At 37.7% G+C, this 57671-nt stretch carries 53 protein-coding genes and 1 riboswitch (1 of these 54 only partly in view); of the genes, 6 read left to right on the plus strand and 47 right to left on the minus strand.

Features of this window, described 5'->3' with window-relative positions; translation table 11 throughout:
• Positions 1-76: 76 nt before the first annotated feature.
• Positions 77-189: riboswitch (SAM riboswitch) on the minus strand.
• Between the two features lie 154 nt (positions 190-343).
• The 20 genes from argH to V7121_RS00250 form a co-directional block, all read right to left on the minus strand.
• Entirely contained in the window at positions 344-1720 is a 1377-nt protein-coding gene (gene argH / locus V7121_RS00155; protein ID WP_335499914.1) for an argininosuccinate lyase, read from the minus strand.
• 60 nt (positions 1721-1780) lie between these two features.
• Entirely contained in the window at positions 1781-2992 is a 1212-nt protein-coding gene (locus V7121_RS00160) for an argininosuccinate synthase (protein ID WP_335545318.1), read from the minus strand.
• Between the two features lie 82 nt (positions 2993-3074).
• The gene (gene argF / locus V7121_RS00165) at positions 3075-4052 is read right to left on the minus strand and encodes an ornithine carbamoyltransferase (RefSeq protein WP_420490688.1); all 978 of its coding nucleotides are present in this window, start codon (positions 4050-4052) and stop codon (positions 3075-3077) included.
• Complete coding sequence (gene carB / locus V7121_RS00170; RefSeq protein ID WP_335545319.1) at positions 4045-7272, minus strand: carbamoyl-phosphate synthase (glutamine-hydrolyzing) large subunit; 3228 nt, start codon at positions 7270-7272, stop codon at positions 4045-4047. The genes argF and carB overlap by 8 nt, the downstream gene beginning before the upstream one ends.
• Positions 7259-8335 (minus strand): carbamoyl phosphate synthase small subunit, encoded by a 1077-nt coding sequence (locus tag V7121_RS00175; RefSeq protein WP_335545430.1) that lies wholly within the window; start codon positions 8333-8335, stop codon positions 7259-7261. Before V7121_RS00175 ends, carB begins: the two co-directional genes overlap by 14 nt.
• Before the next feature lie 5 nt (positions 8336-8340).
• On the minus strand, positions 8341-9540 hold the full coding sequence (locus tag V7121_RS00180) for an acetylornithine transaminase (RefSeq protein ID WP_335545321.1): 1200 nt from the start codon (positions 9538-9540) through the stop codon (positions 8341-8343).
• Positions 9540-10337 carry an acetylglutamate kinase gene (gene argB, locus V7121_RS00185; protein WP_335545323.1) on the minus strand — a complete coding sequence of 266 codons (798 nt, stop codon included), beginning with the start codon at positions 10335-10337 and terminating at the stop codon, positions 9540-9542. Before argB ends, V7121_RS00180 begins: the two co-directional genes overlap by 1 nt.
• A 15-nt stretch (positions 10338-10352) precedes the next feature.
• Positions 10353-11582, minus strand: coding sequence for a bifunctional ornithine acetyltransferase/N-acetylglutamate synthase (gene argJ / locus V7121_RS00190; protein WP_335545325.1), 1230 nt, complete (start codon positions 11580-11582; stop codon positions 10353-10355).
• A 55-nt stretch (positions 11583-11637) separates the two neighbouring features.
• Complete coding sequence (gene argC / locus V7121_RS00195; RefSeq protein ID WP_335545327.1) at positions 11638-12675, minus strand: N-acetyl-gamma-glutamyl-phosphate reductase; 1038 nt, start codon at positions 12673-12675, stop codon at positions 11638-11640.
• A gap of 285 nt (positions 12676-12960) precedes the next feature.
• Positions 12961-13392 (minus strand): DUF4395 domain-containing protein, encoded by a 432-nt coding sequence (locus tag V7121_RS00200; RefSeq protein WP_335502305.1) that lies wholly within the window; start codon positions 13390-13392, stop codon positions 12961-12963.
• A gap of 129 nt (positions 13393-13521) precedes the next feature.
• Positions 13522-14286, minus strand: coding sequence for a type I 3-dehydroquinate dehydratase (gene aroD, locus V7121_RS00205; RefSeq protein ID WP_335502307.1), 765 nt, complete (start codon positions 14284-14286; stop codon positions 13522-13524).
• 16 nt (positions 14287-14302) lie between these two features.
• A complete protein-coding gene (locus V7121_RS00210; protein WP_335502377.1) occupies positions 14303-14815 on the minus strand; it encodes a shikimate kinase in 513 nt (170 codons plus the stop codon).
• Positions 14816-14995: 180 nt separating this feature from the next.
• Positions 14996-15895 (minus strand): ABC transporter permease, encoded by a 900-nt coding sequence (locus tag V7121_RS00215; protein ID WP_335502308.1) that lies wholly within the window; start codon positions 15893-15895, stop codon positions 14996-14998.
• 17 nt (positions 15896-15912) lie between these two features.
• On the minus strand, positions 15913-16920 hold the full coding sequence (locus V7121_RS00220; RefSeq protein ID WP_335502310.1) for an ABC transporter permease: 1008 nt from the start codon (positions 16918-16920) through the stop codon (positions 15913-15915).
• Positions 16921-17053: 133 nt separating this feature from the next.
• Positions 17054-18670 (minus strand): ABC transporter substrate-binding protein, encoded by a 1617-nt coding sequence (locus V7121_RS00225; RefSeq protein ID WP_335502378.1) that lies wholly within the window; start codon positions 18668-18670, stop codon positions 17054-17056.
• 55 nt (positions 18671-18725) lie between these two features.
• Positions 18726-19694 carry an ABC transporter ATP-binding protein gene (locus V7121_RS00230; protein WP_335502312.1) on the minus strand — a complete coding sequence of 323 codons (969 nt, stop codon included), beginning with the start codon at positions 19692-19694 and terminating at the stop codon, positions 18726-18728.
• A complete protein-coding gene (locus V7121_RS00235) occupies positions 19675-20688 on the minus strand; it encodes an ABC transporter ATP-binding protein (RefSeq protein ID WP_335502314.1) in 1014 nt (337 codons plus the stop codon). The genes V7121_RS00230 and V7121_RS00235 overlap by 20 nt, the downstream gene beginning before the upstream one ends.
• 267 nt (positions 20689-20955) lie before the next feature.
• Positions 20956-21579, minus strand: a complete 624-nt coding sequence (locus V7121_RS00240) for a GyrI-like domain-containing protein (protein WP_335502316.1) — start codon at positions 21577-21579, stop codon at positions 20956-20958.
• A 27-nt stretch (positions 21580-21606) separates the two neighbouring features.
• The gene (locus V7121_RS00245) at positions 21607-22371 is read right to left on the minus strand and encodes a MerR family transcriptional regulator (protein WP_335502317.1); all 765 of its coding nucleotides are present in this window, start codon (positions 22369-22371) and stop codon (positions 21607-21609) included.
• Between the two features lie 161 nt (positions 22372-22532).
• A complete protein-coding gene (locus V7121_RS00250; RefSeq protein ID WP_335545329.1) occupies positions 22533-23870 on the minus strand; it encodes a diguanylate cyclase domain-containing protein in 1338 nt (445 codons plus the stop codon).
• Between the two features lie 362 nt (positions 23871-24232).
• Between V7121_RS00250 and V7121_RS00255 the strand changes: the two genes are divergently transcribed.
• Together V7121_RS00255 and V7121_RS00260 are read left to right on the plus strand one after the other, a co-directional pair.
• Positions 24233-25717 (plus strand): peptide MFS transporter, encoded by a 1485-nt coding sequence (locus V7121_RS00255; RefSeq protein ID WP_335502322.1) that lies wholly within the window; start codon positions 24233-24235, stop codon positions 25715-25717.
• Between the two features lie 130 nt (positions 25718-25847).
• Positions 25848-26924 (plus strand): UvrB/UvrC motif-containing protein, encoded by a 1077-nt coding sequence (locus V7121_RS00260; protein ID WP_335545332.1) that lies wholly within the window; start codon positions 25848-25850, stop codon positions 26922-26924.
• Here the strand turns inward: V7121_RS00260 and V7121_RS00265 are convergent.
• From V7121_RS00265 to V7121_RS00275, 3 genes are all read right to left on the minus strand, one after another.
• Positions 26909-27517, minus strand: coding sequence for a methyltransferase (locus tag V7121_RS00265; protein ID WP_335502324.1), 609 nt, complete (start codon positions 27515-27517; stop codon positions 26909-26911). The genes V7121_RS00260 and V7121_RS00265 overlap by 16 nt on opposite strands.
• A gap of 54 nt (positions 27518-27571) precedes the next feature.
• Positions 27572-27955 (minus strand): VWA-like domain-containing protein, encoded by a 384-nt coding sequence (locus V7121_RS00270; protein WP_420490635.1) that lies wholly within the window; start codon positions 27953-27955, stop codon positions 27572-27574.
• A gap of 178 nt (positions 27956-28133) precedes the next feature.
• Positions 28134-28361: a hypothetical protein gene (locus tag V7121_RS00275; RefSeq protein ID WP_335545333.1), complete on the minus strand. Its 228-nt coding sequence runs from the start codon at positions 28359-28361 to the stop codon at positions 28134-28136.
• A 167-nt stretch (positions 28362-28528) separates the two neighbouring features.
• On the opposite strand from V7121_RS00275, the gene V7121_RS00280 reads away from it, so the two are divergent.
• Both V7121_RS00280 and V7121_RS00285 read left to right on the plus strand, forming a co-directional pair.
• Positions 28529-29008, plus strand: coding sequence for a glutathione peroxidase (locus tag V7121_RS00280; protein WP_335502331.1), 480 nt, complete (start codon positions 28529-28531; stop codon positions 29006-29008).
• Positions 29009-29030: 22 nt separating this feature from the next.
• Entirely contained in the window at positions 29031-29468 is a 438-nt protein-coding gene (locus V7121_RS00285; RefSeq protein ID WP_420490689.1) for a MarR family winged helix-turn-helix transcriptional regulator, read from the plus strand.
• Between the two features lie 218 nt (positions 29469-29686).
• Here the strand turns inward: V7121_RS00285 and dmpG are convergent, their stop codons facing one another.
• The 5 genes from dmpG to V7121_RS00310 form a co-directional block, all read right to left on the minus strand.
• Positions 29687-30715 carry a 4-hydroxy-2-oxovalerate aldolase gene (dmpG, locus tag V7121_RS00290; protein WP_335502335.1) on the minus strand — a complete coding sequence of 343 codons (1029 nt, stop codon included), beginning with the start codon at positions 30713-30715 and terminating at the stop codon, positions 29687-29689.
• Positions 30716-30738: 23 nt separating this feature from the next.
• Positions 30739-31626: an acetaldehyde dehydrogenase (acetylating) gene (locus V7121_RS00295; protein WP_335502336.1), complete on the minus strand. Its 888-nt coding sequence runs from the start codon at positions 31624-31626 to the stop codon at positions 30739-30741.
• A 30-nt stretch (positions 31627-31656) separates the two neighbouring features.
• Complete coding sequence (locus V7121_RS00300) at positions 31657-32445, minus strand: IclR family transcriptional regulator (protein WP_335502338.1); 789 nt, start codon at positions 32443-32445, stop codon at positions 31657-31659.
• Positions 32446-32625: 180 nt separating this feature from the next.
• Positions 32626-32895, minus strand: coding sequence for an iron-sulfur cluster biosynthesis (locus tag V7121_RS00305; RefSeq protein WP_335502340.1), 270 nt, complete (start codon positions 32893-32895; stop codon positions 32626-32628).
• A gap of 125 nt (positions 32896-33020) precedes the next feature.
• Entirely contained in the window at positions 33021-34490 is a 1470-nt protein-coding gene (locus V7121_RS00310) for a protein adenylyltransferase SelO (RefSeq protein ID WP_335545337.1), read from the minus strand.
• Positions 34491-34687: 197 nt separating this feature from the next.
• Here V7121_RS00310 and V7121_RS00315 point away from each other — a divergent pair, with 197 nt between their 5' ends.
• The gene (locus V7121_RS00315; protein ID WP_335545338.1) at positions 34688-35038 is read left to right on the plus strand and encodes a response regulator transcription factor; all 351 of its coding nucleotides are present in this window, start codon (positions 34688-34690) and stop codon (positions 35036-35038) included.
• Between the two features lie 40 nt (positions 35039-35078).
• Here V7121_RS00315 and V7121_RS00320 read toward each other — a convergent pair whose 3' ends face one another.
• The 15 genes from V7121_RS00320 to V7121_RS00390 form a co-directional block, all read right to left on the minus strand.
• Entirely contained in the window at positions 35079-35576 is a 498-nt protein-coding gene (locus tag V7121_RS00320; protein WP_335502347.1) for a DUF1456 family protein, read from the minus strand.
• 32 nt (positions 35577-35608) lie between these two features.
• Complete coding sequence (locus V7121_RS00325; RefSeq protein ID WP_335502349.1) at positions 35609-36316, minus strand: M48 family metallopeptidase; 708 nt, start codon at positions 36314-36316, stop codon at positions 35609-35611.
• Positions 36317-36673: 357 nt separating this feature from the next.
• Positions 36674-37045: an MmcQ/YjbR family DNA-binding protein gene (locus tag V7121_RS00330; protein ID WP_335502351.1), complete on the minus strand. Its 372-nt coding sequence runs from the start codon at positions 37043-37045 to the stop codon at positions 36674-36676.
• Positions 37046-37063: 18 nt separating this feature from the next.
• The gene (locus V7121_RS00335; RefSeq protein ID WP_335502353.1) at positions 37064-37459 is read right to left on the minus strand and encodes a VOC family protein; all 396 of its coding nucleotides are present in this window, start codon (positions 37457-37459) and stop codon (positions 37064-37066) included.
• 276 nt (positions 37460-37735) lie between these two features.
• On the minus strand, positions 37736-40819 hold the full coding sequence (locus V7121_RS00340; RefSeq protein WP_335502355.1) for an MMPL family transporter: 3084 nt from the start codon (positions 40817-40819) through the stop codon (positions 37736-37738).
• A gap of 139 nt (positions 40820-40958) precedes the next feature.
• Positions 40959-41489, minus strand: coding sequence for a TetR/AcrR family transcriptional regulator (locus tag V7121_RS00345; protein ID WP_335502357.1), 531 nt, complete (start codon positions 41487-41489; stop codon positions 40959-40961).
• A 146-nt stretch (positions 41490-41635) separates the two neighbouring features.
• A complete protein-coding gene (locus tag V7121_RS00350; protein WP_335502359.1) occupies positions 41636-42202 on the minus strand; it encodes a DUF4256 domain-containing protein in 567 nt (188 codons plus the stop codon).
• Positions 42203-42465: 263 nt separating this feature from the next.
• Positions 42466-42786 carry a hypothetical protein gene (locus tag V7121_RS00355; protein WP_335502361.1) on the minus strand — a complete coding sequence of 107 codons (321 nt, stop codon included), beginning with the start codon at positions 42784-42786 and terminating at the stop codon, positions 42466-42468.
• A 418-nt stretch (positions 42787-43204) separates the two neighbouring features.
• Positions 43205-44794: an NAD(P)/FAD-dependent oxidoreductase gene (locus V7121_RS00360; RefSeq protein WP_335502363.1), complete on the minus strand. Its 1590-nt coding sequence runs from the start codon at positions 44792-44794 to the stop codon at positions 43205-43207.
• A 220-nt stretch (positions 44795-45014) separates the two neighbouring features.
• Positions 45015-46352, minus strand: coding sequence for a WD40/YVTN/BNR-like repeat-containing protein (locus V7121_RS00365; RefSeq protein ID WP_335502364.1), 1338 nt, complete (start codon positions 46350-46352; stop codon positions 45015-45017).
• Positions 46353-46475: 123 nt separating this feature from the next.
• Positions 46476-47453 carry a tRNA dihydrouridine synthase gene (locus tag V7121_RS00370; protein ID WP_335545432.1) on the minus strand — a complete coding sequence of 326 codons (978 nt, stop codon included), beginning with the start codon at positions 47451-47453 and terminating at the stop codon, positions 46476-46478.
• 464 nt (positions 47454-47917) lie between these two features.
• On the minus strand, positions 47918-48601 hold the full coding sequence (locus V7121_RS00375; RefSeq protein WP_335502381.1) for an MFS transporter: 684 nt from the start codon (positions 48599-48601) through the stop codon (positions 47918-47920).
• Positions 48528-49133 (minus strand): MFS transporter, encoded by a 606-nt coding sequence (locus V7121_RS00380; protein ID WP_335502366.1) that lies wholly within the window; start codon positions 49131-49133, stop codon positions 48528-48530. Before V7121_RS00380 ends, V7121_RS00375 begins: the two co-directional genes overlap by 74 nt.
• A gap of 73 nt (positions 49134-49206) precedes the next feature.
• Positions 49207-49785 carry a TetR/AcrR family transcriptional regulator gene (locus V7121_RS00385; protein WP_335502368.1) on the minus strand — a complete coding sequence of 193 codons (579 nt, stop codon included), beginning with the start codon at positions 49783-49785 and terminating at the stop codon, positions 49207-49209.
• A 99-nt stretch (positions 49786-49884) separates the two neighbouring features.
• The gene (locus V7121_RS00390) at positions 49885-50727 is read right to left on the minus strand and encodes a hypothetical protein (RefSeq protein ID WP_335502369.1); all 843 of its coding nucleotides are present in this window, start codon (positions 50725-50727) and stop codon (positions 49885-49887) included.
• 459 nt (positions 50728-51186) lie between these two features.
• Here V7121_RS00390 and V7121_RS00395 point away from each other — a divergent pair, with 459 nt between their 5' ends.
• Complete coding sequence (locus V7121_RS00395; RefSeq protein ID WP_335502371.1) at positions 51187-52740, plus strand: ABC-F family ATP-binding cassette domain-containing protein; 1554 nt, start codon at positions 51187-51189, stop codon at positions 52738-52740.
• A 404-nt stretch (positions 52741-53144) separates the two neighbouring features.
• Here V7121_RS00395 and V7121_RS00400 read toward each other — a convergent pair whose 3' ends face one another.
• The 4 genes from V7121_RS00400 to V7121_RS00415 all read right to left on the minus strand — a co-directional run.
• Positions 53145-53417, minus strand: coding sequence for a hypothetical protein (locus V7121_RS00400; RefSeq protein ID WP_335502373.1), 273 nt, complete (start codon positions 53415-53417; stop codon positions 53145-53147).
• 558 nt (positions 53418-53975) lie between these two features.
• On the minus strand, positions 53976-54800 hold the full coding sequence (locus V7121_RS00405) for a CPBP family intramembrane glutamic endopeptidase (protein ID WP_335545339.1): 825 nt from the start codon (positions 54798-54800) through the stop codon (positions 53976-53978).
• A gap of 623 nt (positions 54801-55423) precedes the next feature.
• The gene (locus V7121_RS00410) at positions 55424-56866 is read right to left on the minus strand and encodes a PIN-like domain-containing protein (RefSeq protein WP_335545341.1); all 1443 of its coding nucleotides are present in this window, start codon (positions 56864-56866) and stop codon (positions 55424-55426) included.
• 38 nt (positions 56867-56904) lie between these two features.
• Positions 56905-57671, minus strand: partial view of a phospholipase D family protein gene (locus tag V7121_RS00415; RefSeq protein WP_335545342.1) — the 3' portion only. Its footprint extends 457 nt past the window's final position; the window shows 767 of its 1224 coding nt (coding positions 458-1224); its start codon lies off the right edge, out of view — the gene reads right to left on this strand; it ends in the stop codon at positions 56905-56907.

Below are 57671 nucleotides of genomic sequence, written 5' to 3' on the forward strand. Positions count from 1 at the left end.
GTAAACTAAGTTCAAAAACTTTTACTTCTTATAAAATAAGAAAAACCCTCTTCATAAGAAGAGGGTAGATTTCCTCCTCTTATCTGTCAGATTAATAAATAACCTGCAGGAATTAGCACCTTTTCAAGAATAATCTTGATGGTTGCCGGGCTTCATCGGGCCTAGTCCCTCCGCCGCTCTGGATAAGAGTGTTATGTAATTGTTTCATAAAATTTCCAAGTTATAAAAAGTATTCTAGTTGAATCCTTTGTAGTTGTCAATATTATTTGAAATTTCTTTTTAATGTGAGAAATGTTTTCAAATTTCAAGCCCGCCAAATGGCGAGCCTTAAAAAGTTAACTATTTATCGCTGTAGTTTTCCCTCAGCCAGTTTAATTTGCTTCTCGACTTGCTCAGGAGCTGTTCCCCCAAAGCTGTTTCGGACACTGACCACATGTTCGGGAGCCAATACCACATAGATATCTTCATCAAATAATGGACTAAAGCCTTGGTATTCATCAAAGCTCAAATCCAGCAGAAATTTGTTAGATTGGATGGCATATAAAACAATTTTTCCAATCACTTCATGGGCATCACGGAAAGGCAAGCCCTTTCTCACTAAGTAATCGGCAATATCTGTGGCGTTTGAAAAGTCATTATTTATCGCCTTGCGCATCACATCTTTTTTAACCGTCATCGTTTCAATCATCGGCGCTAATAACATTAAAGAACCTTCAAGGGTTTCAACGGTATCAAACATACCCTCTTTGTCTTCCTGTAAATCCTTGTTATAGGCAAGTGGCAAGCCTTTAAGAACGGTCAGCAAGCCGATCAAATTACCATATGTCCGTCCGGTTTTTCCACGAAGCAGTTCAGGAACATCAGGATTTTTCTTTTGCGGCATAATACTAGAACCCGTACAAAATGAATCATCCAATTCTACGAACTGAAACTCTTGGCTAGACCAAATCACTAGTTCTTCTGATAATCTAGAAATATGAGTCATAATAATCGAACCGATTGATAAAAATTCTAGAATAAAGTCGCGATCACTAACAGCATCCATACTATTAGGATACACGGTCTCAAAACCAAGCAATTCTGCCACCCGTTCACGATTTATCGGAAACGTAGTACCTGCCAATGCACCTGAACCAAGCGGAAGCCAATTAATGCGCTTTAAACTATCAATTAATCTCTCCTTATCACGTTCGAACATCCAAAAATAGGCCATTAAATGATGAGCAAAGGAGACAGGCTGGGCACGCTGCAAGTGTGTATAACCTGGAATTAAAGTCTGGACATTCTCTTTCGCCTGCTCAATTAATGCCTGCTGGACATCTTCCAATAATTTAATAAGCTCTGTCGTTTTCGTTCTTAAATACAGATGCATGTCAGTAGCCACCTGATCATTGCGGCTGCGCCCCGTATGGAGTTTCCCGCCCACAGGTCCAATTTTTTCGATTAATAGCTTTTCAATATTCATATGAATATCTTCATCTTCTACTAAAAATTCAACCTCATTGTTATCAACCAGCTTTTTAATAGAGAGTAGACCGTCCTTAATTTTCTCGGCATCTTCCATTGGAATGATGCCACACTCACCTAGCATTTGCACATGAGCCAAACTGCCAGCGATATCCTGTTTCGCTAGCTTTTGATCAAACGAAATGGAGGCTGTAAATTCCTCAACTAGTTTATTGGTTTCTTTTGTAAATCTGCCGCCCCATAGCTTCGACATATAGTGCTCCCCCTTAACCTAACAAGACAGCCCTCGAAATGGACTCGAGGGCAATCCTACTTATTTTAAAATTGATTCCTTTTTATTCACTTCTGAATAGACTTTTGTTGGCAGACCCCAAATCTTAATGAATCCAACAGCGGCATTATGATCAAATGCATCACCCTTTGAATAGGTTGCTAGTTCCTCATTGTATAGACTGTATGGAGACTTTCTTCCTACAACATTATGATTACCTTTATGAAGCTTCACACGGATCGTGCCAGTAACAGTCTTTTGCGTTTCATTAATAAATGCATCAAGTGCAGGTTTGATAGGAGAATACCAAAGTCCTTCATAAATGATTTTAGACATTTGCTGTTCAACCTGTGTTTTAAATTGAGATACCTCACGAGTTAAGGTTAAAAACTCTAATTCCTTATGAGCATTGATTAAAATCAATGCAGCAGGATTTTCATAAACTTCACGAGATTTAATCCCTACTAATCTATTTTCGATATGGTCGATACGGCCAACACCATGCTTGCCGCCTAGGGCATTAAGCGTTTCAATTAATTGGACAATCGGAAGTTTTTCACCGTTAAGGGCAACAGGTACACCCTGTTCAAATTCAATTTCAACATATTCAGCTGCGTCAGGAGTTAACTCAATTGGATTCGTCCAATCGAAGGCTGCTTCTGGAGCTTCAGCCCATGGATCTTCCAACACGCCGGCCTCACAGGCACGTCCCCAAATGTTTGCGTCGATTGAAAATGGATTATCTAAATCCACTGGGATTGGAATGCCATTTTCTTCTGCATATTTAATTTCTTCATCACGTGTCATTCCCCATTCACGAACAGGGGCAACAACCTTTAGGCCTGGGTTTAATGCTTGGATGGAAACTTCAAAACGAACTTGGTCATTTCCTTTCCCTGTACAGCCATGGGCTACAGCGGAGGCTCCCTCTTTTTCAGCTACCTCTACTAATAACTTTGAAATCAACGGGCGAGATAGTGCTGATGACAATGGATATTTACCTTCATATAAGCAATTAGCTTTTAAAGCAGGTAAAATATATTCCTTGGCTAATAATTCCTTCGCATCGATCATATAGGCCTTAATTGCTCCGACATTTATTGCCTTATTTTTGATTGCTTCCAGATCTTTTCCTTCACCGACATCTAGACCTAATGCAATCACATCATATCCATATTTTTCTTGAATCCACTTTACTGATACTGATGTATCTAAACCGCCTGAGTAGGCTAAAACGATTTTTTCCTTTGTCATCTTTATTCTCCTCTTGCTATCAATGTATTTTTATCCAACCGATAGTATTATTATACAACACGTCTCATAAAAAATGAAACTATTATGCTAGTAAAAGTTTTAAAATTGCTTTTTGAGCATGCAGACGATTCTCCGCTTCATCAAAGACGACAGAATGTGGACCATCAATGACCTCTGCAGTTACCTCCTCGCCTCGGTGGGCTGGCAAACAATGCAAGAATATAAAATCTTCTTTTGCATATTTACACAGTTCTTGATTTACTTGAAATCCTTGGAAAGCCTGCAGTCTCTTTGTGGTTTCATCTTCCTGCCCCATGCTGGTCCAGACATCTGTAACGATTATATCAGCGCCTTTAACAGCTTCTTCCGGATTATTGGTAATCATAAGATTGCACCCAGTTTGTTTTCCAACTGCAATGGCATTTTCGGTTATATTACCATTGGGCAAATATCCGGGCGGACTAGCAATGCTAATGTCCATGCCCACTTTCATTGCGCCCTCCATTAATGAGTGGGCCATATTGTTATTGCCATCACCGATATAACATAGCTTTAAGCCGGCTAATTTCCCTTTATGTTCAAGTATTGTTAATAAATCTGCTAACACTTGAGTTGGGTGCTGAAGATCGGTTAAGCCATTAATGACTGGTACTGATGCATGTTCAGCCAATTCCTCTACTGAATCATGTGAAAAAGTACGAATCATTAAACCATCCACATAACGGGACAACACTTTTGCCGTATCTGATATACTCTCTCCTCTTCCTAATTGAATATCCTTTGAACTTAAGAAGATTGCATGGCCGCCGAGCTGCAGCATCCCTACTTCAAATGATACTCTTGTACGGGTAGATGATTTTTCAAAAATCATTCCTAAAACCTTTCCCGCTAAATATGGATGCGGTTTTCCTAGTTTTTGGAGTTTCTTCATCTCTATCGCTTCATTCAGAAGATAGAGGATTTGATCCGTACTGAAATCGGAAAGTTGTAAAAAATCCTTTCCCTTCAGTTTCAGCATATTTTTATTAGTAATATCAAAAAAATTAATGGCTTCACCCATGAACGGCACCTCTCTCTTCCAACTTGTAATATTCATTTACAGATCGTACCTCGAAATCGGATTGTGGCCCTTTTTCAAGGTTGATAATCGCTTCAATTGTATCTAAGTGAGTAAATACAGGTACCTTGTAGCGAACGGCATGCTCGCGAATTTGGAACCCGAACTTGATTTTATTTCTTCCTTGATTCGGTATATTAATGACTGCCTTCATGGACTGGTTTCGGAATAGATTAATGACGTCATCGTCATTCTGAACCACTTTTTCAACAGGAATTTCATGATCTTGGAAATAAACAGCTGTTCCCTCTGTTGCAACAATCTTGTATTGTTTTTTTACAAGTTCTTGAATGATTGGAAGAGATGCTTTCTTATCCCGATCGGCGATAGAACAAAATAAATAATTCTCGTCTGTTTGCCCGCCCAGAGTTGGAATCAACTTTTCCAGTGCCTCTTGATAAGTTATTCCCATACCAAGTGCCTCACCTGTTGATTTCATTTCCGGTCCGAGCACATGGTCAACACCCTTTAGTTTACTTGATGAAAATACCGGTGATTTTACTGAAAAATAATTTGGTTCCTCCATTAGTCCCTTTTTGGAGCTTAAATCGTTGAGCGATTCTCCTAATTGGACACGAGTGGCCCATTCAATCATTGGGATACCCGTAACCTTACTCATAATTGGAACCGTTCTAGATGAACGAGGATTAACTTCTAGTACATTAACCTGATCTTGATAGATAACAAATTGAATGTTCATGATTCCAATCACTGGTGCAGAGTGAGCGATTTTCCATGCATAATCGATTAATGTTTCTTTAAGACTTTCTGTTAGTGATAACGGCGGGAACACCGAAATACTATCACCAGAGTGTACTCCTGCTTTTTCTATATGTTCAAAAATTCCCGGTACAAGGATATTTTCGCCATCACATATGACATCAATCTCACATTCTAGTCCAGGTAAATATTTGTCGACTAATAAAGGCCACATCGTAGCTTGCGAATTTTTCTCGAGCTGCACAATATATTGGTTCAACTCCGCTTCTGAAAAAATTGTAAACATTGATTGACCGCCAATTACATAGGATGGTCTCACTAAAACAGGATATCCTAACGCAGCCGCTGCTTTTATCAATTCTTCAGGTTGTGTAACAGTTTGACCTTCAATATGTGGAATATTTAAGTCTTCCAGTAGCTGATAGAATTCTTTGCGGTCTTCTAAACGATCAACATTTTCCACGGTTGTGCCTAAGATCTTTACACCTTCTTCTTCTAACTCATGGGCGATATTGATCGCCGTTTGTCCGCCGAACTGAATTAACACACCATCAACATTCTCTTTTTCGATAACATGCAGGACATCCTCTGCAGCTAGTGGTTCAAAATAGAGGCGGTCAGCAACAGAATAATCGGTACTTACGGTCTCGGGGTTATTATTAATGACCACTGCTTCATAGCCTTTTTTCTTAATCGCTTGGGCTGCATGAACGGAACAGTAATCAAATTCTATCCCTTGCCCAATTCGAATTGGTCCTGAACCAATCACAAGGATTTTTTTCTTATGGTTGACCTCTACCTCATCAAATCCATGCCAGGTTGAGTAATAGTAAGGAGTGACGGCGTCAAACTCAGCGGAACACGTATCAACCATTTTATAGCCTGGTTTCCAATTCAGTTCTTTCCACTTGTTCCTTACTTGCTTTTCAGGAATGGCATATATTTGTGATAATAGCTTATCAGCGATATTATTTCGCTTGGCCTGCTTGAGCAAGGAAACGGGAACATCGCTCCAATTATAGGACGCTAATTCTGTTTCTAACGTAACGATTGAGCTAATTTTGTGCAAAAACCATGGATCAATCTCCGTTAATTGTTGAACTTTTTCAAGTGAGAATCCTCTTCTGAATGATTCCGCAATAATGAACAAACGCTGGTCATTCCCTTGTGTAAGAAGTTCAAGCAAATTCTTTTCTTCGACAAACTCATTAGCCTTTAAGCAAAGCCCATAGACATTCATTTCCATCGAACGAATCGCTTTGTTTAAAGCCCCTTCGAAGGTCCGGTCAATCGCCATTACTTCCCCAGTCGCTTTCATTTGTGTGCCTAAAGTACGGTCTGCTTCAGGAAATTTATCAAAAGGGAAGCGAGGCAGTTTCACCACAATATAATCAATCGCTGGCTCAAATGAGGCAAACGTATTACCTGTTATTGGATTCACAATTTCATCTAAATGATAGCCAATTGCACATTTCGCAGCCATTCGGGCAATTGGATAACCAGTCGCTTTAGATGCAAGCGCCGACGAACGGCTTACCCTTGGGTTTACTTCGATAATGTAATATTGATTGGATGCTGGATGCAATGCAAATTGGATGTTACAGCCACCAATAATTTTTAATTCTTTAATTACTTTAATGGAAGAGTCTCGAAGCATTTGATATTGAACGTCTGTTAATGTTTGCGAGGGAGCAACAACAATTGAATCTCCCGTATGAACACCAACTGGGTCCATATTTTCCATATTACAAACTATAATGCACGTATCATTTGCGTCTCTCATGACCTCATATTCAATTTCTTTCCAGCCTTTAATACTTCTTTCAACTAGGACTTGCTGAATCGGACTTGCTGCTAACCCCTTTTTAAGAACCATTTCAAGTTCTTCGTCATTATAAGCAAAACCGCCGCCATCCCCTCCAAGTGTATAGGCTGGACGAATGATGACTGGGAAGCCGATTTTTTTAACAAAGGATACCCCTTCTTCAAAACTATGGATAATTGCAGATTCAGGAATGGGTTCACCAATTTTCAGCATTAAATTTCGGAACTTCTCACGATCCTCGCCATTTTTAATGGATTCAACTGATGTTCCTAATAATTCTACATTGTACTTTTGTAAAATCTTTTGCTCGTAAAGTTCTACGGTTAAATTCAAACCGGTTTGGCCGCCAAGTGTGCCAATAACCCCATCTGGTTTTTCTTTCTTGATGATTTTTTCAATGGTTTCCACATTAAGCGGTTCAATATATACCTTATCGGCAACCGCTTCATCCGTCATAATGGTTGCTGGGTTATTGTTAATTAGAACAACTTCAATTCCTTCTTCTTTCAAGGCTATACATGCCTGTGTGCCTGCATAATCAAATTCTGCAGCCTGCCCAATGACAATGGGACCTGATCCAATCACTAGTACTTTTTTTAAAGTTTTATTTAATGGCATAAACAGTCTCTCCCATTGACGCTATCTGACTTACAAAATCTTTTAAGATATACTCTGTATCACTTGGCCCAGGATGGGCTTCAGGATGAAATTGCACCGTTTGAATTGGTAGGTTTTTATGCTTTAACCCTTCAATTGAACGATCATTTACGTTACGGTAGGTAACGGCAAAAACTTTATTGTCGATGCTCTCATCCACCACAACATAGCCATGGTTTTGTGCTGTAATTTTGACTTTACCAGTCAATAGTTCCTTAACCGGATGATTACCGCCTCGATGCCCATAAGCGAGTTTTTTGGTTTTTGCCCCATATGCTAAAGCTATTAATTGATGCCCTAGACAAATTCCTAGTGTAGGATAGTTTTGGCTTATCTTTTTTATTTCAGGAAACCATTTTTTCAATTCTACCGGATCCCCTGGGCCGTTACTAAGTAGGACACCATCCGGATTCAGGGAGTTTATTTTTTCAAAAGGTGTATTATAAGGAACAATCGTGACTGCACAATTTTCATCTAAGAGGGCGTTAAGAATCGACTTTTTATAGCCAAAATCCATAAGTACTACATGCGGCCCATTGTTTTTAAAATATTGAATCTTTTTTGTAGATACTTTCTCCACCCAAAAATCATTTTTTTCTGGGACTGAGCATTCGACAGTTTCGGTGTGGCTTAAATACCCTTTTACAGTTCCGCGGCTCCGAATGGTTTTCACTAAGAGTCGTGTATCAACCCCAGCAATCCCTGGAACTCCAGCGTCTTTAAGTTTTTCAGAAAATTTATTGATAGATTGATAATGGCTCGGCGTTTCACATAAATCACCGATTATCACCCCAGAAAGGGCTGGTGTGATACTTTCATTATCGATTGCATTTATTCCATAATTTCCAATGATTGGATAACAGAAGGTAATGATTTGACCAGCGTAGGATGGATCCGTAATAATCTCTTGATACCCAGTCATGCTAGTATTAAAAACAACTTCTCCGAGAGAATCCTTTTCGGCACCAATTAGTACTCCTTCAAATACTTCTCCCGTTTCCAAAGTAAGGTATCCATTCTGCAAAATACTCACTCGCCTTTCTCAATACTTTGGAATGTATTTTCCAATGCTTTAATAAATTCATCTATTTCAGCTTTTGTTACTGTTAATGGAGGTAAAATTCTCACAACATTTGGTCCGGCCGTTAAGATCAGAAGATTGTTTGCGATGGCTTTTTGAACAATTTCCAAGGCATTCGTTTCAACAACTATTCCTTTTAACAAACCGAGTCCGCGGATATCTTGGATAAAAGAGTACTTTTCCTGTAGCTCTTCCAGTTTTTTTGTTAAATATGTTGAAATTTCATTGGCTTGATTTAATACATTACTCTCTGTTAAATGAGTAACAGTCGCGAGTCCTGCAGCTGTGGCTAATGGGTTCCCTCCAAAGGTACTGCCATGGCTTCCTGGATCAAAGCCTTTGGCGGCCTCTTCTTTTGCGATTATCGCTCCAATTGGAAAACCTGAGCCCAGGCCTTTGGCAATACTAATGACATCCGGCTCAATCCCGAATTGTTCATAAGCAAAGAGCGTACCTGTTCTGCCCATCCCTGTTTGGATTTCGTCCACCATGAGAAGAATTTCTCTTTCTTTACAAATTTTTGCGAGTTTACTAACCCATTCTTGATTTGCAGGGATGACTCCACCCTCACCTTGAACCAGTTCAAGCAAGACAGCTGCAGGCTCAATGGTATAGAGCAGTTCAAGCGCTTCTTCATCATTAAATGGCAGATAGCTAAACCCTGATACTAACGGGAAAAATCCTTGCTGAATTTTTTCTTGTCCTGTAGCCGATAAGGTTGCTAGTGTCCGCCCATGAAAGGATTGCTGGAAAGTGACAATTTCAGGTGCTTCATTTCCCTTCACTTTGTTGGCATATCTTCTAGCTAATTTAATCGCTGCTTCATTAGCCTCTGCTCCGCTATTGCAAAAGAACACCTGGTCACCAAAACTATTGGCTGTAAGCAATGATGCTAGCTGCTCTTGATTTGGTATATTATAAAGGTTTGAGCAGTGCCATAAGTTCTGCAATTGCTCCTCCAGTGCATTCTTTACAACATCTGGAACATGCCCTAAGTTACAGGTCGCGATGCCGGAAGTGAAATCTAGGTACTGTGTCCCCTGTTCATCCCATACAAAGCTGCCCTTCCCTTTAACGACTGTAACAGGGAAGCGAGTATATGTTGCCATTACTGGCGTGGTTAGTGAAATAGACTGATTGATTGACATTACGCGATCCCCTCTTCTAGGACAATTTTTGTGCCGACTTTTTTACCTTCTAAGTAATCTATTAAGCTATTTTTATCAAATCCATTGATAATGCCCACCTCAGGTATGTTATGAACAAGTCCGTCAATAGCTGCTTTTACTTTTGGAAGCATCCCACCATAAATGGTTTTATTATCGATTAACTTTTCAATTATTGATTTGGAAGCTCTATCAAGCTTCGTCTTCATCCCATTTATCTCAATTAAAATTCCTGGGATATCACTGATAAAGCAAAGATTTGCCCCAAGTGCTTTTGCTATTGCACTAGCTGCTATATCTCCATTAATGTTGTACCGCTGTCCACTGGCATCTATTCCAATTGGAGAAATAACTGGGATATACCCCTGTTTTACAATCGCATCTATTACATTATGATTGACTTCGAAAACGTCCCCGACAAAGCCTAAATTCTTTGAGTCAGAAATTGGCTTCGCTTTTAACAAACTACCATCAACACCGCTGACACCTAGTGCTTCTCCGCCAACTTCAACTATGTTTCTGACAACTTGTTTGTTGACTGAACCACTTAATACCATTTCGACGACATCTAATACCTCATGATTAGTTACTCTTAGACCGTTCACAAATGTCGTTTCAACATTTAAGTTTTTTAATAACGACGTAATTAAAGGACCGCCTCCATGGACGATAATTGGTGTCCACTCACCCGCTTGATGCATCTTTACTACATCTTCATAAAAGGACCTTGGGAGATTACCTAACACACTTCCTCCGCACTTAATGACTATATATTTCATTTTTTCGTCCTCCTATTACGTGCGGTAGGATGCGTTGATCTTCACATAATCATAAGTTAAGTCGCATCCATAAGCTGTAGCGCTATATTCACCTTGGTTTAATTCAACACTCAATTTAACAATTTCCGACTCTAAGTATTTCTTTACCTCTTCTTCGATAAAGTCACTTGGCAAACCATTCTCAAATACTGTGAAAGGTCCAATCGCCACTTTTACCGCGTTCGGTTCAACAGGTACACCACTATAGCCAATCGCTGTAACGATTCTTCCCCAGTTTGGATCCGTTCCATAAATAGCAGTTTTAACAAGGTTCGAGGATATAATTGCTTTGCCGACTGCACTGGCTGCGTTTTGACTATATGCGCCATTTACTTGAACTTCTACTAGTTTGGTAGCCCCTTCACCATCTCTGGCAATTTTTTTTGCCAGTGATTCACAAACAATTTTTAATCCTTGTTTGAAAAGCGGCCATTCAGGGTGATCTTTTGTTAGTTGTGTATTCTCTGCTAATCCATTGGCCATAACAAGGACCATGTCATTTGTACTTGTATCGCCATCAACGGTTATCATATTGAACGTTTGGTTCGTTATATCTCGAAGTGCTGCCAAAAGGTCTGCTTGTGCAACATTAGCATCTGTTGTGACAAATCCAAGCATGGTGGCCATATTTGGGTGAATCATTCCAGAACCTTTGGATGCTCCGCCGATACTTATTGTTTTTCCATCGATTTTTAGTTGGACTGCAGTGTGTTTTACACAAGTGTCAGTTGTTAAGATGGACTGCATAAAGTTATCTTCATTTTCATGCTCTTTATTTAGGATTTGTTTAATCCCTATTTCTACTTTATCAATAGGCATTATCTCTCCGATTACACCAGTGGAGGTTACGGCTACTAAATGTTCTTTGATTTCCAGTTGGCTTGCAAAAGTCTTTTGCATAGTGAATGCATCAAGTAAGCCCTGCTCTCCTGTACATGCATTGGCATTTCCAGAATTCACGATAATAGCTTGAACCTTGTTTTCTTTTGCGATGCTTTCTTGGGTAACTAATAGTGGAGCTGCTTGAAAGATGTTGGTTGTATATACCCCTGCAGCTGTTGCAGGAACCTCTGAAATGATGTATCCCAAATCAAGTCGCTTTTTCTTTATTCCACAGTGCATGCCGCCTGCTTTGTATCCCTTTGGTAAGGTAACACTACCTTCTTCTATAACAACGATTTCGTTTGTGGATGTTGCTTGTGTCAATTTAATTTCCCCCTTTATATGCCCTTCGTTCTCCAATTTATCAAGGTAGTATTTTTTATGGATACATCGGAATGTCAGTGAGCCCTGTTCGCTCATCCCAGCCATTCATCAAATTCACATTTTGGATGGCCTGCCCAGCAGCACCTTTAACTAAGTTATCAATCACTGAAATGATGGTCAGCCTGTTTGTTCTTTCGTCAACATGAAGTCCGATATCGCAATAATTACTTCCAGAGACCTCTTTTGTTGAAGGGATATTCCCATCAGGCCGCACTCTTATAAAATGAGATTCTTGATAAAAATGTTTATATAAATCGATAACTTTTTTTGTCGAAATTTCTTCTTTTAGATTCACATACATCGTGCACATAATACCCCTTGTCATTGGTACAAGATGTGTAGTGAATGAAATCGTTAGTGGATTCCCACTTTCATCTGAAAGTACTTGCTCAATTTCCGGAATATGTTGATGTGCTCCTAGTTTATAAGCTTTTAAGTTTTCATTTATTTCGGAGTAGTGAGCTGTTAAGGAAAGACCCCTGCCTGCACCAGATACTCCTGATTTTGCATCAATGATTATCGACTTTTCATCCGATAATTTGGATGTAAGGATTGGGATTAGACCCAAACTAGAAGCAGTCGGATAACAGCCAGGATTAGCTATTAAATTAGCAGTCTTTATTTTATCTGGATAAACTTCACTTAAACCGTAGATTGCTTGCTTCAAATATTTATCTTCTGCAGGTGCATGCTTATACCATGATTCATATATTTCACCAGACCTTAGCCGGAAATCACCAGATAAATCAATACATTTAACTTCCCTATCAATTAGTTGTGGTGCAAGTTTGCTGCTCACACCTGATGGGGTAGCAAAAAAGACAACATCATTCTTTTCAGACAATTCATTAACATCAAATTTTCCAAGCGGTTGATCAACAATTTCAGAGAGATGTGGATAAATTCCGCTAAAGCTAGACCCTGATTGTGAGTTTGAAATAACAGAACCAATCTCTAAATAAGGGTGCTTATCAATTAGCCTTACTAACTCCACCGCTCCATAACCAGTACCACCAATAATTGCCGCCTTCATTTCCCCAACTCCTAAGTTGCCTTCATAATGAATTATTATACATATCTATATATAAATATTCAATAAAAAGATACCTTAATTTTCAGTTTTATCGAGGAAACTCGCCTTTAAGTTATGAAAACGCTTACAGCACCCTTTGTTAGATTATTAAATTTTTATGCATGTTTATGTATAAAAAAGACAGTGTACAGGAAAAATATTCACTTTTTCCTGTCTGGATTCCAACCTACATCGTACTTCTCCAAATAAAAAAAGTCCCTGCACTAAGCAAGAACTTTGATTTCTTCATATTTTATTAATTGATTTTCTATATTTATATTGTTTCCATTGGAAGTGAATGAAGCACCCCACACAAAAACCTAAAATAGCAACAAACGCGGCCACAGCAACAAGAATGGTGAACACGTAACCCAAGGAGGTCCATCCCAAATAAAAACTTAAGAATCCTATACCAAGACATGTTACTGCAATCTTTTGATTAAATTGTTGCTGGTCCCAATCTTCTGGAATATAGGAGTTTGGGGCTTTCCTTAAAAATAAACTAGCGAATTTTATAACCGGATTAAACCCAAATAACAGCCCTAGAAGTCCTGAAATAAATGGGATTAATAAAAACCATTCAAAATTGAACATCCATGTTAACAGCACACTAATAACAATCACCGCCTGGTTCGCTTTTACGATCGGACGAGGGATGGAACGTGTTGTTTCTGTCATGATACTAATTCCCACCTTTCATATTGGAATTATATGCTTAAGGTCATTCTAACTTGAATGATTTAAAATGTATAGTTATTTATTTTTAATAAAATACAAAAAGCACCCAGTTGAGTGCTTCACCAAAAATTATAGGCATTCATGTAAAAGATTTAATACACGGCGTAACTCTTTCACATCTACTTGTCCTGGGGCGGATGCCTTTTTGGCGGCGCCAAAAGTAACAGCTGATCCAAATACTTCCCCAGACAATCGACTGATGACTCCTTTACCTGCCATAGACATGGTAATGAAAGGTCGATCAGCAAATTTTTCTTTCATTGTATTTGTTGCATCTAAAAGGGTTAGCACATCCGCCGTACTAGTTGGCATAACCGCAATTTTTGGTATATCGGCCCCTAATTCTTGTGCACGCCTTAACCGTGCGATAATTTCTTCTTTTTCAGGGGTCTTATGGAAATCATGGTTAGAAATAATGACAAAGACATTTGTTGTGTGTGCAGTTTCAACTATTCTATTGATATCCTTTTCATCATTGAATAATTCCACATCAACGAAATCTACTAAACCCGTTTCCACAATAGTCTTGTTTAATTCAAAATAGTAAGACGTACTTACTTCCTTTTCCCCACCCTCTTTATGACTTCGGAAAGTAAAAATAAGCGGTATATTAGGCAAGAGCGATCGAATCTCAACGAGTGCCGCTTTTACTTTTTCAATACTATCAACCTGGTTAAAAAAATCTACACGCCACTCGACAATATCTATATCTAATTCTAAAAGAGATACGGCTTCTTCCTTTATTTGTGCAAGGGTTTCACCCACCAATGGCACGCATATTTTGGGCGTTCCTGCCCCAATTGTGAGACCTCTAACAGATACTGTTTTAGTCATTTCCCCCGCCCCTTAACTATTTTCTATTAGAATTTCTAGCTTGTCTTACTCCCAAGGATATTAATTTTTCCACAATTTCATTTGCAATATCCTCTGCATCCTTGTGGTCAGCTGAAATCTTTAAATGGTGATCAACATAAATATTCTGTCTTTTGGAAAAAAGCTCTTCCATTTCTTTTATAGACTTTCCTTGTAGCACCGGACGAGAGTCAATAATCAACTCGATTCTATCCTTCCAACCCTCTAAAGATAAATCCAGGAAAATAACCATACAAGATTCTAAACAAATGCTTTTAATTTCTTCTTGTAAAAAGGCACCTCCGCCCACAGAAATAACCTTATGTTGTTGTTCTGCTAGACTTGTAATTAAACTTTTTTCTCTTTCTCTAAAAACTTTCTCACCATATGCTATGAAAATTTGTGATACCGGCATCTTGAACTCTTTCTCAATTTGTTCATCAATATCAATAAAGTCACGATTAAGCTTTGCCGCGACCTTCTTGCCAATCGTAGTTTTCCCAACTCCCATGAAGCCAATAAAAACAAGGCTCTTATCTCTGTTTTCCAAAATCCACAACCCCCAATAGGATAAAACAAATAATTAAGCATAATTATAAAGCTATTTCGATATTTTAGACAATTTTTTTATTACCCATGATATGGTACCTGACACTCAAAATAGAAAAAGACCCCGACTGGAGTCTCTTGTCTATTGCTTCATTTTCGGATCAAGGATATCCCTTAGCCCATCTCCCATTAAGTTAAAACCAAGAACAGTCAGCATAATTGCGATCCCTGGGAAGAATAGCGTCCACGGTGCCTGGGTGATATAATTCTTTGAATCGGCCAGCATTTTCCCCCATTCTGGTGTCGGTGCTTGTGCACCCATGCCAAGGAATCCGAGGGCAGCTGCTTCAATAATGGCTGTGGCAATCGCTAAAGTAGCCTGGACGATTACCGGCGATATACTATTAGGTAAAATATGATGAAGAAGGATTCGTGTATCTTTCATTCCGACAGCTCGAGCTGCCATAATATATTCTTCCTGTTTCACACTTAATACTTTAGAGCGGACAAGTCGTCCAAAGTTTGGAATATTAATAACCGCTATCGCAATCAAAGCGTTTTGCAGTGAGGGTCCCAAAATAGAAACAACGGCTATTGCCAATAGGATACTAGGAAAGGCTAGCATAATATCAAAAATACGTGAGATAATGGCATCTACCCAGCGGCCGTAATATCCAGCCACAATTCCGAGTAATGTCCCTGCCACCACTGAACCTAAAACTGAGAAAAAGCCAACCCACAATGAAATTCTTGCCCCATAAACAATTCGTGAAAAAATATCACGGCCAAAGTCGTCTGTCCCAAACCAATGTTCACTTGAAGGAGGGAGCATCCGATCCGCCAATACTTGATCCTTGAAACTATATGGAGCAATAATCGGTGCAATTATCGCAATAATGATAAAAAAGACAACGATTCCTAAACCTGCTAAGGCTAATCGGTTTTTGTAAAATGAAATCCACGCTTCCTTCCAGGGAGGTGTCAATTTTTCTTCAACAATTACCGTTGTTATATTTGCCGGTTTTTTTGCGAGTTCTGCCATGTTATAATCCCCCTCCTCTACTTGGTATATTTAATTCGTGGATCAACAAAAACATATAATAGATCGACAACTAAATTAATGAGTACAAAAATGGCCGCAATAATTAATATCCCTGATTGGATAACTGGGTAGTCACGATAGCCAATTGCATCATAGAGATATCGCCCGATTCCTGGCCAGCCAAAAATCGTTTCAGTCAAGATGGCTCCTCCCAGCAATAGCCCTGTTTGCAACCCGATGATTGTTAGAACAGGGATAACAGCATTTTTTAAAGAATGTTTATAAACTACCCAAAACATGCTCAGTCCCTTTGCTCTTGCGGTTCGGACATAATCTGACTTCATTACTTCCAGCATCGTTGCTCGAGTCATCCTCGCAATAATGGCCATTGGAATTGTAGCAAGTGCTAAGCTTGGCAGCACCAAATGCTTAAGGACTGTAAAAAACTGGTCGGTTCTGCCTTGTAATAGAGTATCTATTAAATAAAAATGAGTAATAGCACTAACCGGGTCCCGAACATTCTCTCTTCCTGTCGTCGGAAGCCAGCCTAATTCTATTGAAAATACCCATTGCTCCATTAAACCAAGCCAAAAAATCGGCAAGGATACTCCAATTAGGGCAAGAACCATTGCAATATAATCGAACCATGATTTCGAGAACCAGGCACTGACGATTCCTGCATTTACCCCAACTACAATAGCAATTAACATTGCCACTACAGTTAGTTCTGCAGTTGCAGCTAAGTAGGACCAGATTTCTTCGTTGATTGGGCCTCTTGTTCGAAGTGAAACTCCTAAATCGCCATGAAGTAAAGCATTAATATAATCTGCGTATTGTATGTACCAAGGCCTGTCCAGCCCCAATTCCTTCGTTAACGTGGCAATGGATTCTGCGGTTGCTCTTTGCCCAAGAATTACCTGTGCGGGATTTCCTGGAATGGCATGAATGATAGCAAAAACAACGAGAGTCATCCCAATTAAAACAGGTATTAAAGAAAACACACGGCGGACTGTATAAGTAAACAAATTTTTCACCTCACTGTAAAGCACGAGTGCCTGATTAGACACATTGGCTAGACATTTTTTTACAAAAAATATGGAATGTCATTAGTTAACAAAAGGGGAGGCTAAGCTCCCTCCCCTTTTTTAGCCATTATTATTATTTAAATTCAACTTTTGTCAATGCTTCTGAGCCTGTTGGGTGTGGCAAGTAATTTACCACATCTTTCCCTGCTGCTAGTAACGGTGTAGAGTGAACAAGTGGAACCCACGGAGCATCATCATGGATAATTACTTGTGCTTCCTCGTAAAGGGTATTACGCTTGGCCTGATCAACTTCCGTTTGTGCTTTAATTAAGATGTCATGTAATTTGTCATTGCTGTAGTGAGAATAGTTATTACTTCCAATGCTGTCTTTATCAAGCAAAGTATATAGGAAGTTATCAGGGTCACCATTGTCACCAGTCCAACCCAGCATGAACATGTCAAATTCGCCTTTGGCTGCTTTATCTAAGTAAGTAGCCCAATCCACAGATTGGATTTTAGCTTTGACATTGATTTTACTTAAACTTTCTTGAATTACTTCAGCCACTTTTTGTGCCTCTGGCATATAAGGGCGAGCAACAGGCATTGCCCATAAGTCAATTTCAAACCCTTTTTCATAACCAGCTTCTTTTAATAATGCTTTTGCCTTCTCTAAATCATATGGATACGGCTCAACTGACTTATTATAGCCTTCGATGGAAGGCGGCATTGGGTTAACAGCAGCAAGGGCTTTCCCACCATAAAACGCATCAATAATCGACTTTTTATCAACCGCATAGTTAATCGCTTGACGAACAAGTTTATTATCAAATGGTTTACGAGTGGTTGTTAAACCGATATAACCAACGTTCATTGAAGGACGTTCAATAACTTGGAGGTTAGCGTTTGATTTAACGGTAGCCTCATCAGAATTGTTTAGTCCATCCATCACGTCAATCTCACCATTGGCAAGAGCGTTAAGACGTGCTGTATTTTCAGGAATCACACGGAAAATAACTTTATTTAACTTAGGTAAGCCTTTTTGCCAGTAGTCAGGGTTCTTCTCAAGAGTGATTGTATCGTTTTCTTTCCACTCTACAAATTTAAATGGACCTGTTCCAACTGGATTTTGTCTAAACTTGTCCCCGTATTTCTTAACTGCCGTTGGGCTAGCAATTCCAAAAGGAGACATGGCTAAGTTCTTTAAGAATGGAGCTTGTGGACGTTTTAGTACGAATTGAACGGTATTGGCATCTACTGCTTTGACTTCTTTAATAACATGTCCTTCATCCTTTTTATATCCGCCAAACATTGTGTAGTAAGGGAATTTGTCGGAATCTCCGTTCATCCAGCGATCAAAGTTAAACACAACTGCATCTGCATTAAAATCAGTACCGTCGTGGAACTTAACTCCTTGACGAAGGTGGAATGTATAAGTTAATCCATCAGGCGTAACTTCCCATTTTTCAGCAAGCCCTGGATTAATCGTGGTATCTTGATCACCATATTGGAGCAATGTTTCATAAATATTTTCTGTTACTTTGAATGCTTCCCCTTCAGTGGTTGTGATTGGATCTAAAGATGTTGAATCCCCACCACGGCCATACACTAGTGTATCTTTTTTCGATCCACCATTAGTGGCAGGATCTTTCTTGCCTCCTGCTTCTTCATTCGTTTTACTGCTGCAGCCAACTAAAAACATACTGATGGCTAATAAAGATATCAACAGCAGTTTAAAAGATCGTTTCTTCATAAGCATTTTGAACCCCCTAAATTTTTGTTTGTTTTTTTATCATAAATGCTGCAAGTCACTTGTTATATAGGTGACAGGCTACAAAATGACCGTTTAGATTTTCTTCCGCAGGTCTAGTTCTTTTACAAATATCCATTACATGTGAGCATCGAGTATGGAATGCACACCCCGAAGGAGGATTCGCTGGACTCGGCAGTTCTCCTTCTATTAAAATCGTTTCCCTTTGAATATCCGGGTCCGGTATTGGAACAGCAGATAGCAAGGCTTTTGTATAAGGATGCTTGGGATTTTCGTAAAGTTCTTCACTTTCAGCTAACTCTATTAATCTTCCTAAATACATCACGCCCACACGATCACTAATATGGCGGACTACCCCTAAATCATGCGCGATAAATATGTAGGTAAGTTGAAATTCTTTTTGAATGTCCTTCATCAGGTTAAGAACCTGGGCCTGAATCGATACGTCAAGTGCTGAAACAGGCTCATCGGCAATAATTAGTTTTGGTTTAGTCATTAATGCCTTTGCAATTCCAATCCTCTGTCGTTGACCGCCGCTAAATTGGTGCGGATAACGTTTCGCATGGTAGCTGCTTAAGCCTACGACTTCAAGCATATCTCTTACTTGCTTTTTGCGTTCCTCTTTTGTCCCTATTCCATGAACAATGAGGGGCTCTTCAAGTATTTGTTCAATGGAATGTCTTGGATTAAGCGATGCGTAGGGATCCTGGAATACCATCTGAATTTCCCGGCGGGTTTTTCGTAATTCGGACTTTGACATACTAGTAATCTCTTGATCTTCAAAAACAATCTTTCCCTCACTTGCTTCAATCAAACGCATCAGCAGACGGCCAGTCGTCGATTTCCCACAGCCGCTTTCACCAACTATGCCCAATGTTTCTCCTTTTCTTACGTAAAAAGAAACATCATCAACCGCTTTGACTTCGCCTTGTTTCCTTCCAAATAGGCCGCCTGTAATCGGAAAGTACTTTTTTAATCCATTAACTTCAAGAAGTAACTCCGACATGGTTGTCACTCCCCTTCTTCAATGTATGTAGGAAACAACGCACTTCATGTCCGTCTTTTTCCGTTTTATATAAATCCGGAGTTTCTTCGTGGCACTGACCGAATGCACCGCTGCATCTTGCCGCAAACCGACAGCCCTTTTGAATGGTTCCTGGTGTTGGGACGGTTCCCGGAATACTATAAAGCCGTTCTTTTTTTCCTCTTAAATCAGGCACGGACTTTAACAATCCTTTTGTATAAGGATGCTGCGGATCTTTGAGTATCGTTCGAACATCGCCCTGTTCCACGATTTGCCCTGCATACATAACAATTACCCGTTCACAAATTTCTGCTACCACACCTAAATCATGGGTAATGAGAATAATCGATGTATTTGTCTTTTTATTTAAATCCTTCATTAATGCAAGTATTTGTGCTTGAATCGTTACGTCTAAAGCAGTGGTTGGCTCGTCCGCAATCAGTACCTTAGGATTACAGGCCATGGCCATTGCAATCATCACCCGCTGCCTCATTCCACCCGAAAGTTGGTGTGGATGTTCCTTTAGAATGCCTTCTGCTCTTGGAATACCGACAAGTTTTAACAATTCGATACTTCGCACAATAGCTTCTCTCTTTGAAAGGTCTGTATGTAGCCTGATAGCTTCAATTAATTGATTTCCAATGGTAAATAAGGGATTCAATGATGTCATAGGCTCCTGAAATATCATCGAAATCTGGTTACCCCGAATTTTCCGCCACTCTTTTTCAGAGATATTTTTCAGGTCTTTGCCTTCAAAAATAATTTCACCCTTCTCAATTTTTCCTGGAGGGGAAGGAATCAGCCCCATCGTTGCAAGAGAAGTAACACTTTTACCGCTCCCTGATTCACCAACAATCCCAAGAATTTCGCCATCCTGTAATTCAAAACTAATCCCTTCAACTGCCGGTACTAACTTTTTCCCTGATTGGAAGGACACTCTTAAGTCTTTTATACGAAGAATAGGATTTTTTTCCACATTTGCACCTGCCTATTAATTCATTTGATTGATGAATTCTCTATCTTCGGAAATATTATAATATAGTAAATTTTAAAATAATTATGACATATATTACTTTAGTAGCAATAGCTATTTTTGTCAATTACGTGAAAAAAGTTCAAAATATTACAGTAGCACTGAGTCGCGTTGATATAATAAAGTATAATTTGGTGCTTTTTAGCAAAACCCTTAAAATTTAATACTAAAATACTAAAAGATATTAAAAAATAAAAAAAACCTGCAAGACTATTGCTGTCTTACAGGGAATCTCAATACAGTTTTTAGTTTTTGTTTATCTGTCTTGCGGGGGTCAGAAAGATAGATTTCCCGATGGGTTTTGCTTGTTCGAATATATCCTTTCTCTTTGCAAAAAGACTCCATCATATCAAAACTTTCTTGTTCATTATCGTATGGCCCGATATGCAAGATTTGACAGGAAAGACCATCAATTAGTTCGCCAAATTCGGCTTTTTCAAGGTATGGATTTGATTTCTTTTTCTTCGTTTTTTCCACAAAGTTTGCAAACAGCTGACTAGTTAAAAAATCAGGCTGACGGATCATAATTGTGTATTTGTAATTACTCTTATCTTCTATCGGCTTGGACTTATCAACCAAATCCCAAATACCCTCAAGTGGGAACACTGTATATTCATAGTAACCGTCAGGGACCTCATTACTTTTGTAAGACATTTTAACGGCATAGCTCAGACTGTATAATGCTTCGGTTGCTTTTGCAAATTCTTCTCCATTTGGATCCCCTGAACCGCTTATCATAATGAAGGGCATCTTCGGTACGTCAATAATTACTGGTACAGTTTTTGGCAAGTAAATTTGTTTATATGTTTTTTTATACTCTATTTTTGCTCCCAAAGCTTAAATCTCCTTACATGGTTTTGTTTATTTTTTCGTACCTGTATAAATGTGGATGGCATCTCTAAGAAACTCAGCTGTCCCTGGCTGTTTTTTATCATAGTATGCAGTAAATCTTTCATCATCTACATACATTTGCGCAAGCCCTGCATGTGCCTCTTTACTGTATTCGTTCCAATAGTAGCATAACCATTGTTTATGGAGGTCAGCAGCTTTTTGAGCTAAATCCCCTGCAGGGTCTTTCGTTTTATAGGCCTCAGCCAAGGTAACTTTGACTTGCTCAGCAAGCTTTGTAACCTCATCATATTGCTCTTGCGACATATTTTGTAGTTTAGCATTGGATTTATTAACCGTTTCATCTCCATACTTTTCCCGAACTTCTTTCCCGTACTTTTTTTCATTCTCATCAATCATTTTTTTCTTAAAGCCTTCGAACTTTTCTTTGTTAGACATTTTCATTCTCCCTTCTGTTACTGCGATTGTTTTATCTACATTTGCAATTAACAATTCTAATTGTTCCCTCTTCTCAAGAAGTTTTTTCCGATGCTCCCTCAGTGCAGCAGCACCATTAAAGGTCGGGGCCGTAACAATTTCTTTAATACTATCTAAACTTATCCCTAATTCCCTGTAGAATAAGATTTGTTGTAAGCGGTCTACTTCTGCTTGACCATAGATTCGGTAACCTGACGAATTAATTCTGGCCGGCTTAAGAATTCCAATCTCATCATAATACCTTAGAGTTCTAGTACTGACACCCGCTAAACTTCCAAGCTTCTGCACGGTATACTCCACGCACTCACCTCCTATAAGTTAACGATACACCTTTACGCAACGTCAATGTCAATCACTTTATTGAAAAAACGAATGCCCATTTTTAGAGGGAGTAAAAGAAGAAAAAATGGTGCCTGACACCATAGATGGACACTTGTCCATCTGTGGTGTCAGGCACCCAATTATTTCGAATAAATTTGAAAGTTCCCTCTTCCTTCTTCTTTTGCTTTGTATAAGGCAATATCTGCTTGTTTAAGCAGCAGTTTTTCATCTTGTTCATAATTAGGGGAATAAAAAGAGATACCAATACTTGAAGAGATTTTTATTGGTTTCTTTTCAATAACCCAGTCGGATTGCAGTGAAGTTAAAATTCTATCTGCAATTTCGATTGCTTTCCCTTTATGATTCAAATTAGTAATTAGGATACCAAATTCATCTCCGCCAATTCTAGCTAGTAAATCCTCTTCACGAGTACATGCTTTTACACGTTTTGAGAATTCCTTAAGTAATTCGTCACCGATATCATGGCCCCAGGTATCATTAATTTCTTTAAATTTATCAACATCCAAATAAAACACCGCTAATGTTCTTTTAGACCTTTCCGCACGAATCATTTCTTCTTTCAACCTCTTGGAAAAGAAATTTCGATTTGGTAATCCTGTTAAATAATCATGAAGGGCCAAATGTGTTAACTCTTTTTCATACATCTTTCTATCTGTTATATCTTTATATACTACAACTGCTCCATCCCAGTTACCGTAATTATCGTAAATAGGAGAATACGATGCCAAAACATCAATGAGATGCCCATCTTTTGTGATCCTTTGAACTTCATGGGAAGGAACAACTTCACCATTTTTTACTCTCTCAATTATTTCTTTTAAGTCTTCCTTGCTGTTCATTGGAATAATAGTGATTGTATGATCCTTCGTTATCTCCTCCTCTGTCCAACCTAATAGATTGACAAATGATTTATTAACCGAAACGAAATTTTCGTTTCTATCAAAGATATACATCGCATCCGCGACACTATTCCACACCAATTCGAAACGATCATTAAGCCTTTTTAATTCATTCTCTCTCTCTCTTCTTTCAGTCACATCACGGACTACTGCTAATAAATGTGTACATACCCCGTCCTGATTAAATACAGGCGTTATCTCAGATTCCCAATAAACTACCTGACCGGGGACATATTTATATTGTGGCCTTTTGGGATGATTTTGAGAGACAACTATCATATCCTCATATGTAATTGGCCTTCTTTCCACTATCGCCTGTTTGTATTTTGTCTCAATTATTTTAAAAACAACTTCAGGCAAAACCTCCCCTAGAGGCTTATTAAATGACTGATTCGTTAACCCCGAAAAGATCTTAGCAGGCTCATTTGCTAATACGTAGCTAAACTGACCATCTTTTTCAACCTTTGTCAGGTAAACTAAATCAGACATATCATCAAATAATTGAAAGAATAGGTCAATCTTATTTAAAACTTCAAGATTGTATTTATCTGCATTCATAATTTGCCTTTCTTAATAGAAGATATTAATAATAATTTATCACTTGCCATGCCACATTTTCAATATACTCACTGTATTAGAATTACTAATAGGAATAGTTTATCCCTTAATTTTTGAGATAATCATTATTGGGTTTGAATACCTCTCTTTTAAAAATAAATCTATTATTCTATCAAAGTGAATAATCACCCTAATCTGAAATAATTTATTATTTTAAAAAAACTTTCTTTTCTCATTCAATTTGACCAAAATTCAGTATTATCAATGTTTGTAACCTTACATAACTTATTTCCCAAAAAAAAGTTTTTGACAATTCAAAACACCAGAAAGTATTATAGTATAATATAAAGGGAGGTTATAACATGTCAAACGTAAATAGACAGAAAATTGTGGATAGTGTACCTCAGACTGGATTCTTTGGTCATCCTAAAGGACTATCGACACTTTTCTTCACTGAATTCTGGGAACGTTTCTCCTACTATGGTATGAGAGCAATCCTTGTTTTCTATATGTATTATGAAGTTTCAAAAGGTGGACTGGGGATTGATAAGAACCTTGCACTTTCAATCATGTCCATTTATGGTTCACTAGTTTATATGTCCGGAATCATTGGTGGCTGGCTTGCTGACCGAATTTTCGGTTCTTCAAAAGCCGTGTTCTATGGTGGAATCTTAATTATGTTTGGACATATAGCCCTTGCTATTCCTGGCAGTGTTGCTATGTTCTTTGTATCGATGGTATTGATTGTTCTAGGTACTGGAATGCTAAAACCGAATGTTTCTTCTGCTGTAGGGGAATTGTACAGTGAAAAAGACGAACGTCGTGATGCAGGTTTCACTATTTACTACATGAGTATTAACTTAGGAGCATTCTTATCTCCATTAATCGTTGGGTCAATCGATAATTTCCATATCGGTTTTGCGATTGCAGCCGTAGGTATGTTCTTTGGTTTAGTTGTGTTTACTCTTACAAAGAAAAAAAATCTTGGCCTCGCTGGAACAATGATTGCCAATCCAATGTCACCTTCAGAAAAGAAAAAAGTTTTCACCATGATTGGAATTGGCGTAATTATTATTGCTATTTTATGTGCAGTTTTAATTCCAAATGGACTTTTAACTTTTGCTAGCTTTATTAATATCGTTACGTTCCTTGGTATTTTAATTCCGACCATTTACTTTGTTGTGATGTACCGCAGTCCAAAAACGACAGCTGTAGAACGTTCAAGGATCATTGCATATATTCCAATATTTATTGCAGCGGTTATGTTCTGGGCTATCCAAGAACAGGGCTCAACGATCCTTGCTAGCTATGCAGATACACGTACCCAATTGCATTTTGCCGGCATTGAAATTAAGCCTGCATGGTTCCAATCTTTAAACCCGTTATTTATTATTATATTTGCCCCTGTATTTGCTTGGGTATGGGTTAAATTAGGAAAGCGTCAGCCATCAATACCTCAAAAGTTCTCATTATCATTATTATTTGCTGGATTGTCATTCCTAGTTATTCTTATCCCTGCCTATTTTGGCGGTACAGATTCATTAGTAAATCCATTGTGGCTAGTTCTAAGTTATTTAATTGTAGTATTTGGTGAATTATGCATGTCACCAGTTGGATTATCAGCAACGACTAAATTAGCACCTGCAGCCTTCTCAGCACAAACAATGAGCCTTTGGTTCCTAGCAAGTGCAGCTGCACAAGCACTAAATGCACAAGTGGTTAAATTCTATACACCTGAAACTGAAATGACCTACTTTGGTGTCATCGGTGGAGCATCGATCGCGTTAGGAATTATCCTATTAATGTTAGCGCCAAAGATTCAAGGCTTCATGAAGGGTATTAAATAATTAAAGCTCACACCCCTAATGGTTTATAAAAAGGTGTCTAGTCTTCTCATCCCATAAAAATATCGGATGAACAAGGCTGGGCACCTTTATTATTTGTGATAAGATATACATAGTGATTGGAGGTATTCATATGAATTTAAAAGAAAAGGTGAACAACCTTCCCACTTTCCCCGGAGTATATCTAATGAAAGACGCCAACGCACAAATTATCTATGTAGGAAAGGCGAAGAATCTTAAAAATCGCGTCCGTTCATACTTTCAAAATTCAAAGTCTCATCCTCAAAAAATAATAAAACTCAAAGCTGCCCTTAAGGACTTTGACTATATCCTTACTGATACAGAATTTGAAGCCTTCATGCTTGAATGTAAACTAATCAAAGAAATCAAGCCTATTTTTAATCGGATGATGAAAAATCCTCAATCCTATATCTACATCAGAATTTACAAGGATGGAGACTACCAACGAATAGAAATTTGTAAAGACGCCGATAAGCAAGACAGTCTCTATTTTGGTCCTTATAAAAGCAAACATACCGTCGAAAAGGCGCTTCTAGGAATGAAAGATTTCTATAGGGTAAACTGTAGTAGCCCTTCTAATAAGAATACTCCTTGTTTAAACTATTCCCTGGGATTGTGTCTGGGGATGTGTATGGGTGGGGCTGCACTTGATCAGTACAATGAGAGGATAAACAAAATTATTGCAATATTTCAAGGCTTAGATATAAGTCTCCTCAGCGAGATGGAACAAAGAATGCAGGAGGCCTCTGAAAAATTCGATTTTGAAATTGCGGGAAAATACAGAGACACCTTAGAGGCAATCCACTCTCTCCTCCAAAAGGAAAAAGTGATTGAATTTACGGAGGGCAATAAAAACATAGCTGTTATCGAACACTTAACAGACATGTCTTTCAAATTATTCCTTATCAAGGGAAATAGAATCATGTTCAGCGAAAAATTCAAATCATCTGAGATTGAATCGGCTCACCAAGTACTCAAATCCAATATTTTAACTGCCTTTATAAAAAATGAGAACAAACCCTTTATGAAAATCAGTAGGGATGAGATAGACTTTGCACAAATCATTTATAGCTATTTAAGCAGCAGCAACTGTAGTTATTTCCTCATTCCAGACCGATTGCTTGATAATCCCTTTACTAACTTAGACAATGAAATTAACAAGTTAATGACTAGCTATTCATTTAATTGATAGATTAAAAATCGCTCATTTGGGTTATTCACATGGACGAAAGGGAGAATAATTTCTTTACTTAATTGAAAAGATGTATCATTTTCTAAGTAATAAATATAATCCTCTGATGGATAATATAAAATGAGCTCTACATCCCGTTTCACTTTTTCAACGGAAATTAAAATATGATTTATAATTTTCATAAAGATTTGAACAGAAAAGGGATTAAAGAAGTAAAAACGATTGTCTAAAGGATTGATCTGATATTCTTCGGCAAGGCAGTTGTGAAAATAAATCTGCCTATTACTCAAGTGGGTTGTCTTTACAAAATGAGTTCGGTTTTTAAGTGCTTCATGGTAGAATTCCTCATTCATCTCGATTCCAACAACTGTTGCATGAAAATGGTAGTGGATAAAAAAGTTTAGTCGCCCTTTTCCACAACCAAAGTCAACGATTCGATCATTGCTGCTCACTTGATAATGCTTAAATAATTCCTCTAATGCACTGTATGGGGTAGGCTCATAACGATGATAATGAAAAGACTTATGAAAACCCTTTTGATCCCCTCCCGTTTTTATCCCCATCAATTTATCATAATAATATTCTTTCATCGATTGCTCCTAACTTACGAGTTCATCCCCCACTATTAGGTGGGGGATTTCTTTTTATGCTACCTTAATTGCTTTCCCAAATGGAACCCGTGGCAAAATTGCACCAGGTACTAGCCAGATCATTTCATAACTAACATTTTCTATGTCCTCTGAAATAAAGCCAGTGACATCGGTAATATAAAACAGTGTATCGATTTTTTCCTCATTTGCCCACTCAAGCACCAAAGTGTATGATGATTTCCCATGTGTATGGTATTTAATTGTATCACTTTTAACTGGTGAGGTACTTCTAATTTTAAAATCTGCTTGTACCAATATTGTATCTGGTTTAACCTGCTCAAACAGTTTTACTATGTTATTGATTAAAATGCTTGGGGCTTCATTCGTGGAAGTGTCAACAGCTAAGGCCACCTTCTTATCTTGCCGCTGTTGAATCATTGAAAGTATCGTCTTGTGCCATTTCAACCACAACCAACTCCTTTGGAATGAATAAGTGAACCATCTTATTTTGGTTTATTAATGAGAGGGTTATGATTGGATAATAGCGGTAACCGATTGCATTTAAAATCAAAAAAATAAATGGTGCCTATTGGCTCCTAAGCTACACCACTTATTTTTATTCCTCGATTTCATTTATTTCATCAATCAACTGTTTTGTCCTCTTTGCATTTCCTTCAGCAAAGTTTTCGAGACGTTCCTTTAATTCTTCATCCTCATGAATCCGCTCTGCTGTAATCAGATAGGTCCGCATTAAATCCTCTTCTGTTTCAAGTGATTCTTTAAGAACCTCTTTAAGTAATTCTTTTTCTTCAGCATCTTTATGATTAAACAAATTTAAATCCATCTAGAAAACCTCCTTTTCACTTTTATCGTTCTCCTTTCCATAATCAGATATCCCTTGTTCAAAAGATTAAACGTAAACTTGCAATTTTAAATTAAATCGCGTAAGATTAAATCGTAAACGATTTAATCTTAACTAAATATATTTCAGAAAATAAAGGAGAAGATAAAATGACAACAATTTATGATATTAGTGTAAAGACGACTAATGGTGAAGAAAAATCATTAATGGATTATGAGGGCAAGCTAATGCTTATTGTGAATACGGCCAGTAAATGTGGTTTCACACCCCAATTCAAAGGACTTCAGGAACTAAATGAAAAATACCATGAGCAGGGCTTGGAAATTTTGGGCTTCCCATGTGATCAATTCAACAATCAAGAATTTGCTGATATCGATGAGACAACTCAGTTTTGCCAGTTAAATTATGGTGTCACCTTTCCAATGTTTGCAAAGGTCGATGTCAACGGTAAAAATGCCGATCCATTATTTACTTATTTAAAAAACCAGAAACCAGGAACACTTACTAAAAATATCAAATGGAATTTCACTAAATTTCTTGTCGACCAAAAGGGTCAGGTGATTGAACGCTATGCACCAACAACAGAACCAAGCAGAATTGAGAAAGATATAAAAAAATTATTGTCATAATTTTTAAAGTAAGGTGACCATCTTGGAAGAATTTATATTATTAGAAAATCAACTATGCTTTGCCGTTTACGAAACAGCAAGTGAATTCAACAAATTATATACAAGTGCACTACAACCATTCAACTTAACTTATCCTCAATACTTGGTTCTATTATCACTTTGGGAAACTGATAGTGTAACGGTAAAAGAACTAGGTGAAAAGTTGAGTTTAGGTACGGGCACATTAACACCCATGCTGACAAGAATGGAAGCAAATGGCTGGCTCAGAAAAGAACGTTCTAAGGCGGATGAACGAAGAGTCTTTATCCATTTAGAAGCAAAAGCACTGGAACAAAAACAAGCGATTACAAATATTATCAGTAAAGAAATTCAATCCTGTCACATCGAACTCGAAGAATATAAACAGTTAATGGAGCGATTAAATCAATTGCATCATAAGTTAAAAAATCGGGTAAATTAGCATTCAGTTAATAAAAAAACAACACTTTGCTCAAAGTGTTGTTTTTTGTAATATATTCTATATAGTTAATCCACAATTAATTGGAGGATTACTTGGTATTATGTCTATCATTCTATCATTGCAAGAGCAAGGGTGGAACAGGAAGCGTGAACATGGCAGTCCACCTCTTCCAAACCCTTTCTTCATTTTTAAAATCTCTATTAATCTAGCAGTAATGATTATGCTAGAACAATTTTAGATTGGTTTTTAGCAATTTCAGCGGCCACTTCAACAATCATATCCTCTTGTCCGCCAACTACTTTACGTTTTCCTAATTCAATAAGAATATCACGTGAATCCACGCCAAATTTTGCCGCAGCACGTTTGGCATGAAGTGCAAAGCTTGAGTACACCCCTGCATATCCTAGTGTTAAGCTGTCTTTTGTGATTTCTTGTGGTACTGATAAAATTGGTGCCACAATATCTTCAGCCAAGTCCATTATTTTATATAAATCTACCCCTGTATTAATTCCCATCCGTTCACAAACGGCAACGAGTACTTCTGTTTGTGTATTACCAGCACCGGCACCTAAACAACGAACGCTGCCGTCAATACGCGTAGCTCCTGCTTCGATGGCAGCAAGTGTATTGGCCATTGCAAGTGATAAATTGTTATGACCATGGAACCCTACATTAACGCCAATTGATTCTTTAAGTGCACGAATACGTTCGCTAACTTGATTTGGAAGTAAATAACCAGCAGAGTCAACCACATAAACGGTATCTGCTCCATAGCTTTCCATTAGCTTGGCTTGTTCTACTAATTTAGTAACAGGTGCCATATGGTTCATCATTAAAAAGCCAACTGTTTCCATTCCTAATTCTTTAGCATAAGCAATATGTTGTGGAGCAACATCGGCTTCGGTAACATGTGTGGCAATACGCGCCATTTTTGCTCCTAAGTTTGCTGCTTCTTTTAATTCATGGAGCGTTCCGATCCCTGGTAAAAGTAGAACAGCGATTTTAGATTTATCGGCAACAGATACGGCTGCTTCGATTAATTCCATTTCGTTTGTTCGTGATAGTCCATATTGTAACGAAGATCCTGCTAAACCGTCACCATGAGAAACTTCGATAAAAGGAACGTTAGCATCATTCAACGCTTTTGCGATTTTCAGTACTTGGTCTACTGTATATTGATGATTGATAGCATGGCTTCCATCGCGTAATGCTACCTCTGTGATAAGAATATCTCTTTGATTTGTCATTATTATTTTCCCCTTTCTACAGCTCAAACTGTTTCTTTCGTTAATAGTTTTTTAGCAAACGCTTCAGCAATTTTCACACCGGCTGAGGTCATGATATCTAGGTTTCCTGCATATACAGGCAAGTAATCACCAGCACCCTCCACTTGGAGGAAGATCGTTACCTTATTTCCTTCAAAAATAGGTTCTGTGCGAAGTTGATAACCTGGAACATAAGCTTGAACAACTTTTTCCATTTCAGCAATTGATTTTCTAATCGCTGCTTCGTCCATTTTTCCTTCTTCTACAAGAGCGTAAACAGTATCGCGCATCATGATTGGCGGTTCAGCAGGGTTTAAAATCATAATTGCTTTCCCTTTTTTCGCCCCACCAACCTCTGCAATCGCACGTGACGTTGTTTCCGTAAATTCATCGATATTTGCACGTGTTCCCGGTCCTGCACTTAAGCTCGCGATGGTCGCAACGATTTCTGCATATTCTACAGGAGCAACACGGTTAACAGCATGCACCATAGGGATGGTAGCCTGACCGCCACAGGTAATCAAATTGATATTATCTTTATCTAAATGTTCATCAATATTAACTGCCGCACATACATACGGGCCAACAGCTGCAGGAGTCATATCAATAACTTTTATACCCGCTTCTTTTAACACCTTTGCATTATAGAGATGCGCCTTAGCTGAAGTGGCATCAAAAACGATGTCAGCTTCTAATGTTGAGTCTGCAAGAAATCCATCAATCCCCGTATCTACTCCTGCATAACCTAATTCTCTTGCACGGCGTAATCCGTCTGATTGCGGGTCAATTCCGATTACTGCTGTCAACTCTAACAATTCAGAGCGACCAAGTTTAATCATTAAATCTGTTCCAATGTTTCCTGAGCCAAGAACGGCAACTTTTACTTTTGACAAAATAATTCTCCTCCTAAAAAATAATAGTTTTCATCTAGTTTCTCTATATGTGTTTTTGCCTTGATAACCTAAACTATTTGAAATCAATGCTGCAGCTCGTTTAATTCCTGCGATAACCTTAGGAAGCTTATTTTCATCAAGCCTCATTTTTGGTGCAGCACAGCTAATCGAAGCGATTACATTTCCCTGATGATTAAAAATTGGGGCAGCTATACATTTTAAACCTAACTCAATTTCCTCATCGTCTACTGCATAACCTTGCTCACGGATGGATTGTAACTGCACTTTAAGGTCCTCAATCTTTGTCATCGTGTGTTTGGTGAATGATTCCATATTGAGAGAAGATAATATTCTATTTACATCATTTTCATTTAAATGGGCAAGGATGGCCTTTCCCACTCCTGTACTATGAAAAGGAGCCCTTTTTCCAATATGTGAATAAATAGTTAGCGTACTTTGTCCTTCCACCTTTTCAATATAAATCACTTCATCGCGTTGTAAGGACACTAAGTGGACGGTTTCATTTAGTTCATCCACTAACTCTCTAATAATTGGCTTTGCTACATTTGCAATATCGAGATGTTTTCCGACAAAATTCCCAAGTTCAAATAGTTTAATTCCCGGCCGATACTTTAAATCTTCAGGATTTTGTTGTAGATACCCTCTATGTTCTAAAGTTTTGATGATACCGTGAACGGTACTTTTTGATAAATTTAAACTCTCACTGATCTCTTTAATGCTTAGTTCTGGTTTTGTTACCAAAAATAATTCAAGGATATCAGCCGCTCTTTCAACAGATTGGATTAATCGTTCTGACACTTTTTATTCTCCTCTCATTCGACATTATCGAATGGCATTCGCAATTTTTATGGACAATTTAATAGTAACTCTCGTTCATAATTCTGTCAATATTTTAGCTGATTTGGTTAAATAGAATCATTTTACCCTTGATATTTTTCAAAAAAAAGAATCTGATTTCAAATAGAAATCAGATTCCTTTTAAATAATCTCAAATTGTTTAAACCCAGTTGTATCTGGGATAAAATCTAATGTTTTATGATTAAAGTAATGGCACTCTCCGTTATCAATGATAAAATGCAGTTCATCCTTAATAACTTCTGTATCGTTCGTCTGTATCGATTCTTCTAACGTCAATTTCACTTTCATAAAACAACTTTTACGCATTTGCAGTCGGATTAATTGTTTCAGTCCTGCTAGTTTCAGCCTATTTTGTAATTCATTTTTTGCATTTTCAGTTAATATAAACACAAAATCCCCCTATTTCCTATCCCTCATATGCTTGTTTTATGGTTTGGACAAAAATAATACTACCTTTATAACATTAGGTTAGCATTAGTTTGTCCTATTAGTAAACCAAGCAGCTTGATAGTCACTTATGTACCACAATAGGTACGGTAGGGCTGGGCTGGTTGTTCTGGAAGTTTGCAGTATTCATCCTGTTCAGGGGAGTGAGCGTATGGACTTGAGAGGACATTAAGCAGCCGCTCCATTACACTGTAGTCTTCTTGATCCACAGCAGCTTCTAATGCTGTCTCCACTCGGTGATTCCGAGGAATGACTGCAGGATTGCTGCTGCGCATTAACTGAAGTGAACTTGTTTTAGGTTCCTGTTGTCTCCCTAGTCGTGCCTGCCATTTTTCATACCACTGTTTAAATTCCGGAGTCTTAAATACGACTGTATCCTCTGGCTTTTCAATGGATAAGGAACGAAAAGTGTTAGTGTAATCTGCCTTATATTTCTCCATCATAGTGAGGAGTTCTTGCACAAGGATTTTATCTTCTTTTTCTTCGTTAAAGATACCCAATTTAACTCTCATTCCTGAAAGCCAATGGTTTTGATACAGCTTCATATATTTAGAAATCTCATCCTGAGCCAATTTAACTGCCTGTTCCTGTTCGTCATGGAGGAGCGGCAGAAGAGTTTCTGCAAATCGTGCCAAATTCCAACCAGCTATATAGGGCTGATTTCCATAAGCATAGCGTCCTTGGGTATCAATTGAACTAAATACGGTGGCTGGGTCATAGGTGTCCATAAATGCACATGGACCATAATCGATTGTTTCACCACTAATCGTCATGTTGTCGGTATTCATTACACCATGGATGAAGCCTACTAGTTGCCATTTAGCAACTAGCCCTGCCTGTCGTTTTATCACTTCCTGGAGCAAGGTAAGATATCGATTCTCACCCGTTTCAGCATCCGGATAGTGGCGATGAAGTGCATAGTCAGCAAGAGCCCGAAGTTCTTCGACCGTTCCCCATTTTGCAGCATATTGAAAGGTACCGACGCGGACGTGACTGGAAGCCAAACGAGTCAAGATTGCACCAGGCAAAGTCCTTTCACGGTATACCGGCTCTCCTGTTGTCACAACGGCAAGACTTCGGGTGGTCGGTATCCCTAGTGCATGCATCGCTTCACTGATAATGTATTCACGCAGCATTGGTCCAAGCGCCGCCCGGCCATCCCCTCCACGGGAGTACGGCGTTCGACCTGGGCCCTTAAGCTGAATATCCACTCGCTCCCCTTTTGGTGTAATTTGTTCTCCAAGTAAAATCGCCCGGCCATCCCCTAATTTGGTAAAGTGTCCAAACTGATGCCCTGCATAAGCTTGGGCAAGCGGTCTTGCCCCCTCAGGTATCTGGTTTCCAGCAAACACGGCTGCACCATTCTTGTTTTCCAGCTCTTCAGCATTTAAACCTAATTCTACTGCCAGCGGCTGATTAAAGATAATCAACTCAGGTGACTGTACCGGTGTGGGGTCAGTATCGGTAAAAAATATATCAGGCAATTGAGCATAACTGTCATCAAAGTTCCAGCCTATTTTTTCTCTTTCTGATGCCATAGTATCCTCTTTTCTTGTTTTGTCATTTAGTAAAAGTGTTCTTTCTTTAGCTTATAAAAATTTTCCTATTTCTATCCTAACAGATTAAAACAAGCTAGTTTAAAATAAATACATCTTTTTCACTATCTTTGTAGGGAAAAAGAGATTTACTGTCGAATTAAGTAATAAAATGACCTGGTACGGGGGGTTAGATGGAATTGAGGATACTTATTGTAGAAGATGAAGTTAGAATCAGTCAATTATTAAAAATGTATTTAGTAAGAGAATCATATGATGTCAATGTAGCCGATAACGGCGATGATGGATTATCCTGTGTCCTTCAAGAAAATTATGACCTAATTATCTTAGATGTTTTCATGCCAGGTAAAGACGGGTTCACCGTTCTTGAGGAGATAAGGAAATGTAAACAAACGCCTGTTATTATGTTATCAGCCCAAAGTGGGGAAAATGAACGAAATCGAGGGTTTCAATTAGGAGCGAATGAGTTTATCTCTAAACCATTTAGTCCCAGTGCTGTACTGACTAAAGTTAAAGAAATCTTGTCCTAAACATATGAAAGAGCAGCCTTAGTGACTGCTCTGTTTGTTTTTATGATACCCTATATTTTAATGCTAATCCTTTTAAGAAATTCCTAGCAAATTTATCCCCGCACTCTTTATAATTTTTATGCCCCTCTTTTCTTAATAAAGCGCCGAGTTCCCCCTTGGTTACAGTTATTCCTGCCTTTTCGAATATCTCCAGCATATCCTCAGTTGTTAATGCCAGCGCTATTTTTACTTTCTTTAGAAGGAGATTATTTACGTTAGCAGTTTTCTTCAATGTCGGTTCTGGTAAATCCGCCTGTCCTGGTTTGGGCTCCTGTTTTCCTCTTTTAAAAATAATAAAGCCATTTAAAAAGGAATCCAACATGCTGTTATTACATTTGATTTGATCATCATATTCCGCTTCCTCATCGGTTTTTGTTAGAATCTGAATGACCTCTGGGACAGTAACTTCCACTCCGCCAAGTTTAAATATCTCTGCCATTTCTTTATTTTTTATTTCTAGAGCGTACCTCAATCGAATAAGTATATCGTTATTTTCCATCTATAAGTCTCCTTTAATATTGATATCTACAGCTACACAGTCATTTTCCAGCTTGATAAGGCTAACCAGGTCTCTTGTTCCTTATAATCGGGTAGTATTTTGCCTACAAGGCGCCAAAAGGACCGATCATGATTCAGATGGACCAGATGGCACATTTCATGGACGACTACATAGTCAATTACCTGCTGCGGTGCCATCGCCAATTTCCAATTGAAGGTTAATTGCTGCCTAGAATCACAGGTTCCCCAATTACTGTTATTATCTGAAATACGGATAGATCGCGGTTTTGTTTTAAAATGTTTTTGATACGAACGAATTCCCCGCTCTACTAACATTTTACATTGCTGATAATAAAATCGTTTTAAGGCTTGTTTGATTTTTACATCCTCAGGTTGTTTCACATATATTTTTAACATATCCCCATCAAACGCTACATAGTCTTGTTCGATATTTAAATCATGACAGACCTCAATAGGATATTCGTTCCCTAAATATAGAAAATTCTCACTATGATCATACACCTTCACCTTTTGTCCTAAAGCCCTATCCTTCATTTCCTTGGATTTTTGCAGAATCCATTCCCAATTCTCCTCAATACCTTGACGCACACGTTCATCGGATGCTCCTCTAGGCGCCTGAACTTCAACATTGCCATAAACATCTATAGTAATGCCCATCGATTTACGCTTTTTATAAACAATTTCAAAACTAATCGTCTGATCTGAATAATTATGTATCATTTAATCACCTGCATTTATGACAATAGGTATAATCAATAGCAAAAAAATAAGAGTAGCAATAAAATTCCTACTCTAACCTTGATTTAGTTTATGACAGTGTAAGGGATTTGTCCATGGGAAGCATCAAATCTAAAGAATAAGTTCATTTATTGATTGATTATGTGTAAAATTACCCTTCAATTATGGGGTATTCCTTTTTAAAAAATCTTCAATGGGCGAATATTTAGGGTCAATGAGCGAATTTAGGGTTCCAATGGGCGGATCTTGGACATATATGGGCGAATTCAGTATTTCAATGGGCGAATCTATGAAGCAACAATCTTAAATTTAAAAAAAAGGCAGATGATCTGCCCTTCTTCACTTTTTATTCAACTCATGCCAATACTTAACCAACCGCTTCGGGGCTGCACGTAAATAGGCTTCTACAAGAAGGTCGGTTAATTCATTCCAAACCTCCTCAGTCGGATTCAGAATGGATACCCAGCCGTGTTGCCCAATATGCGGGGTTTTGTAAAAATGCTCTTTTTGAAGCAAAAATCCTTGAGTTTCACGGTCGGACTTGAACGACAGACTGAATCCTTTTTCACTTTCACCAGAAATCACAAAAGATTTCCCATTGATTTTAAACGTATTGTGCCCAAAACCGTCGATATGTTCTACTGCTTCAGGCAGTGCGAGACAGATTTTGCGTATATTTTCAAGCATTTCCGCCGAAACTTGTGTTTTCATATTATTCACCTAGCAATTCTATTTTGCATTCGCATCTGGTTGATGAATTCCAAAGATATTGCCTTCGGTATCAGTATAATATCCTTGCCAAGCCATACCAGGCAGAGCATATTTAGGCATGGCCACCTTACCGCCCTGTTCCATAATTTTAGCTTCCGTAGTATCATAATTTTCCACACCCATTGTACAAGCAAATCCATTTACTGGTTGATTTTGCTCTGGCGCACCTCCTTGACGCTGCATCAAAGCACCATTGATTCCAAGCTCATTCTCATCACCAGTTACGGCTCCAAAGTAAGGCATTCCCGCATACTCAGACCAATCTTGAAAGGACCATCCGAATACCTCTCCATAAAATTTTTTTGCGCGTTCCATGTCGCTCACATGAATTTCGAAATGTACTAATCTACCCATAATACCCTCCTAATTATCTATAATTTCTTCTTTACAACACTTCGTTTAATATCTACTAATTTCCTCCCTATTATCGTTGAGAATATAGGAAAATATTCAATTCCACTGGTTATTTTTTAATCTTGCAAATATAATACACTATGGTTATTGGCTGTAGTTACATGATATTCGTAAATAAAAAAGACCCTCTCAATAGTATATTAAATGGTATTGAGAGGGTTTTTTATCGTTTTTTATTAAATTTCAACAAGTAATCTTTTTAAGGCTAAGTCCTACTCATATTACCTTTTCCTCAAAATTTAATTTATCCTGCTTTTTACTCGAAAATAATGATGCAAGCCTATCCGGAAGGGCAATCATTGCCGGTAAAAATACTGGTAGCAGTACGAAGCATAGTACAACCAGTCCTGTAATGACAGCTATCGCCAATTCAGTTAAAAGTACCAATCCCGAAGGCATAAGTGTGGCAAAGGTTCCGCCAAGTATAAAGACTGCGGCAATGATTACCCCGCCAATATGTCTTGAAGCCAATACGATTGCTTCTTGTGGTGACATATGAGGGTACTCCTTAAAGCGCATCATCAAGAATATACTATAGTCTACTCCCAAGGCGACAATAATGATAAATGAGAAGAATGGAACAAAGGATGAAATTCCTTCGAACCCTTTTAAATCTATGAATATATAGTTGATGATGAACATCGCTGCATAGTATGCTCCAACAAGGGATGCAGTTATGAAAACTGGTGTCCAGAAAGATCTTATGACAAAGAACAGCACAAGCAATACACCGATGATGACTATAGTGGTTGTTCGATTGAGATCTCGACTCAGAATATCATTCATATCTTTTGTTGTAGCACTTGGACCTGATGTACCACTGTGAGCGTCATCGAGAACTGTCCCTTTAAGCCCAATAGACACAGCTGAATTAATTTTATCTATCGTACTTAATGCTTCTTTTGAATAAGGGTCTGCTTCTAAAACAACAATCATCTTAGTTATTTTCCGATCCTTGGACATGAACGCATTTAATGATTTATCAAAGTCTTTGTTCGTCAATGCTTCTTTTGGAATGAAGAAGTTTTTATTTCCTTTATACTGAGATAAGAATCCATTGGTTTGTCCTAGTCCATCAGAAATTTGCTTTAACCCGCCATTGACATCCGATAGTTTTTGTCCGAAGACACTAAAGCCATTGAGACCGTCTGCAAGCTTCTGTTGACCTGTTTTCATCTGGCCAAGTCCATCGGTCACACGATTCATATTCGTTACAATGGTACCTATTCCATTAGATGCCTTACCAAGGCCCTGTTCAAGTTGTTTCAAGCCGTCTGCCATTTGGGATAAACCGCCGCTCATCGCAGCAAGACTTTTATTCGCTTTCGCAAACCCCGAAGTAACCGCATTATAATTATCATTTAATGCTTTTATTCCTTCAGGTGTTATCGGAGCTAACGAAGTAGATAATTGATTAATAGTTTGCTTTAATGCCTGGTAATTAGCGTCAGTATCAGAATTGGAATAACTGTTTCCTAAACCAGTCATCATTAATTGCATTTGCGAAAGTGCACCTTTCATCCCAAGAAGAGCCTGTGCTGCATCCTGATAATGATTACCCATCTCCGCGTATCCTGCCTGCATTTTTCCATAGTTATCAGCTAACAATGTGACTCCACTGCTCACTTTTGAAAGATTCGCTTCTATTGCCGCTATGCCATTACTAATGGTTTGCGAATTATTAGAGCCATTATCAATACCAGCTTGGATTTGCTTTAAACCATTGGTTAAAGCACCCATACCATCCTCAAGCTTTGCCGTACCATCTACCATCTGACTAACCTTAGAAAAGTCCGCTGACCCCAACTTTTCTTGCGCTAGTTTCAATCCATCATTTATTTGATCCACACCATTTTGGGTTTTGGAGATACCTTCCGTAACGGACCCCATTTGACTATCGACGTAAAAACCGTCTATCTGCTTACCTTGAGGCTGGGTAACCGAAGAAACCTGCTTAACTCCCTTAATACTCTTAAGTCTTTCGGTTAACTTATCAATCACAGCAAGTGACTCATTATTATTTAATGCATTGCTATTTTCAATCACAACCGTAGCAGGCATTGCCTGACCTTTACCAAAGTGTTCGGCTACTAAGTTAATGCCCTTTGTTGAGGGATATTTATTTCCAAGTTCCCCAATGGTATCAAAATTGAGCTTTTCCTGATGTAAAAACACCATCGGTCCTATAATTAAAAGAATAACCACCACTGATAGAAGCGGATACTTTGTTCCAAAGGATGATGTTTTATCCCAGAATTTATTTTCCTTATGGCCCATTACATTCTTGGATGGCCAGAAGAGTTTTCTTCCTAAAACTTTCATGATGAAAGGTGTTAACGTCAAAATTTCAAGCAATAGAATCGTAACACCGATTACAACCACAACACCTGATTTATAAATTGGCGACTCAGCAAAAACGAGAGCAAGGAAAGCAATAAATACAGTCAATATACTATAAGCAATCGTTTTACCAGCTGTTTTATACGTGTTGCTAATCGATTCGTCGATTGTATGGCCGTGTGCTAGTTCCTCTCTAAATCGATTAAAGAGGAGAATATTGTAATCCGTCCCGATACCAAAAAGAATAAGGATCAGGAGCATCTGAGTAAGACTTGTAATTGGAAATCCAGCTTTATCAATTAATTGTGCGGCAATTCCCATTGAAACAAGATAGGAAAAGGCCACAGCCACTAAGGATACTAAGGGTGTTACCACTGACCTAAAAGCGATAATAAGGACTGCTAAAATAAAAATAACGGTTAAAGCAGCACTCTTCTCAACCCCTGCTAGGGACGCCTTCAGATAATCGTTATTAATAAAATCTTCTCCGCTTAGATAATAGTTAACAGGTACATGACTGAGCTTTTCATCAAGTTCCTTTTTTATATCATCTACTTCTCGATCTTTCTTATCAAGCTTGAAGCTCACCATAAGTGTCGTGTCATCTTTAGAAACAAGAGAACTTTTTGCATCAGGCATACTGAAAGGATCGATCATATCTGTAATACCCAGCTCTTTGCTGCTATCGCTAATTCCCTTTACAGCATCACCGATTTTGTTCATTTCCTCTTGAGAGATTTTATCTTTATCGTAAAAAACAATAAGATTGTTAATCCCTTTTTTGGTGTCCATTTTTTTCAAAATGTGATCAGCGATTACAGAAGGGCTATCCTTACTCGCTCCTTGCTGCCCTTTTTGTCGCAGGATAGCATTGATGTCCGGCTGTATCGCTGTAAGCAATATCGTTGCAATCAGCCATATCGCAAATATAGCCCATCGGCCTTTTATGATTGGTCTCACCCTACCGTTCCTCCTTATTTATGTTAACTTATCATGTTGTTTTTCTCACATTAGACACTATAGCAAGGGATACGGAAGGGTTCAATAAGCAAAGGAGTACAAGTGTATTAAAATAATACACTTGTGGTAATTTGTATTATTAAAACATAACTTGATTAAAGATCTCAAACAACTCTTCTTTTTGATATTGATATTCTTTGCTAATCCAATTCTGTAAAATGGTCATCAATGACGTTGCATATAAGTCACAAATGACTTCAGGATACTTCGACTGATTGATTTTATTAGCAATGGGGTCGTTCTCAGTTCTTGCATGTTCACGCAAAAGACCGCTTGCGATTTTCACCATACTTTTGAATAGAATGTGCCCATCAGAACCTAATAAAGTATTTTCAAATAAAACAAAGTTTTCTTCTACATACTCAACCAGTAATTTAAAAATGTCTGTCTCGGATTTTTTAGTTAATTTAATAATCTCTTCAGACATGTGATATATGAAATCTCTAAGCAGGCTATATTTATCTTCATAATACCGATAAAACGTTGTGCGATGGATGAGTGCATCATCACAAATATCTTGAATCGTAATAGAAGAGAATCGTTTTGTTTGCAGCACATGAATAAAGCTCCGTATGATTTGGCGGCGTGTGCGTTCAGTAGTATTATTCAAGAATTTATCCTCCTTTCTATCTCAAGACCTTGCAGTTTGAAAATAATCATTCCAAAAACATAAAAAGGCAACGCCCTAATGGGTTAGCCGCCTCTCATTAATAAAATTTACAAGATTTACTCGACCTGCGTTATCACGTGAAAATTTTAGACCCTTAGTGAGCCACGGAATCCCCTCGCAGCATAGTAGGATTCTGCTCCATTGTGGTATACGAAAACTGTGTCATAGCGGCGATCACAAAAAATAGCTCCACCAAGCTTTCTAATATTGGCAGGAGTCTTCACCCAGCTCGATGTTTTCAAATCAAAACTTTCAATAGTTTGAAGCTCGCGGTACTGTTCTTCCGTTAAAATCTCAATTCCCATCTCAGAAGCCATATTAATAGCGCTATTTTTTGGTTTATGTTCTTTCCTTGCCTCTAGCGCTTCCTGGTCATAACATATACTTCTGCGGCCTTTAGGACTTTCCTTCGATAAATCATAAAAAATGTATTCGCCCGTCTTGTTATCAAGGGCAATAACATCCGGCTCTCCGCCTGTTTTTTCCATTTCATTAAGTGACCATAATTTTTCAATATTGGCTTCTAATTTTGCTTGTACACTATCCCATTCAAGTCCAATATGTCGGTTCATATTTTTCTCAAAACGCGTCTTCAATGTTTTCAATATTTCTTCACGCTGCTCTTGCGGCAGCTCTTTTTGATTAATTTCCATCGTGGTACCTCCCAGTAGTGTTAACTAGACACTTAAATCTGTTCCCCAGAACTTAAAATAGACAAAACTGTCTGATTAATTATTGCCTATATTCCCTGATTTTACTACTATTTTAGTGTAATCAGATAGATTGTCTATACTTTTTTGAATCTTTAGTTCTGGAAGGTGTGAGATATTTGTTTTTTGGGGGAGATAAGAGCAATTCAGTAGGATTGAAGTAAGTAAGGGGGAATAGTATTAAAAATGAAATGCTTTAAAAAATATTAGCCAAAATATACTCTCACACTCTCTTCTTTTTGAGCTGTTGCTAGACAATTTAGAATAAAATCCAAGATTTGTTTTAGATCCCAATTTTCTGACAAAGAGGAATCAGTTTTATAATATAATTGCTTGTAGGAATTTAAAGCTTTTTCAATTTGTTGTTTTGAAAAAGTAGTACTATTGCCTGAACCACTAACCCCCGCATAATATGTAGTTGCCCCTAGTAAGCTGTATAGTATGACAGCATTATAATTCCCCATGCTAAACCGGGCATAAGCAATTTCTTTTCCTGCTTTATTGAATCCTGAAATATCATGACCCATGTATTATTCTCCTTTATAAGTAGATTGGTAATCGAAATGATCCATTGCCTCAGAAAGCTTTTAAATGAAAATAAATAGATTACATGGTTTACCACTCCTTTCACGCATATTTATATATTAAAATTAATAAAGAAACATATTGGAATGAAAAGGATAATGCGATTCAAAAATGGGGTTGTCCAGAAACGAAGGAGTAAACTTTTTAAAGGATTTCATGAAGAACTCGACGGAGAAAAAATAGAAGACTACCTACAAAAAATAATATCATAGTGAATTTCAAATAAATTTAGTCTTTTCTAAAAATTTTCTACAATAATTTGAACACGTAAAAAGTATAATTCTACGTTCGATTTACCAATGTAAGCACACCGATAAACCAAAAAGACTGCTAAGGAATCCTTCCCTGCAGTCTTTATAACTAAATTTCAATCTCCATTAACGCTTCTGCGCATTTTATACCGTCAACAGCACTAGATGTGATCCCTCCAGCATAACCTGCACCTTCACCACATGGATATAACCCTTTGATGTTCGTTTCAAATGTAAGTGGATTTCGCTTAATGGTTACTGGTGATGAACTACGGCTTTCTACAGCGGATAAAACGGCATCATGTTTAATAAATCCTGCAAGTTTTTTATCCATAACTCGCAAACCGTCTTTTAAACTCTCAACGATAAAATCATCTAGACATTCTCTTAAATCCGTTGGTGTCACTCCAGGGGTATAAGTTGGGATAACATCGCCAAGTTGTTTACTCCCCCTATTTTCTAAGAAATCGCCGACCAATTGGACGGGTGCAAAATAATTTCTGCCACCAAGTTCAAATGCTTTTCGCTCAAGTTTTCGTTGAAACTCGATAGCCCCCAAAATCTCTCCATTGAAATCTTGGGGTGTGACAGAAACCAGCAAGGCACTGTTCGCATTCTCGCCACTTCTTGCGCTATAGCTCATCCCATTAGTGACCACAGCATTTTTTTCTGATGCGGCCGCAACCACATGGCCTCCAGGGCACATACAAAACGTATAAACCCCTCGTCCATTAGGAAGATGGGCATTCAACTTATACTCAGATGCACCAAGAAGTGGACTTTTTGCAAAGCGGCCAAATTGCTGTAAATCGATGTCCTTTTGGTGATGTTCAATTCGCACACCTACAGCAAATGGCTTCGGTATCATGTCTACACCTAAATCCTTTAGCATATAAAAAGTCTCACGAGCACTATGGCCAATCGCGAGTACTACTGCCTCGGTTTCGATGACCTCTGACCTTCCTTGACTTTCAAGCAGTACGCCTTGAACTGCATCATTTTCGATGATAAGTTCCTTCATTTTCGTCTCGAAACGGACTTCCCCACCTAGTCGTTCGATTTTTTTACGAATATTTCTAACTACATTGATTAAAATATCCGTTCCAATATGGGGCTTTGATAAATAAGCAATTTGACCAGGAGCACCCGCTTCTATGAATTCCTTTAATATTTTCGGAATTCTCGTATTTTTTACTCCTGTTGTTAATTTACCGTCGGAAAACGTTCCAGCTCCACCTTCACCGAATTGGACATTACTACTCGTTTCAAGTTCGCCGTCTTTCCAAAATTTATCAACAGCCATTTTTCTTCGATCGACGTCCATTCCCTGTTCTACTACAATTGGGTTTAAACCGTGCTCCGCTAATACCAAGGCACAGAAAAGTCCTGCTGGCCCACTTCCTACGACAACAGGACGGGTGGTTTTTTGGGTTTTCTTATTCACATATTCCTTTGGTTCAAAGGAAGAAACATCTTTAATGCCTAAATACGATTTCTCGTTTTCTACTTTTATATCAACAGAATACACTAGCTGAACATTATTCTTTTCCCTAGCATCAATTGACTTTTTCGAAATACTAAAAGACAATATTTTATCTGGTTTAGCCTTTAGTATTTTCTGGACTTTTTTGGCTAAAAGTTCATTTTCCCTACTAGGGTCAAAATCAGCACGAAGCTTTATATTACTTATTCTTAACATGTTATTCCATCCTAAATTTATTTTTTTTAGCATTTATCCTTATTGAAGTTATTCGTTACCAAGTAAAAGAGCGTATGAATTTTATTTATTCATACGCTCTTGATAATACCATTGAACTTCAACTTATCAAACCAAATCTTATTAACAGTACGTCCACTTTTTAGGATGGAAATGACAGCGGGTTACATTTTATCAACTAGAGTGATGTCTACTATTTAATCTAACCTGCTTCTTTTTTAGCTGGCGGTTCCACGAGATCCACAAAAGACCAAGTCTTTCCCTTATCGGTTGATTTAAATCTCACCATTAAGGTTCCTCCCTTGAAGTCTCCTTCGGGTCCCTGCCCTACTAAAAGATACATCTGTCCACTATCGGAATAAGGAGTTTCTGGTTGAATAAAAGGTTCCAGTGTCATACCTAGATATTCCTGTTTAACTACAGGAATAATTACAGGTTCAAAGGTTTTGCCTCCATCTTCTGTTCGATAAAAATTGGTTTCTGCTCCCTGTATTTTTGGATAACTCATAAAGCCTAAATTACTTTCCACAAATCCGCCTGATTGCAAAAGGCTTGTTCTTGCTCCCTTCCCAACCTCTTTCCAGGAGGAGCCTCCATCAGTTGTTTGATAGATTATTTGCATTTCTTGAGACATAGCCCTATCCCCAGCGACAATGATATAACCTTCCGAAGTAGAAGGGAAGCTACAGAATCTTACTCTTGCACTTTGTAAGGCTGTGCTAATCTCAGTGCTCTTCCAGGTTTCTCCTCTATCCTCTGAATAAACGAGCGTAAGTGGTGCTTCTCTTGTCCCCCCATAAACAAAAGCTGTTTTTTCCGGGGTGATTATGAAGCTTCCCTCCTGCAACTGATTTAAGTAGGGCCTTCCATCTCCAACGGCTGTCAGCTTATTTATCGAAACAGGGACCTGTTTCCAAGTAAGTCCTTCATCATAGCTAACATAACAAGTTTTATTTTCTATTTTATATGTATACTGCTTCTTTTCGTAGGGAATTTCAGCTTCAAACTTCTGTTTATATTCATCTCTTTCCTTCTGCCCGCTCGTTTGATATTTTTCCAGGTCATACCCTGCAGGACTTTGCAGCTTATCTACTTTATAAATATAATTTCCATCCGAAGTTACATCTTTCCTAAACCGTAAAACCCACTGGCATTTAACACTATTTTGTTCCAATACCCCATTCCAGATGGAGGAGGTTCTTTCATCAAGCTTCCTTGTAACGATGGAAAAATCTATTTGAAGTACTCCATCTTCTTTAACTTCCATATGGGAAGTTGAGTATTCCACAACCCTTCGATCACGCGGCACATAACCTTTTCTATATTGCCCAATATATGCTTCTAGCCACTTTGTTCCTGCCAAAGCCAGATCTTCCTTGTCAACTTCTATAGAAAAACCTTCCGGCGGTTTAATCTTGCTCAACATATAGTAGCGGTAGCCAAAGGTACCTCCGGCTGTGACAAGTAAAGCAATAAAGAGCCAGATTATTATTTTATTCGATTTTTTACTTGATGCGTCTTGATTGCTACCTATAGTCATGTAATCACCTCTATATTTCTATAGATTTATAGCCTGTCGACATATGGTGAATAGAGAAAAAGGGATAAATCTCTTTACCCCTTTGCTAATATTCCCTGCTATTTTTGAGAATGCATTATCATCTCACTGTTCGATCCTGTCCACATTCTTCTCAAAGTTATCAAGTAAGGCACGCACTTCATCCGTTGATTTGGTGTTCATTAATTGATTTCTTAAATCTGCTGCTCCTGGGAATCCTTTGACATAGATTTTGAAAAAGCGATGAAGCCCTGTGATTGAACGTGGCACTAGCTCTGCATAATGGTCTTGAAGATCAAGCTGCAATCTTAAAAGATCAAGCAATTCTTTACTGCTGTGCTCTCTTGGCTCTTTTTCAAAAGCAAAAGGATTTTTAAAAATACCTCGCCCGATCATCACGCCATCAATCCCATATTGTTCAGCAAGCTGCACCCCAGTTTGACGGTCAGGAATGTCTCCATTGATTGTTAGCAGCGTATTGGGTGCGATACGGTCACGTAATTTTTTGATTTCCGGGATTAGCTCCCAATGCGCATCTACTTGGCTCAATTCTTTTCTAGTACGTAAATGGATAGAAAGGTTCGCAATATCCTGTTTTAAAATATGCGTTAGCCACTCCTCCCATTCATTAATATCCTTATCGCCAAGTCGTGTTTTCACGCTGACAGGCAGTCCGCCCGCTTTTGCTGCTTGAATCAGTTCTGCCGCAACATCTGGCCTTAGTATAAGGCCACTGCCTTTCCCTCTTGATGCCACATTCGGTACAGGGCAGCCCATATTAATATCGATGCCTTTAAAGCCCAGCTCTGCCATGCCAATACTCATTTGACGGAAATATTCGGGATTATCCCCCCAAATATGTGCCACCATTGGCTGTTCATCTTCTGTAAAAGTCAAACGGCCACGCACACTTTTCATGCCCTCAGGATGACAATAACTATCCGAGTTTGTAAACTCCGTGAAAAATACATCCGGTCGTCCGGCTTTACTCACAACATGGCGGAAAACAACATCCGTCACATCTTCCATTGGTGCTAGTATAAAAAAAGGTCGTGGTAAATCACGCCAAAAATTTTCTTTCATAGTAAATTCAAATCCTCCATTATGGGATTCCAGGGCAACCCTTCTCCCCAAATTAAAAAAGCCGAAAGTCCCTGCTACCTTTACACTTATACCATGCTTAGGCACTTTTTATCAATCGGTTCGGGACTGTTTATTTTCACCAATATCCTTCTGGGTGCTCGGACTAACCGGATTTTTGCAAAATATAGATAGGTTAGCTAGATTTACCATACAAAATGGCCCAGTTTTTAGACCGGGCCATATCAGTTTAATTTACTTTAAAACAAGCTGTGTTATACACTTCACAGTGAAAATTTTGAAACAAAAACCTCAACTGGTTTTATATTTACAGATTTCTTTATTAATAAAAACCCAACTGCAGCCCCTAACGTATTTGCAATAATATCATTAATATCTTCAATCCTGCCACTTCCCAAAGTGATTTCGATTACTGACTGTATTGGGTAACCGGTTTTCTTAGTTATTTATTCCGTTAATTTAGAATAAAAACGATTAAATTTTACAGAATAAATCAATACATAAATCACAATTACTGATGCAAACAAATTTAGCAAAATCAACGATATGTTTAAATTAAAATATTGAGTCAGTATTCCGACACCAACAACTGGAACAATGAATCCTGAGTATGCAAATAAATAAAATGCCGAAATTGCTCGCGGACGGTCTTCCGGTTTGGGTAATTGGCTGGCAAACCTTAAAGAAGCTTGAAACGTCCATCCAGCGCCAATTCCTTGAATGAAAAAACCAACCCAAAGCAAAAATTTATTGGCTATCTGTCCGGAAGTAACGATAATCCAACATCCAATTACAAGAAACAGAACCCCCATCCGCATCCGTGTAACTGGGTTACGCGGCCATGGAAAGAATTGCATCAGGGCCCCTCCGCCTAAAAGCAACAATATTAACAACCCGGAAACTGAAAGATTGTGGGTATGGATAACGTTCCTCGTAAAAGTAGGAATAAGAGTAAACACAATTCCACCTAGTGTAAAAACAGTAAAAATCGGAAGCCCAATAAAGGCCCAAAAATGGGAACGAATATTGTAAGGAACACCGAGTGAAATCCTAGTTTTAGCAGGTTTTATTGCTTGAGAATTTTCGAGATTCGGTAACATTTCCAGAAAAACCAAGGAACTCAATAACATAACGAGCAGAAACAAATACGGAAAACGAAGTTGCTGAAAATGCACATATTGCATGCACTATTAAACCTGAAATAGCCGGTCCCAGGCCAAAACCAAGGTTTACCATAGCACCCGACAGCTTGACTGCAGTACTTACTTTCTTCTGAGAGGTTTGTTTTATTAAAAAGGCGCTAGCAGTCCCTGTAAAAGCCCCGTATGCAATGCCTTCCAAGAGCCTTGCCGTATAGAGTATCCAGACACTGAAACTCACTAAAAAGAGCAAGGTGGATACGATGGACAAATATATACTCCAGCGAAGGACCCTCTTTAAACCCCAGGCGTTGCCCTTGGCTCCCACGACAAACAAGGTCGGCAGCAGGATAGCGGCATAAACGGCAAACAAAATGGTGATTTCCAGACTGCTAAGCTGATAATACTCACTATATAAAGGGAATAACGAGGAAATAAATGTCGCACCACATGACATCATAAGAACAACCCATAACATTTTTTTCATATCTTCCCTACTTTCTAAGATAATTTCATTAATCATAAAAAATACTCTGTACATCAATCGTCAAAAAGACCGAACGGTCTCTTTTTATTCAAAAAAAAAGAATTTAATATTAAAAAAGCATTGCTTTTATTTGTTTAATAACCAAGTCTAAATATTTCTTATCTTTATTTAATCTGCTGAGTGCCAATGCACCTTCCAAAGAAGAGAGGATTAACACGGCCACTTCTTCAGAATTTACCTGTTTGTCAATTTCATTTTGAGTCTTTCCAAACTCAATAATCGATTTGATGATCTCTATTAAAGCAGCAAAACCTTCCTTAACGGAATCTTCAATCAAAATATTTGAATCATCCGCTTCAATGGCTGCATTCATTAAAGGACATCCACCCACTAATATATCATCGCTCGATAGATTCATAAATATCTTAGTAAAAGCGTATAATTGCTCTTTTGCAGTCTCCTTGGAATTAATTGCTTGTAAATACTTTTCCTTCAACGTCATTAACGAGTAAGAAAACGAAGCCTCAGCGATTTCATCCTTACTATCAAAGTGGTAAAATATCCCTCCCTTTTTCAATCCCGTTGCCTTCATGATTTCACCTATTGAAGTGGATTTATAGCCAATGGTATTGAATAAGGTCGATGATTGTTCAATAATATATTTTTTCGTTCGCTCACCTTTATTCATTTTTATCAACCTCCTCTTAAAAAAGACCGTTCGGTCTCTTATATTTAAACCTGTGGACCCGTTTATGTTAAGTTATTAATATTCATAAAAGAGCTTAGATTAGAAAACAGACTGCTTTAATGTATATTTTTCACATATAATAAACATTCCTATAGAAAGAGCTCGAAGAATAGCTAGGTTGATAACATTCCAGCCATCGTAAAGCCTCAAAATGTGAAGGGAATGAAGAAGTATATCCCCTGATAGAAAAAGAACGAATGGTACTACACACCAATAAGTTTTTTTAAGAAAACTAACAAAAAATGTAGCAACGGACGCCATAAGTACATTGTAAAGAAACCCGCTAAATTCTATGCTTGTCCGATAGATGTTTTCGCTCCAGTCAACATAAAAAAAAAGCTTTCCTAAAAGGATAAGTGTAGATGTGACTGTCGTTATCAGAACCCAGGCTATAACCCAACACATGATCAGCCGCATCCATTTGTACCCATTTCCATAAAATTTGGAGTACCATTTCTTCATTGCCCACATAAATAGAAAAACACCAATACCAGTCATGTAGGTTTTCCACCAATTGTGATCATAGGCATCAACTTTAATAAAAAGTTCTTCAATTAACATAAATGAAACGGATAAAAGGCAAAGCCATGGTGTAGAAAGCTGGAAGTACATGATTAAAATGGCAGTTGAACTCCATAATGCTGTATTCGCTATCAAATGACCTACTATATTTTCCGCCACACGATTATTAAAAAGCCCAGGTTTATATTCATAAGCATCTAGGATTAACATGATTATTAATTCTAAACCCCAAGAAAGCCCTGTAACAAAAACAAAAAATGAAAACATTTCGGGAATGTTTTTTTTCTTTTTAATACCCGTGAAAATCAGCAGTGTTGCTCCAATGATAATCAATGTGTAATACCAAAATACTTTCGGCATAGGCTTAACTCCTATCCTTTATTCATTTATTAATATTGGTGTGAGTGTGCTTTTCCAATTTGCCTGTATGTTTTTAGGCAACTTGTTGTTGTTCAAAAAAATACATAACTATACCTCTCTATTTAATCTGTAATAGATATATTTTCCATTACAAATAAAATTATGTGGTTTTAGATTAACTACAGTTTAGAACGCAACCATTTCTTTCATTTTTTGTACAGTTATTCCCACATACGAATAACTCATATCTTACCTCCAGTTTCGGTTGTATAATAGACTTTTAGTCAATTGTTATACACGTAAATATAATTCTATAATCTCAGTTAATTAAGAAGGGCAGATTTCAATTAGCCCAAAAAACAAATTTACAATTTTTATAAAAAATAACTTCAATATAGAAAAAGCAGTCAAAATCTAGTAAGATATCCACATGTGACTTTTAGATAAGGGGTTAGAAAAATGAGCGTATTAAACGTAAAAAATTTAAGCCACGGTTTCGGTGACCGTGCAATTTTTAATGATGTGTCTTTTCGACTTTTAAAAGGAGAGCACGTTGGACTAGTTGGGGCAAATGGTGAGGGTAAGTCTACTTTCATGAATATTGTTACCGGGAAATTGCAACCCGACGAGGGGAAAGTTGAGTGGTCACGAAAAGTTCGTGTTGGTTATTTAGACCAGCATGCTGTACTTCAAAAAGGTACTACGATGCGTGACGCTTTAAGTACTGCTTTTCAATATCTTTTTGATGCTGAAGCAGAGATCAATGAACTTTATGCAAAAATGGGTGATGAAGGTGCTGATATTGATGCACTGCTTGCAGAAGTTGGAGAACTACAAGAAACGTTAGATAGTAATGATTTCTATCAAATTAATTCAAAAGTTGAGGAAGTTGCTCGTGGTCTAGGATTAGATGATGTTGGACTCGATCGAGATGTAGATGATCTTAGCGGTGGGCAACGTACGAAAGTTTTGCTAGCTAAACTTTTGCTAGAAAAGCCTGAAATCCTATTACTAGACGAGCCTACGAACTATTTGGATGAACAGCATATCGAATGGTTAAAGCGCTATTTACAGGAATATGAGAATGCATTTATCTTGATTTCACATGATATTCCATTCTTGAATAATGTGGTTAACTTAATCTACCACATGGAAAACCAAGAGTTAAATCGCTATGTTGGTGACTATGATAACTTCTTAAATATATATGAAATGAAGAAGCAACAGTTAGAGTCTGCTTACAAGCGCCAGCAGCAAGAGATTGCCAATCTAAAGGATTTCGTTGCTCGTAACAAGGCTAGTGTTGCAACTCGTAATATGGCGATGTCCCGCCAAAAGAAGCTCGACAAAATGGAAGTTATTGAATTGGGAAGAGAGAAGCCGAAACCAGAGTTTAACTTCAAAGAAGCTCGTTCAACTAGTCGTTATATTTTCACGGCTGAAGATCTTGTGATTGGTTACGATGAACCACTTTCTCGCCCGCTTAATTTGAAAATGGAACGCGGACAAAAAATTGCATTTGTCGGTGCAAACGGGATTGGTAAGTCTACGCTCTTAAAAAGTATCCTTGGGTTGATTGATCCCATTTCTGGTAAAGTGGAACGTGGTGAGTATCAACACATCGGTTACTTCGAGCAAGAAGTGAAACAATCCAACTACAACACTTGTATTGAAGAGATTTGGAGCGAGTTTCCAAGTTTGAACCAGGCTGAAGTCCGTGCTGCGCTTGCCAAGTGTGGTTTAACGACGAAGCATATTGAAAGTAAAGTTGAAGTCCTTTCTGGTGGCGAAAAAGCCAAAGTTCGCTTGTGTAAAATATTAAACACAGAAACGAATTTATTAATTCTAGACGAACCTACCAATCACTTGGATGTAGACGCAAAAGAAGAATTGAAGCGTGCTTTAAAGGCATATCGCGGAAGCATCTTGATGGTATCCCATGAACCTGATTTCTATCGTGAAATTGCGACTGATATTTGGAATTGTGAGGACTGGACTACGAAAGTGTTTTAAATAAAGATTAAGGGGTACCCAGTGAGTAAAATTCCATTTGGGTACCCCTTTTTAATATAAGAAGAGTGATGTTCTATTTCACAACGCTCATCTTGTAAAAAAACCAAACATAATTAATAATCCTTTTTAACAATGGCCCGAACACAGAAGCACTGACTTGTTTGACATTTTTAAGGGATTCTAATTCAGATGGGCTACCCAGTGACGATTACTCCTATTATCTTAATTTCTGAGATCTTCGGTTCCTTTGAATCGCCACGTAAATTATCAAAAATGCGTTTGAATTCTTGAACATATTCTTTTCTTCTTACTAATTCCATTCATGTTTAAGAGAAGTTCCTGATGAATAAGACCTTCAATAAAATGAAGCTCTGAAAGATACTTTTTCTGCTATTGTGTTCTTGCTACCCGTTACAAACATAGATAAAAACCATATCGATCAGAGATATTCCTACAAAAGAGCCTAAATAAATCATAACTCCTATTCCTTGACTGATACCATCAGTTTCAGTTAGGAACCACCATAGGCTTCCTAAGCCCAAAATAACTATATTTACTAATATCGCTTTTATTATTGCTGTCACTGGATTTTTTTTGTTTTTTAAATCTTTTCGACCTAGTATAAGAGAAACAATTAGAGAAAAAACGATAAGACTAAAGAAAATAATTAACTTCATACAAGTCCACCTCCAATTACATTCTCCTAGAGAATCCGGTTCCTAAAGGGAGAATTTCCAAAACATCGAAACCTAATAACAAGTTTTTCCCTATCAACATCCAGTGTACATAAGTGTAATTTTACACTAATTATAACATAAGGGAAATGTAAGTGGGATGAAAATTCGCTAAAAATGCCCATCCATTATTGGACCAACCTGCCCGTTAGTAAAAAAAATCCGGACCATTTTTGCCGGATTCTTATTCTTTAATTCCAATTTTAATTATTAAACACTTATTCGTTTAGTGAAGATATAAAAAGAAACACAAAATTTACTACAATATAAACTCTCTTGTATCTTCACCCATTTCCATTATTAGTCTCGGTAAGTCATTTTGATAGAGTTTAATAACGTAGGTACTTGATTTGAAGTGTTACTAATAAGATAACTTTAGCTTCGCTGGTATTAGTCAGCGGTTCCAGTTGATTCCTGCCTCGTTTTGTACTTTTTCTTCGGCAAAGTTCATAATCCAATTGCTATCCCGACTAAATCCTTAATTGCCAGCGGCATGCCTTTTCAATTCATTCTTAAATGATCATGTTTTATACCGCTACCATGGGAGTATCGTAAATAGCCCCCCAGTAATATTAATGCTACTACCATATATAGCGCGGTGAATACTACAAAGAAATAAGTGTTATCCGGGCAGAATACCATCGACAAATTAAAACAGAAGTGAACCCAGAATGCATTAAAAAGGTTATCACACTTCTTCATTATAACTGCCATGACAAATGTCAATGCTGTCAGAAGCACTAAATTTTCAATGATATAAAGAAGCAACGACCATCCGTTGAAATCGGTTGAGACAAACCAAAGAGGCGCGTGCCAGAATGCCCAGATTACACCCAAGGTAACGTTCCCTCTTATGAATCCAAATCGCTTCTCTAATTGCGGACGTAAGTAACCACGCCAGCCTGATTCCTCGCCGGAAGCTCCCTGTAAAAGCGTAAACAAAAGAGCGCTCGGCAGTATGGACGGTTCAAATATAAGTTGCTCGGTGAGGAACGTCTTTTGGATAGCGGATATAATCAACGCCGATAATATCAGTACACCTGATGCAGTTAGAAATACAAATAAAATATCGCCAATACGCAATTTTTCTTTAAAAGCCTTTTGATAAAACCTTTTTACTGTTAGACCCGGCTTAAGCTTTTTCAGCATTACAAGGAGCACAATTGTCGGGGACCAGCTACATATTACAACAGCCCACTGCATCGCCGCGGGTGTGCCATGTAGTACCTGTGATACCAGCCCGCCAAGCCCTAAGACCATAACCCAAAACAACAAGTATGCGTTAAACACATACTTCCACATTACATTAAACCTTTTCCCTTTCATGATAATTCGCCCTTTCTTTTTCATTATCTTATTATTTAAATTCTCTTTAAAGGGTTATTGAAAAATCATCTGGAGGACAAATTCTTGTATGTACATCCATATTTCACCATTTATGTTGCATTATTTTAATTTCACTTATAAAAATACACAAAGTGTTCAATATCATTTCGCACAACAACCCGCAGTATAGCGACCTTTTCCACTTAACCCCCAAATGAACCTGAAAAAGTTTACATACAAAAAGCCCAGTTATATAGCTGGGCTGGGCGATATTTCTTTTATTTAAATACAAGTTGCGCCACGCACTCCACATGGCTTGAGTGTTGGTCGCAGACATATTGATGTAGTGGTGTTTACCTATTTATTTAATAATTAATCAAAAATTGCTCCCGTATTTAATAATTATTTTTTTCCTATTGAATGGTATCGTTGTACTGTACATCAATCAAAGTTAAATTTATAAACTTTTTTCAGAATAATACCGACTCCTAAATATTGAATTCTTCATTTTCTTTACTTGTGATATGCTTCACCGTGATGTATCTGCATGAGGTTTTTGGTTTTCATTTAGGAAACTGGTATAACTCTAATTGAAAAGTAAATAAAGATAACCTTAATATGCATCATTGTGGACAGTGAATGCAAAATCCATTTCCGGCATCATTTGAATTAGTTATTCCTCTTCCACAACTAGGACATGTCGTATAAGCACCTTTTTCAATAACATCATCTTCGTATTCTTCGGAATGGTCATCATCACTACCCCAAATATATTCAACTTTATCGAAAATAAAGTGAGTAACTGTAGCAATATTAAATGGATTTTCTTTGAATGAACTAAGGAACGTGACTTCGCCTTCCACTATCTTCCTTTTCAATTCAACACTTAAGGTTATTTCGGTATGTATCCCACCGTATGAAATAACATTCGAACTATATGAGACAGTTGGAAATTCACAGTCAGCAACTATATTTATAAAGTATATAACTTCATTTTCCTCTATTTTAACGCCATTACTATTTACTGTAAAAGTTTCAATGTATGGATGCGATATCTCTCCTAATGTTTGGATATATTGACGTTCCATACCGCTTGATGCTTGTATCGCTTTTTTTTGCAACTCACGGATATCAACTAATTTTAACTTCTCATCTATAATTTTATTTATTGATTCCTGTGATAATCTCTGAATTAAATTACTCATACGTAGTTCTAATAATAAGTCTCTATCAGACTGGTCTGATGAATCCGATATTTCTTCAATAAAATTTTCAAAAGGTATTATTATTACTTCCTTTTCCTTATTATAATGAGTAAATTCAGAAATCAATTCTTTTCGTGGATAAATAACTTCATTTTGATTATTTTTGTGAAACCAGTCTGGTTTTGTGTCACTTGTTACAAATATAATATGCTTTTCAGTTATTTCTGGAGATTTTTTTAATACTTGTTTCCACATAATCAAATCACCGAACTTGTCTATTCCCTCCTTAGATTTAGCATCCTCATATCCAGGAGGTAGGTTATACTTATACCTCAATTCACCTTCTTTCAAGACCTCTAACAGTTCGACAAGATTCAATTCTTCACTTACTTTGTCACTCTCTAAAAGTCCATCTAGATAACTATCAACTTCTTCTATAAATTCTTTATAAACCCCGGTTTCTTCAGCGATATCTGTTTTATACGCTTTAATTATTGCATTCATTTCAAAAAATTTGGCTTCTAGTTTACTTTTTAATTCTGTAAACTTGGAGAACCGTTTCTTTTCATATTCAGAAAGTTGAACCAAAAGTTCATCTTTTTTAGTTTCTACGTGTCTAATTAATTTGTTATCTAAATTCTTATATAGGTTAATACTTCTTACACTGCCTTTATTTCTATAAAACTCCTTCCTTACTTGGGAAGGAAGCCATATCCTAACTTCATATTTTCTTATATGATTTAAAATCCTCTTACTGCTTACTAGAGAATACCTATAAACATTCAGTAATGCACTTGTGTCAAAAATTACTTTTGAATCTCCTATAATATCAATTATATTTGGATACCACTTACTGCTCATACTAAACATTGACCCCTTTTATTTATTTTGTAAAAACATTATAGCTCTTCAAATCCATGTTCTTTAAACAATGTTTCTAACCGCTGCATGATATAATCATGTGCTCTTTCTGTAATTTGTAGATGTGACTTTTGCCTATGTGTGTATATAATCTCATTAAAGTTTGACTTCGGATTAGGGTAAAGTCCTCCTTGAAGTTCACGTGCAAGCTCTCTAAGCGTTATTCCTTCCTTAATAGGTGCTTTTAGAAACCTTCCACTCTTCAGTTCAACATAGTAAGGATACCTTCCTTTTCTATCCTTTGAATTAAAGGGTGCATTAACATCGACAATGTTTTTCACATTAAAACCAGATGTTACCGTGTACCCAACAATTATTGGAGTACCATTACCTTGTTTATCCGTACTAACCATCGTCATAAATAATAATTGACCATCTCTTATCCCCGAAGGTGGTTTTGGAAAGAATGTACGTTTTCTATGCTCCTTTTTCCTTCTTTCAAAATAGGTTAGGTTATTAGGAATGCGGTTTTCACTGTTCCCTTCAAACTTTAACCAAATACCTGTATTACGTATTTGAATATCTTTTTCGTCTTCCTCTATAAGAATCTCTTCTAAAATGTCCTTTTCTTCTTTATTATCTAATTGATGTGGAGCAATCACATCAATTGTTGCCCCCCATTTTACCCTATTAGGCTGTACTATAACTGGGGATTCATTTTTCCTTGGTTTTTTCTGTGATGATGCTCTACCTGTTACTGCGTCATCACAATAAGGCTTTTCCCTATCAATACGTTCCATCGTAA

It is taken from the genome of Neobacillus drentensis, from assembly GCF_036962125.1.
Classification (GTDB): Bacteria; Bacillota; Bacilli; order Bacillales; family Cytobacillaceae; genus Neobacillus; species Neobacillus drentensis_B.

What these genes read in the sequence shown, in the direction of transcription:
- argH (WP_335499914.1), bottom strand. Translation starts at nt 1,720, where the DNA reads ATGTCGAAGCTATGGGGCGGCAGATTTACAAAAGAAACCAATAAACTA.
- V7121_RS00160 (WP_335545318.1), bottom strand. Translation starts at nt 2,992, where the DNA reads ATGACAAAGGAAAAAATCGTTTTAGCCTACTCAGGCGGTTTAGATACA.
- argF (WP_420490688.1), bottom strand. Translation starts at nt 4,052, where the DNA reads ATGGGTGAAGCCATTAATTTTTTTGATATTACTAATAAAAATATGCTG.
- carB (WP_335545319.1), bottom strand. Translation starts at nt 7,272, where the DNA reads ATGCCATTAAATAAAACTTTAAAAAAAGTACTAGTGATTGGATCAGGT.
- V7121_RS00180 (WP_335545321.1), bottom strand. Translation starts at nt 9,540, where the DNA reads ATGTCAATCAATCAGTCTATTTCACTAACCACGCCAGTAATGGCAACA.
- argB (WP_335545323.1), bottom strand. Translation starts at nt 10,337, where the DNA reads ATGAAATATATAGTCATTAAGTGCGGAGGAAGTGTGTTAGGTAATCTC.
- argC (WP_335545327.1), bottom strand. Translation starts at nt 12,675, where the DNA reads ATGAAGGCGGCAATTATTGGTGGTACTGGTTATGGAGCGGTGGAGTTA.
- V7121_RS00200 (WP_335502305.1), bottom strand. Translation starts at nt 13,392, where the DNA reads ATGACAGAAACAACACGTTCCATCCCTCGTCCGATCGTAAAAGCGAAC.
- aroD (WP_335502307.1), bottom strand. Translation starts at nt 14,286, where the DNA reads ATGACTAAAACAGTATCTGTTAGAGGTCTCACAATTGGGGCAGGAACG.
- V7121_RS00210 (WP_335502377.1), bottom strand. Translation starts at nt 14,815, where the DNA reads ATGGGAGTTGGGAAAACTACGATTGGCAAGAAGGTCGCGGCAAAGCTT.
- V7121_RS00215 (WP_335502308.1), bottom strand. Translation starts at nt 15,895, where the DNA reads ATGGCAGAACTCGCAAAAAAACCGGCAAATATAACAACGGTAATTGTT.
- V7121_RS00225 (WP_335502378.1), bottom strand. Translation starts at nt 18,670, where the DNA reads ATGAAGAAACGATCTTTTAAACTGCTGTTGATATCTTTATTAGCCATC.
- V7121_RS00230 (WP_335502312.1), bottom strand. Translation starts at nt 19,694, where the DNA reads ATGTCGGAGTTACTTCTTGAAGTTAATGGATTAAAAAAGTACTTTCCG.
- V7121_RS00250 (WP_335545329.1), bottom strand. Translation starts at nt 23,870, where the DNA reads ATGAATGCAGATAAATACAATCTTGAAGTTTTAAATAAGATTGACCTA.
- V7121_RS00255 (WP_335502322.1), top strand. Translation starts at nt 24,233, where the DNA reads ATGTCAAACGTAAATAGACAGAAAATTGTGGATAGTGTACCTCAGACT.
- V7121_RS00260 (WP_335545332.1), top strand. Translation starts at nt 25,848, where the DNA reads ATGAATTTAAAAGAAAAGGTGAACAACCTTCCCACTTTCCCCGGAGTA.
- V7121_RS00265 (WP_335502324.1), bottom strand. Translation starts at nt 27,517, where the DNA reads ATGAAAGAATATTATTATGATAAATTGATGGGGATAAAAACGGGAGGG.
- V7121_RS00270 (WP_420490635.1), bottom strand. Translation starts at nt 27,955, where the DNA reads ATGATTCAACAGCGGCAAGATAAGAAGGTGGCCTTAGCTGTTGACACT.
- V7121_RS00275 (WP_335545333.1), bottom strand. Translation starts at nt 28,361, where the DNA reads ATGGATTTAAATTTGTTTAATCATAAAGATGCTGAAGAAAAAGAATTA.
- V7121_RS00280 (WP_335502331.1), top strand. Translation starts at nt 28,529, where the DNA reads ATGACAACAATTTATGATATTAGTGTAAAGACGACTAATGGTGAAGAA.
- dmpG (WP_335502335.1), bottom strand. Translation starts at nt 30,715, where the DNA reads ATGACAAATCAAAGAGATATTCTTATCACAGAGGTAGCATTACGCGAT.
- V7121_RS00310 (WP_335545337.1), bottom strand. Translation starts at nt 34,490, where the DNA reads ATGGCATCAGAAAGAGAAAAAATAGGCTGGAACTTTGATGACAGTTAT.
- V7121_RS00320 (WP_335502347.1), bottom strand. Translation starts at nt 35,576, where the DNA reads ATGGAAAATAACGATATACTTATTCGATTGAGGTACGCTCTAGAAATA.
- V7121_RS00325 (WP_335502349.1), bottom strand. Translation starts at nt 36,316, where the DNA reads ATGATACATAATTATTCAGATCAGACGATTAGTTTTGAAATTGTTTAT.
- V7121_RS00330 (WP_335502351.1), bottom strand. Translation starts at nt 37,045, where the DNA reads ATGAAAACACAAGTTTCGGCGGAAATGCTTGAAAATATACGCAAAATC.
- V7121_RS00335 (WP_335502353.1), bottom strand. Translation starts at nt 37,459, where the DNA reads ATGGGTAGATTAGTACATTTCGAAATTCATGTGAGCGACATGGAACGC.
- V7121_RS00350 (WP_335502359.1), bottom strand. Translation starts at nt 42,202, where the DNA reads ATGGAAATTAATCAAAAAGAGCTGCCGCAAGAGCAGCGTGAAGAAATA.
- V7121_RS00355 (WP_335502361.1), bottom strand. Translation starts at nt 42,786, where the DNA reads ATGGGTCATGATATTTCAGGATTCAATAAAGCAGGAAAAGAAATTGCT.
- V7121_RS00360 (WP_335502363.1), bottom strand. Translation starts at nt 44,794, where the DNA reads ATGTTAAGAATAAGTAATATAAAGCTTCGTGCTGATTTTGACCCTAGT.
- V7121_RS00365 (WP_335502364.1), bottom strand. Translation starts at nt 46,352, where the DNA reads ATGACTATAGGTAGCAATCAAGACGCATCAAGTAAAAAATCGAATAAA.
- V7121_RS00370 (WP_335545432.1), bottom strand. Translation starts at nt 47,453, where the DNA reads ATGAAAGAAAATTTTTGGCGTGATTTACCACGACCTTTTTTTATACTA.
- V7121_RS00375 (WP_335502381.1), bottom strand. Translation starts at nt 48,601, where the DNA reads ATGTTATTGAGTTCCTTGGTTTTTCTGGAAATGTTACCGAATCTCGAA.
- V7121_RS00380 (WP_335502366.1), bottom strand. Translation starts at nt 49,133, where the DNA reads ATGATTAATGAAATTATCTTAGAAAGTAGGGAAGATATGAAAAAAATG.
- V7121_RS00385 (WP_335502368.1), bottom strand. Translation starts at nt 49,785, where the DNA reads ATGAATAAAGGTGAGCGAACGAAAAAATATATTATTGAACAATCATCG.
- V7121_RS00390 (WP_335502369.1), bottom strand. Translation starts at nt 50,727, where the DNA reads ATGCCGAAAGTATTTTGGTATTACACATTGATTATCATTGGAGCAACA.
- V7121_RS00395 (WP_335502371.1), top strand. Translation starts at nt 51,187, where the DNA reads ATGAGCGTATTAAACGTAAAAAATTTAAGCCACGGTTTCGGTGACCGT.
- V7121_RS00400 (WP_335502373.1), bottom strand. Translation starts at nt 53,417, where the DNA reads ATGAAGTTAATTATTTTCTTTAGTCTTATCGTTTTTTCTCTAATTGTT.
- V7121_RS00405 (WP_335545339.1), bottom strand. Translation starts at nt 54,800, where the DNA reads ATGAAAGGGAAAAGGTTTAATGTAATGTGGAAGTATGTGTTTAACGCA.
- V7121_RS00410 (WP_335545341.1), bottom strand. Translation starts at nt 56,866, where the DNA reads ATGAGCAGTAAGTGGTATCCAAATATAATTGATATTATAGGAGATTCA.